The following is a 57671-nucleotide window of genomic DNA, read 5'->3' on the forward strand; positions in this document are numbered from 1 at the left end:
TTTCTGGTCTTATAGTTTCTTTCTTAGTAATACTAGTAGGTTTTGAGTTTATCAAAACCTCCTACAGTAGAATAGTTAATCCCTCAAAAGTAATTTTTAACCTCATACCCTTTATATTAATATTAGTGTCTATAACTTTCAAACTTTGGATTAGTGGATTTAATAAGACCCTAGGCAAGGCTATAAAATCTTCTGCATTAGAAGCTTCTTCCTTTGATGCATTAAGTGATGTAGTTAGTTCAAGCTGTGTTGCACTATCACTGCTTCTTTCTATATGGATTGACATTCCTATAGATGGTTACATAGGAATGCTAGTATCCTTTTTCATAATATATGCTGGCTTTTCACTTATAAAAGACACAATGAATCCCTTGCTTGGTGAGGCTCCTGACGTGAACCTTGTGAAAGGTATACAATATAAGCTACTATCCTATGACCATATTACTGGCGCCCACGATTTAGTTATCCATAACTATGGACCCAGTCGATGCATGGGTTCTATTCATGCAGAAGTTCCCTGTGATATTTCTATAGTTGAAATTCATGAGATTATAGACAAAGCTGAAAAAGAGATTTCAGAAGAATTTGACATACATTTAGTTATTCACATGGATCCTATAAATACAGATGATGAAGAAGTTAATGATTGCCGAATAGAGCTTTTAAATGTATTAAAACATTTTCCTATAATAAAATCGATTCATGATTTTAGAATTGTAGGTAGTGGTGATTATAAAAATTTAATTTTTGATGCTGTAATTGATTTTAACCCAAACTTTACAGCAGATGATGAATCCAAACTAGGAGATGCAATTAATAGTGAACTTACAAAATGTTGCCCTCAATATAATGCCTTAATGACATTAGATAGAGATTATTTAGGGGTAGTATAAATGAAAAAAAGAAAGTATAAGTAGAATTCTATTCTTCTTTGGAATTTTTATGTGCCCCTAAGGAATATCCCGAGGGCTACTTAGACTAAATAAGTATAAAATTTCGACTTCGTTCCTTGCAATAAGAAGCGAAAAAACATTGAAATTCCATTTAGAAATTCTTCTTTTGCAAATATAAAATTCTCGTGAGCCTGCCAGGACGGCAGGCTAGCGAAGCTGAGCCAGGAAGGCGAATGTGAGCGTCAGAGAATTTTATATTTTCAAAAGTTTAGAATTTCTTAATGAAATTTCACGTTTCGAGCTCATATTACAAGGCACGAAGTCGATTTTTTCACTTATAAGCACACTTCATTACTAATCATGTCCTTGTAAGTTTGTCTTTTGCATATAAGTCTATGCTTTCCTTCACTTACTAAAACTACCGCAGCCTTCCGTATTTTATTATAATTACTACTCATTGAATATCCATAAGCCCCCGTTGAAAGTACAGCCATAAGGTCTCCAGTATCAACCACTGGTAATCTTACACCTTCTAATAATATATCTCCACTTTCACAGCACTTACCAGCTATTGTAACTACCTCCATACAAGGTTCATTTATTCTATTGGCAAGTACACATTGATACTCTGCATTGTATAATGCCGGCCTTATATTATCTGTCATGCCACCATCTACTGCCACATATTTTCTTACATTTGGTATATCCTTTATAGCACCTACAGTATATAAAGTAATTCCCGCATTAGCTACGATAGACCTCCCTGGCTCTATTACAAGCGTAGGTGATTTTATTCCATACTCCTTGCACTTAATTTTAGCTTCCTGGATTATTACTCTGCAGAAGTCCTCTATTTCTTTTGGCTCATCACCTTTGTTATAATAAACGCCAAAGCCTCCCCCTAGATCCAACTCTTCTATATCATAACTGAATTTTTCTTTAATATCCTTAATGAAAGACAACATTATGCCCACAGCATCTCTGTAAGGTTGTAACTCGAAAATTTGAGACCCTATATGACAGTGTAGTCCTGCAAGTTTTATATTTGAAAAGTTTAACGCAGTTTTTATAACTCCCTCTAATTCGTTATTTAATGCAGTAAACCCAAACTTTGAATCAATTTGACCAGTTTTTATATACTCATGAGTATGAGCTTCTATTCCTGGAGTTACGCGAAGAAGAACCCGTTGCATAATGCCTTTTCCCATTGCCTTTTTATGTATAATCTCCATTTCATGAAGATTATCTACCACAAAAGTTCCTACCCCCAGTTCTATCGCCATTTCAATTTCATCCAATGTTTTATTATTACCATGGAAATACACCTTTCTTAATGGAAAATCAGCCTTATAGGCAGTATATAATTCTCCCCCTGAGACTACATCCAAATATAGTCCTTCGCTTTTTACAATTTCGCACATAGCCATAGTTAAAAATGCTTTTCCCGCATAAGCTACCTTATTCCCATCTTCCTGACCTTCAAAAGCTTTAGAGAACCTCCTACAATTACCGCGTATAAGCTGTTCATCCATTACATAAAGAGGGGTTCCGTATTCCTTAGCTAGAGCCTGCGCACTAACGCCTGCAATATTTAATTTATTATTTTCGTCCACTATATTACCAAAAAATCTCACATGAATCCCTCCTTCTATAGCTTATTTACATATTAAATTCCTTTGCAATAACTTGTATAGCCTTTAATTTATCTTCTGTTTTAATAGCGCAAGTAATTCTTATTTCTGAAGTAGTAATCATTTTAATCTCGATACTGTTTTTGCTAAAAACCCTAAACACTCTAGCTGCTACTCCTGAGGTTGTTTTCATTCCAAGCCCCACCACTGAAAATTTAGTTATATCCTCATCAACTATAACTTTATTATCTACTATTGCGTTATCTATAATTTCTAAACTATCCTTTAAACTTTCTTTAGGAATTGTAAAGGATACATTTACGGTTCCATCTATAGGCGACGTTTGACTTATCATATCTATATTAATTCTTTTACTTCCTATAGCTTCAAATATAGTGGCCAATATATTCACGTCTTTAGGTATACGCTGGAGAGTTACTGCCACATCCTCATCACTAGTTGCTATTCCCGTTACTGGTTTACTTTCCATATCCATATTTTTAACCTCCCTAATTACAGTTCCTTTAATATCGCTATTACTGAGCCCTACATATATAGGGATACCATATTTTTGAGCAAGCTCTATAGACCTTGAATGCATTATTTGAGCTCCCAAACTGGCTAGCTCCAACATCTCTTCATATTCTATTTCATCTAATTTCTTAGCCTCTCCATATGCTCTAGGATCTACACTATATATTCCGGCCACATCCGTATATATTTCACAGCTACCGCAAAGTTTAACAGCCAAAGCTACGGCAGTGGTATCAGATCCACCTCTGCCTAAGGTGGTAATATCACCATCTCCATTTATTCCTTGGAAGCCAGCAACTATTACAATTTTGCCTTCTTTTAAGCTTTTTTTAATTTTCTTATCTTGTATATCCTTAATTAATGCTTTACCATATTGTCCACTAGTTTGAATGCCAATTTGGTGTGCAGTATAGCTTATAGCATCACATCCTAAAGCCTTAATTGCCATGGCGAGTAGTGCACTTGAAATTATTTCTCCTGTTGATAATATAGCGTCGAGTTCCCTCTTATCTGGTTCCTGCGTTATACCTTTTGATAGAGCTATTAAATCATCCGTAGTTTTCCCCATAGCAGATACAACTATAACTAAATCTGTGTTTTCATTTTTTCTTTTTACTATACTTTCTGCAATACCTTTAATTTTCTCTGTAGTACCTACAGAAGAACCTCCATATTTTTGAACAACTACTGCCATAATACAATCATTCCCCTTTATATCTAGTGTACTTGCTTAAGCTATTGTTTCAAAAAAAATAAATGCAGCAAAGGAACACCTTTGCTGCATAAAAATACATGTTTTTATACAAACTTCGTGTACCTTGTAGTTCTCCACTGAAAAGTCAGTGACAGTCGTACACATATTATATGTAAAACCAGAAAATATTTTCACAAAATATATCTTCTTCGGCTATAGCTCCTTTCCTTATTCATCCTCGCCTGCCAGCTCCGAACAAGTACTTTTAGATATAGCACCTCTACCCTAGGTAGTTTACTTATTAAATTAGTTCTTAGTGTATCACAGTATGTTTATAAGCACAAGTATTAATTATAAATGTTCTTGCTAAAATATCTATCTCCTCTATCGGGCAGTATCACAACAATATTCCCCTTTTCAATGGTTTTCCCAAGTTTTATTGCAGCTACTAATGCAGCCCCCGAAGAGCTACCTACAATAAGCCCTTCTTTTACTGCAATTAGGTTTAGCATGTTTAAAGCTTCATCATCAGAAACCTTTATAATGTTATCCACTAAACTCATATCCATGGTTCCAGGCACAAAATTGTTTCCTATTCCTTCTATATCATAACAAAACTCTTCACCACCACCAAGAGTTGAACCATAAGGATCCACTAATATACCCTTTGTATTTTTATTCATTTCCTTTAAATATTTCATAACACCACTAAAGGTACCGCCACTCCCTGCTCCTGCCACAAAATAATCAATTTCACCTTCTAAGGCATCATATATTTCTGGTCCTGTAGTTTCATAATGAGCCTTTGGGTTAGCATCATTTTCAAATTGCTGGAGTGAAATAGAATTAGGAATTTCATTAAGTAGTTCTTTTGCTTTGGCAATAGCCCCTAGCATTCCGTCCTCCCTCCGTGTATTAATAATAGTTGCTCCTAATGCTCTCATCAAGGTTTGCTTTTCTACAGAAAACTTTTCTGGAACCACAAATATTACTTTGTATTCTTTATTTAAGGCTGCAAGTGCAACTCCTATGCCAGTATTTCCTGCAGTAGCTTCAACAATGGTATATCCAGCCTTTAAAGTACCCTTGTCTTCTGCATCTTTTATCATGTAAACTCCAACTCTATCTTTAACACTACCACCGGGGTTCTCCCCCTCTAGTTTTGCGAAGATATTTACACCTTCTTTTACGCCCAAATTATTTAATTTAATAAGTGGTGTATTTCCTATAATATCTAATATGCTATTTATATATTTCACTGCTAACACCCCTATTTAGAACTAATTTTGCATATTCTTTTGCACCTTCTAAGGAATGCTCTTTATAATTTCCACATTGAAATTTATTGGCTGCTGGTATCTCCTCTGACTCTATTACCTTTGCAAGTCCATAATTTAAAGTTTCTATAACCTTATCCACACTCACATCATTCCATGTAATCATATAAAACCCTGTTCTACATCCCATGGGTGAAATGTCTATAATTCCATCCATTACTTCTCTCATATATCCAGCAAGCAAATGCTCTAAGGTATGGATAGCTGCTATATCCATAAACTCAACATTTGGTTGCATGAATCTTAAATCAAACTTTGTTACTATATCGCCCTTCTCACCTATCTTTACCTCGCATTTTCTTACAAAAGGTGCCTTTACCTTTGTGTGATCTAATGAAAAACTTTCAACTTTAACCTTTCCCTTAGACATTTCTTCTTGCATTAATAATGAATTAAATTTCATAATTTAGCCCTCCCTTATTTGCTACTGCAATGAAAATCCCAGTTTCAGTAAATTCACCTTTGCTAGAATATCCTTTGCATTTCAAATTTGTATTTTCAATATTCACTATGTCAAAACCAACGCCAGTTAGCCACTCTTCCAACTGCTGATTTGAAAAACCAAGCCATTCGTCAAACATCTCATCCTTTGCCCACTGACCATTGTGCTCTAGTACATCTGATATTATTAACGTCCCATCTTTTTTAATTATTCTATACATCTCTTCAATAGCTTTTTTAGCATCCTTCACATGATGAAGAGCCATATTAATAAATACCACATCTACAGATTCATCAAATAAAACCAAGTTGTCTATAGATGATTTTATTGGATATACATTGTTGAATTTTTTAGTTTCCATTAATTTTTTAGATTCTCTAAGCATATTTACAGATTGATCTATAGAAAATACAATACTTGCCTCTAATGCCAGTGCCAAGGATAAAAATCCAGTGCCGCATCCAAGGTCAGCCACTACTTTATCTTTTATATTTACTTTAGATAATACTTCATACTTTAACCTTTCCTCAAAATACTCACTTCTTATTACGTTCCAACTTTTAGCTATCTTATTAAAATAATCTAACGAACCCATAACATCGCCTCCATTTAATTTTTGCATAACATATTTAAAAATATTGTTGTGACTAAGACCTTTTTCAAAAATACAGATATATTTTTGACGTCAAAAAAGCCCGTCTCCTTTTATAGAGACGAAGCTATAAACTTCGCGGTCCCACCCTAATTAGATATAAAATCTCACTTAATTTCAAGCACAAAATGCTTTATCGCTTTAACGGGCGAACCCGTAGTCCCCTACTATAATTTCGGGTCCATACTCCAAAGGGCACTTCATATATTTTTCGGTAGAAGCTTCTCAGCAGTGCTTCCTCTCTGTACCCTTTGAACATATTACTTTCCTTTTTCATTGTATATATTAGTATTCATATAGGAATAGTTATGTTTTTATTATATGCCATATTTTATTTTTGTCAACCCTAGTTTTTAACTTATTTTCAATTGTTAAATTATATATTCTTCTAATTTAGGCGGTGTCTAAATTATATTATCAGGGTTTTCTATATCACCATTTTCTATGCTTGTGAATATTATATATTGATATGATGATATGGAGTGTGATATTTATGCAAGGTACTATTAAAAATATTTTCCCTGGTGGCAATACTTCAAGAGGCTTCTATTCCTTCTATAGGTATATATTAGGTCAGGATGAAGCAAGAAGAATAATATGCATAAAAGGAGGCCCTGGAACAGGTAAATCCTCCCTAATGAAGAAAGTTGGTAAATACTTTAATGAAAAAGGCTACGACATAGAATACCATCACTGCTCTTCTGATAATAATTCATTAGATGGATTAGTTATTAAAGAACTTAATGTAGCAATACTTGATGGGACTTCACCTCATGTAGTAGACCCCGTAAATCCTGGAGCTGTAGATGAAATTCTAAACATGGGAGATTGTTGGGATGAGGAAGGCTTTAAGAAATATAGGCATAAAATAATCGACATAAATAAAAAAGTGGGTAAAACTTTTAAAAGAGCCTATAAATTTTTTGGAGCAGCTAAATTAGTTTATGATGATTGGTATACCTATAATAATGAAGCCTTAAATATTAATAAGCTAAACCTACTAAAAGAAAATCTAAAAGAATCACTATTTACTACTCCAGCATCTAATATGGGTTATGATCGACATTTATTCGCTACAGCTTTTACACCTAATGGTATTATTACCTATATTGAAAACTTGTGCTCAGATTACAAGAAAATTTATGTACTAAAAGGCGGTCCTGGTACTGGCAAGTCAAGTATACTAGAATTCTTATCTTCTGAAGCCTTAAGGCGTGGTCACTATGTAGAAATTTTCCATACGCCCCTTATTCCTGAAAAAATCGAGCATATATTGATTCCCGACTTAAATGTTGCCATTTTAACCTCCAATGAAATAAATAATTTAGATCTACCCGGTACTGTAATTGACATGAGAGACTGCTTAAATCTTAGTACCCTCGAAAAAAACAAAGCTGAAATGGAATATGATGCAGCCCAGTTTTTCACACTTTTAAACAAGGGTTTAGCCACAATAAAAGAAGCTAAAGCTCTACATGACGAACTTGAAACTTCCTTTATTCCAAATATGGATTTTTCTAAAGTAGATGAAGTATTAACAAAGGTTATTAAAAAGATAAATGGATATGAAGATGATTATTTAAATAACAGGTAATTTTAAAGAGCTGTGGTTATCCACAGCTCTTTGTACTTAATTCACATTCTTAATTAAATTATATAAACAATACACTAATTTCATGAAGAAGTTATGAAGAAAATAATTTGAGCTAACGCTGTATCTTTAGTAACTCTGTATCTAATAGAACTCTCATTTATCATTGTCTAGTCTCTTTTATTTAGTCTTTTAATAACTTAGAAAGTAAACCTATTATTTCATCTACTTTTTCATCTCCCATGTTATTTATGAAGGCATCTTTTACACAATGATTGAGATGCTGTTTTAAAATCAATAAATTAGCTTTTTTCAATAAAGACTGAGATGCAACTATCTGATTGGATATATCCATACAGTACCTTTCTTCTTCAATCATTTTAATTATGCCTTCTATTTGTCCTTTTGAAGTTTTTAAGGCCAGTAAAGCTTTTTTCTTTTCTTCATTCATATTTTATCACTCCCATATGGAGTCTAATTTTAAATTATTATTCAATTTATGTCAAGATTAATTACAAATCAACTACTTTATATTTTTCACTATTAACGGCAAGTTTTATAGCTTCATCACTTACCTCAGTGTTAGTCTCAATTATAACAGATTTATTAGAAAGATTTACATCTACACTAATTACACCCTCTACACTACCTACTGCCTCCTTCACATGCTTAACGCAATTTTCGCACTTCATTCCTTCAATTAATATTTTTTTTATCATATTGTATTCCTCCTAATATTCTATATATTCAATAATACTTCCTAAATCATATATTTTAATATCTATCTAACTGGCTTAAATCCCTTTAATCTTAAAGCATTGGCTACTACTGACACAGAACTAAGACTCATTGCAGCTCCTGCTATCATAGGATTTAATAATGGTCCTCCAAATACATGTAGGATTCCCATAGCAACTGGTATTCCTATTGTATTATACCCAAATGCCCAGAATAGATTTTGTTTAATATTTCTTATAGTACTTTTACTTAATTGTAGCGCTGTAGGAACATCCATTAAGTCGCTTCTCATAAGAACTATGTCTGCTGATTCCATTGCAACGTCTGTTCCAGAGCCGATAGCTATACCGATATCCGCTTGCGCTAGTGCTGGAGCATCGTTTATACCATCACCAACCATAGCAACCTTTGTGCCTTCAGCTTGAAGCTTTTTAACGACATTTGCCTTGTCTTGTGGTAATACTTCGGCGTATATTCTATCAATTCCGACTTGTTTAGCTATAGCCTGTGCCGTTCTCTTATTGTCACCAGTTATCATTGCTACTTCAATTCCCATCTCATGAAGCTTTTCTATTGCTTTCTTACTACTTGCCTTAACAGTATCAGCAACAGCGATGATACCTGCCATCTTACTTTCTATAGCTATATACATTGGGGTCTTACCTTCTTGGGCTAATCTGTTTGAAATTTTTTCTAACTTTTCTAAGGATATTTTTCTTTCAATCATAAGTTTTCTGTTTCCAAGTAGAATGTTTTTACCATCTATTTTAACTTCAATACCATAACCCGGAATGGCTTTAAAGAAATCAAGTTTCTTAAATTCTAATCCTTTTTCTGTGGCTCCTTTTACAATTGCTTCTCCAAGTGGATGTTCTGATCCTTTTTCTGCTGAAGCTGCTAATTGCAGTAAGTCGTTTTGTGCTATGCCATTTATAACCACCACATCAGTGACCTTTGGTTTACCTTCAGTAATAGTACCTGTTTTGTCAAATACTATAGTTTGTATTTTATGAGCAGTTTCTAGTGCTACACCACTTTTTATTAAAACGCCATGTTCTGCACCTTTACCCGTACCAACCATTATTGCTGTTGGAGTAGCAAGTCCAAGGGCACAAGGACAAGCGATTACTAGAACAGATATAAATATTGTAAGTGAGAACATTGCTGATTCTCCACCAATGAAGTACCATCCTAAACCAGATAACACTGCCAAGGTTATAACTATTGGAACAAAGTAACCTGAAATAACATCTGCAAGTTTTGCAATTGGAGCTTTAGATCCCTGAGCATCTTCAACTAATTTTATAATTTGAGCAAGCGCTGTATCCTTGCCAACTCTAGTAGCTTCATATTTTATAGTTCCATTTTTATTTATACTTGCACCAATAATCTTGTCTCCAGAATTTTTTTCTACTGGCATACTTTCACCTGTAATCATTGACTCATCTACAGAAGTAGTACCCTCTACAACTTTGCCATCTACAGGCATCTTTTCTCCTGGTTTAACTATTATAATATCTCCTACTTCCACTTCTTCAATTGTAATTTCTATTTCTTTTCCATTTCTTATAACCATAGCTGTTTTAGGAGCAAGTCCCATAAGCTTTTTTATAGCTTCAGAGGTCTTTCCCTTAGAAACAGATTCTAAATACTTACCAAGGGTTATTAAAGTGATAATTACTGCCGCTGACTCAAAGTATAAGTCCATAGCATAACTTGTATCTCCTAAAATAATCTTAACTGTTGCAAATATTCCATAAAGAACAGCTGCTGATGTACCTATTGCAATAAGTGAGTCCATATTTGGACTTCTTCTAATCAATGCTTTAAATCCTACTGTATAGTATCTATTACCAGCAATTACAACAGGTATAGTTAGAATTAATTGTATTAAAGCAAAAGCTACAGGATTCATCATTGGATTAATAAAATCTGGAAGAGGAAATCCTATCATATGACCCATAGATATATATAGTAGTGGAACTGCAAATATGGCAGATATAATGAATTTTTTCCATAATAGTTTTATTTCTTTTTCTTTTTTCTCTTTATCTGCATCTGCTGTAGTCTCTTCTTCTATAGCCTTATATCCAGCTTTTTCTATTGCTTTCTTTATATCTATAACTTTAACCTTTGAAGGTTCGTAGTTTATACTTAACTTCTCAGTTGCATAATTAACATTTGCCTCTGTAACTCCATCAAGCTTTCTTGTAGCTCTTTCTACGGCCTTCGCACAAGACGCACAGGTCATTCCTTCTATTTTCATAGTTTTATTAACATCATCACCAATTGCTTTATATCCTGCTTTTTCAACAGCTCTTTGAATATCTTCTACAGAAACCACTGCTTCGTCAAAGTTTATACTTAGTTTTTCTGTAGCAATATTTACATTCGTTTCATTTACTCCTTGCAATTTTTTAGTAGCTCTTTCTACAGCCTTTGCACAAGATGCACAGGTCATGCCTTCTATTTTTAATGACTTAGTTACCATATAATTTCCCTCCTTGTATAATTTCCATATATTTTATTTACCAATTAATTTTGATATTTTTAAAGCCTTTATAGCTTCTTTTTGCTCATTATTCATTATTTCGCCCCTCCTATACCCTCCCCCCTGGCGTGGGGGTGGTATACTTATATACTAATACTAAAAATAAGATGTGTCAACCTCTTTTTTAAAGAAATTTTCATTCAAAACTGCTTTACTTTTCAAGGACTCCCTCTGAAGCATAAGTTATGTATATTATTATTCATATATAATTCCTCATAAAAAATGAAGCAGATATGATACTGCTTCATTCTAAATTTTTAAATTATATATTATATAATTACGTATTTTTTTATAACATATATAATCATTTTATTTTTAATTACTATAATTTTGATTTAAGCCTTGCATTATTTTCTGCAATACGTATTATTTCACAGGCTATATAATACCCATGCATTTATCATCACATTCTTAAATATTGTTAAATCCATCCTTAATGCACTCCAACAGGTCGCTGTATATTTATTTTTTTATATGCAAATACTAGTCAAATAAAAATAAATTTTAACATAACTAACAATAATAATATATTTATCATTTTACTTGAATATACTAACTCTTGAATGAGGTGTTTACATTGATAACTTTTATAAAAAACTATACACTTAGAAATATAAAATATAAGCTTTTCATTTTATACTTGCTGAATGTAACTGATATATTATTTACTATATTACTTTTGTCTACGGGCTTATTCCTAGAGACAAATTTTTTAATGACAAAAGCCCTGCAAAGTTTATCTACTAGTTTTATATTAAAAATTGTACTACCAGCGGTGTTGTTATTGTGCCTATACATTAGAATGAAAAAGGCAAATGAAACTCAGTTAAAGCAGTCCAATATTATTATTAATATTGCTACTTCAGTTTATTTGATAATTAATTTCTGGCATTTAATATGTTTTTTACTATTAGGCTTATTTACACTAAGTTAGTCATGATTCTTGTACACCTTTAAGCAAGGCAACAATTTCTATCCCTGTATATATGGAACCTAGAGAACTTTCCCTCCTAAATGTACTAAATGGCAGTATTTATAATTGGAAACCTTTGTTACAATATGTTATAATAGTAGAATTATATAAATTAATTCGAATAAATATTATTATAGCCCTAGGAGGTACCTAAATGAAAAAATCAAAGGTATATTTTACAGACTTAAGAACAAAGCCAGGATATAATCTATTGGATAAGCTTCAAAAACTTGTAGTAGATGCAGGTATAAAAAATATTGATTTTACAAATAAATTCGTAGCTATAAAAATTCATTTTGGAGAGCCAGGAAATCTTTCCTACATACGACCAAACTATGCTGGTAGCATTGTTAAACTTGTGAAAGAACTAGGTGGTAAGCCTTTCCTTACCGATGCAAATACATTATATTCTGGAAGAAGGTTTAATGCTGTAGATCATATTGAAGCAGCCATGGAAAATGGTTTTAATCCAATGTCAGTTGGCTGTAACGTAATTATAGCCGATGGATTAAAAGGTGGGGATTATAGAGAAATTCCAATACACCAAAAATATTGCAAAACTGCTAAAATAGCCTCAGCCATTGCAGATTCAGATATAGTTATTTCTATGACCCACTTTAAGGGCCATGAAATGACTGGTTTTGGTGGATCATTAAAGAATTTAGGTATGGGCTCTGGTTCCATTGGAGGAAAGCTTGAAATGCATTCTGCTTCCAACCCTGTTATGAAACATGATAAATGTGTAAGCTGTGGACTCTGCATTAAAAATTGCCTGCATGGTGCAATTTCATTTAATGAGAATAAGAAAGCAACTATAGATTATGATAAATGTGTAGGCTGCGGTCAATGTGTTGCCGTATGTCGTTTTGACTCAGCAACTGTAAAGTGGAATGAATCCGCGGACATTGCTAATGAAAAGATTGCAGAATATGCCTATGCAGTTGCTAAAGATAAGCCAACTTTCCATATTAGCTTTATTATGAATGTTTCCCCTAATTGTGATTGTTGGAACTCAAACGATGTATCAATTGTTCCAGATATAGGCATAGCTGCGTCCTTTGATCCAGTAGCCTTAGATCAAGCTTGCGTTGATATGGTTAACAAATCAACAGCATTATACGCAACTGAACTTTCCGATAGAGATTATCATGAGGGACAAGATAAATTTTCTCATATACATCCTGATACAAATTGGAAGGTTGGACTAGCCCATGCAAAGGCTATTGGCCTTGGTACTGACGAATATGAGCTAGTAATAGTTAAATAGAAAAATGCATTAACAAAAAAGAGAAAGTGAATATCACTTTCTCTTTTTTGTACAATTATTTACAGAGACAAATTTCATACTTTGTTATCCTAGTATTCTATATTTCTTAGTGATAGCCCTTTTGATTTAGCCATTAAGCTATATTTTGACTCTGTTTTTTCAGTTAACAGCGTTTCTATATCTTCTACCTCTAGCTTTCCTTCACCTATATCTATAAGACTTGCTATAATAATTCTTACCATATTCCACAAAAAATCATTACCGTTAATTTCTATTTCCACCATATCATTTTTCTCAATTATGTTTATATAATTAATAGTTCTAATAGTAGATTTAGTATCAGCTGTGACCGTAGTAAATCCCTGAAAGTCATGAGTTCCAACTAAAGATTCTGCTGCAATTCTCATTTTTTCTAAATTAAGTTTGCCCTCACTATGATAAACATATTTTCTATTAAATACATTTCTTAATTCATTATTATTTATTTTATAAACATATGTAATTGATTTTATGTTATATGCCACATGAAATTTTTCACTTGCTTCTACCATAGATTTCACTACTATATCTTCTGGTAAAAATTCATATAGATAATCCAGTATAGCTTCATTGCTTAAATCGCTATTTGTATGAAAATTGGCCATATAATTTTCAGCATGTACCCCTACATCTGTTCGCACGCAACCTGAAACCTCAATAGGTTCTCCTGCCATCTTAGACAATACACTTTGAATTTTACCTTGCAATGTTAAATCGTTATCCTCTTGTTTTTGCCATCCTTTATATCTGCTTCCATCATATTCTAATATCATTTTTAAATTTCTCATATATTTCCGCCTTTAACTTATTTGATTATTCATGTTTTAATTTTGCCCAATGAATACTTTAATTATATCTTCCCTACTAAAATAAAGCTATTATATTATACTTGACCTTATAGCATAACCTAAGAAAAATTTCCTAATATATTGGCTCATGGTTATTCCCAGAAAAACCATCCACCATTACATCTATCCTATCCTCAGTATCCTCTTTTATGTCTACAGGTTTTAGTTTTTTTACCGTGCCAAAGGGCTGCCCTAATGAAAGTTTATCACCACGCCCTGATATAACCCACAAGGTTTTATAGCCTTTTGGCGTTACACCTAGGTTTACTTCACCCTTTCCGTCTGTAAAATATATTAGTATGTTTGTATCAGTATTATTCACATAATTAAAAACCGGTGTAAATTTTGTACCACCGCCGCCAGTACTGCTTCGCTTGCGTACATTATTAATGGATTTCACCTTGTATGCTTGTCTTATTTCCGTATCACATTCAAGAAGTGTTATTTCATGTTTATAAGTTTTTACAATATTAAAAACCTCTTTTATTGCTCCATGAAATTCCTCATCACTAATACTTCCACTTATGTCTATAGCCAGGGTAATTCTAGCTGTATGCCCCCTAAGTTCTCCTCTTAAATCTAATCTATTAGGTTGGCGTCTACTTCTTCTTGTAATAGTCTTCTTTTTGTCACCTTCTAGCGTTCCCATCATTTTCCTTAGATACATATTCCAAGGAATTTCACCCTTTTCCCCTGCAATACCTTTAATCATATCCTCCAAATAAAGAGGAACTGCGCCCTTCTCTGCTAACACTACAAATTTCTCTGTAAAATTTTTAAGTGTCTCTTGATCTATTTCTGTGGATTCTTCCCATAAATCATGAGTACTCGCAGCATCATATTCTTTTTTTATCTGCTCGTACTTAGACTCATCTTCCTTACTTTCATCTTTTTCCTCTAATAAATTTAGAGCCATTTGAATTTTATCCACATAATACTCCATAATCATATAAGGTTGCATATTTAAACTATACTTAAAATTTATACTATCTAAAGTTGTAGCAAAGTGTGGAAGATCCTTTAGATGCTGATTAACTACTATATCCATCGCCATATTAATAGCCAAGTTACTATATTTTGTTTTAAGTACTGTTGCACGATTTAAATGAAATGATAGTATGTGATAAATCTCATGTTTAATAGTGCTTTTCATCTGCTCCCCTGTAAGATTCAAAAAAATATATGGATTGAAATAAATTACATATTTAGACAATTTAAAATTCACAGCTGTGGGCGACGTTATATCATATTTTATTTCTCTAGACATTTGAAGTAGAAAATAGCCATAAAAGTTTTCATTATCTTCTATGAGCATAAAATTAACCATAGTAATAAGTTTCAAAAATTCTTCATTAAAATCTTTTGGCATGTCTTCAATTCTTTTCAGATTAGAAATCTGGTCGTAAAGTGAGTTTTTAAGACTTTCAAATACCTTTCCCATAATATCACCTAGCCTTTTATCTCATTATAGGCCTTAAAATACATTTCAACGAAAGCTTCATTTTCCAAACACAATTTATAAACAACATTATAACTCTCTTTAATATCCTGCATAATCCCTATGCCTAGGTCTACAGGATATAACCCCAAAAACTCTACAAATCTTGTTATATCGCTATTTAAAATTTCTTTTCTATCTAAATTATGCAAAATATTCTTTGCTATCAAGTATAATCTTGTGTGGCTTTCTTTTTTTACTTTTCCTATAACCTCTTGTGTCAATTCTGAAGGCTCAAACACCTCTTCATAAGAAATTAAAGGTTTATTATTCTCCTGTTCAAAAGCCATAAACTCATGAGCAATTCTATCACCTAAATTACCTTTTAGAATATTTAAAAATACTCTTTTAGGAGTTTTGTCTTTATTTGTTTTGTAAATCCTATAGCTTTTAGACACCCGTTCAAAGCTTCTAGGAGTTGCCTTTATCTGCTCACCCTTTAGTGTGCTTTGTAAATATTCCGGGAAAGTAGATATAAACTCTATAACCTTTTGCTCTATTTTATTTTCAATAGCCCAGCTCAGCCAAGCTTTTGAATCGCTTTCCATATAAAGCCAAACAAATCTATTTTCCTGTGCTGCATCCATATCAACTACTTGATAGTCAACATCGTCTCCATATTTACTAGAAGGATTCATTGCAGCTAATATTTTCACTCTATCATGAAGCTTATACCCATTTATATCTCTGTTTAATATAAGATTCATAAGCTCTTGTTGCACAGTATGCTCACAACGGTTTATTTCATCAATAAATAAAAACACTTCTTTGCCATCATCTATCAAACTATCTATTTCCTGTAGCTTTGTATGAACCGCGTAAACAGTATTTTTTTTACTAATAGCCCTACCGCTATCATCCTTAAAACTATAGTCCTCAACTGTTGGAAGGCCACCTATTTCTCCTTCTTTTAAAAGGTTTCCATCTATAACAACTAGGCTCCAGCCTTTCTTTTTTGCGAGTTCTTTAGCTAGGGCAGTTTTTCCTATACCGCTTTCTCCTACAATTATTGGTACTTCATCAGTTTCTATAACAAGTTCCGCGCTTTGCAGCGTATCCTTAAAATTCATAACTTATCTCCTCCTACATCATCTTCAGTTTTTCATCAACCGCTATTTTTTTGCAGGTTTTACTTCCATATTTATAAATAAAAATGATTTTATCCAATGATATATTACCATATTTCTCATTTATACTTTCACAGTTAATAAAATCCCTTACATATTTTTCTGATATATCTTCTTTAGATAATACCTCTTTAAAAGCCATCTCCACCGCATCCCTTGGTAGGTCATTAATAAAATATTTCATTACCAGGGAATTGTGTTTTAAAAACAATATTTTTTTATTTTCATCTATGTTTAAAATGAACTTTATAGCAGCTTCATTTTCCGTAATGGCCAATATCTCCGCCTTTATAGTTGCATTTTCTATATATCTTAAAGTCTCATAATTTTTTTCTATAGCTAAAAGTTGTATTTCTTCAATTGGGCTGTCTATAAATCTTATAGAGTCATAATCTCTTTCTATAGCTAATTTTTGTAATTCGATGCTGGGGCTTTTGGCATATTTTATTGCATACCCTTTTTGCTTAATACCGATCTTTATTAATTCGGCGCTGGGATTATCTATAAAGTCTAAAGTATTCCAAATCTTTGATACAACATATTTTTTCATATCATAAGTTGGATTTTCTATAAACTCAATGGCCATACAATTACTTTTTATTGCCATGTCTTGCATCTGTTTTGTAGGATTTTTTATATAACGTATCATTATCCCATCTTTTTTTATAGCCCTAATCTTCATTTCCTCACTAAGTTCTTTAATATTTTTTATAATAATTGGGTTACTCTCTATCATTTGTAGAATTTTATCATCTGTCATAAAACTTCACCTCTATACTAATCATATTCAAAAAAGCAACTATTCATTAAGCTGGTATTTTTTTATAACTGCCTTATTAATTTAATACAATTATAGCATAAAAAAGAAAAGTATAAATAGTTGTTAACCGTCCCCGATTAATTTTCAAAATTTAATAATTTTTTACAAACTAAAAAAAGAGATATTTCTATCTCTTTTATAAACGAACCAAAATTTTTAAATTTATAATCCAAGGTACCGTTGCCCCAATTTTTGCACCTATCTTTATGATAGGTGGGTGTCCTCAGAGATGTTTAGCAGTCCTTGCCAATTAAATATTGGTCTTATAGGCCTAGTATGCATCTAGATCTTGAACTCCCGTATTAATACTGTAGGTTGAAAATAAGAGCTTCACGAATATCCCAGAAATATATATTCATATAAAATTTTTAAGTAAGTTTAATTACTATCTATTGATTTTATTATATCAGAATTAAAATAAAATTCAATAGTAAATTACAATTTTTTTAAATAAATTTATGAGAATAAGATGTAAAATATAATACATTCTCACTCATTATTTGTTTTATTAAATGCTATGCGATAATGCCTTGTTTTTTTAAGTATGATTTTGAATTTTCATGTAACGGCAAGGTCTCAAACTCTTTTTGCATTTTCTTCATAGTATTTAATATAACAACATCCGCAATATTCATGCCTTCTGAAGATAAAACTCCTAAATTCATAATTGTATCTTCAGCAGTTTCTGCAACAATTCCATTTCTTGCAGGTACAATAGAACCATTTATAGCCAAAACTGCGGATTGCACAGCAACTGATGCAGATGTGGAAAGCTTTAATGCACATCCTTCCTTTGCACCATCACATATCATACCGCTTGTATTTGCAAGGGTGTTCTTTATAACACCATCTATTTGCTCTTCACTCGCACCCATTAACCATGCTATAGCTACCCCAGAACCAGTTCCAGCTGCAACACCACAAGCACAAAGCGCTGATAATCTTCCTATATAATGTTTTATATAGCTATTCATAATATGACTTATTGCAACTGCTTTAGCCAGTTTTTCATCAGTCACATTAAATTTATTTTTGTATGCTACTAATGGTAAAATTGCTGTAAGCCCATTATTTCCACTTCCGTTGCTACTCATAACTGATAAATTTATTCCGGACATTCTAGCATCGCTAGCAGCTGCAGTTAGCATCATTGAAGAAGTCATTAAGTCCTCACAAAGAAATCCTTGCTCCATACCTTTCTTAAGACTAAATCCAACCCCCATGCCCATTTTTTCTTTAAGTCCAACTTCAGCTATAGCTTCATTCATTACTACTCCATCTAACATAAAAGCTATATCTTCATGAGGAATTTTCTCAATTTCGCTTATAATTTCTCTTACTTTTAAACCATATAGAATGTTCTTTCCAATATTGCTTTTTTTATCCCCTTTTCTTAAATCTAAGAGGACTTCTCCTAGTCTTTCAATATAAACAAATCTATTATGTTTTCCGCTTATAATCACATTGCAATTGCCTTTATCTGTCACAAGATTTACTTCTACATAAATCTTGTCTTCAGTATCTTTAATGTCTAATGATACTTTTCCACTATGCAAAAGTTCTTTCGCAAGTTGTACTTGCCTCTCATTAATTCCTTCAAGTACTCTTAAATCTTTTTCACTTTCTCCACCAATAAACCCAAGGGCCGCTGCGATATGAAGCCCAACTTCCTTTGTATTTGGTATACCAACTGATAATCCATTTTTGTATATATTCGGACTAACAAAAACTTTTGCACTCTCTATATAATTAAAAGCCATTAATTCTTTAGCCTTTGCGCAGGCAAGAGCAACAGCTACTGGCTCAGTACATCCCATGGCAGGAACTACTTCCTCTTTCAACGTTTCAACTATAAGATTTCTTAATTTCATGAAATCACTCCCTCTATGAATTATATTATTAAAAATATGTATACTATCAAATTTAAATATATCAAAAACTTATGTAGTCTTTATGAATGTTTTTTAATACTACTATACTAATACATATTAAAGCAATATTCATGCCAATAAAATCATTGGTATAATAGCCCCCTTAATTTTATTTTTCTCAAAATGATAAAAATCATAGAAAAACAGTATCAAAATGAGAATTAATTCTTATTTTGATACTGTTCCACTTTATATTCTTTTAATTTTCTATACAGCGTTGCTCTACTTAATTCTAAAGCCTCAGCAGCCTTCGTAATCGCTTGTTTGCTGTGTCCAAAATGTTCTAATGCTTTTAAGATTTCCTTTTTCTCTAATTCCTTAATAGGTATAATCCCTATATTTTTATTAATTTCTAAAATATTTGATGAAACTTTCAACCTCTTAGGCAAATCCATACATTTTATAACTGAACTACCGCACATATTTACGGCATATTCTATGGTATTTTCCAATTCACGTACGTTCCCTGGCCATTGATAATTCATGAAAATTTCTAAAACAGAATCTTCTATTTTACTTATATGCTTTTCTAGCTTAACGTTGCATTTTTCCAAAAGATAATCCATAAGAATCACTATATCATCTTTTCGATCCCTTAATGGAGGTATATTAAGTGGGATTACATTTAATCTATAAAACAAATCTTGCCTAAACTCGCCCTCTAGCACTTTTTTTTCTAAATCTTTATTAGTAGCTACAATAATTCTTACATCTATAGGAATGGATTCTTTTCCGCCAATCTTCTCAATAGCGTATTCCTGTACTACCCTTAAAAGTTTAGTTTGAAGATGAATAGGCATATCTCCAATTTCATCTAAAAATATAGTTCCCTTATTTGCAAGTTCAAATTTTCCTGCCTTACCACCTCTTCTTGCTCCTGTAAATGCTCCATCCTCATACCCAAAAAGCTCACTTTCTAGTAATTGTTCTGGAATAGCTGCGCAATTTATTGGAATAAAAGGCCCTTTAGCTCTAGCACTATAAAAATGAACAGCCCTTGCAAATAATTCTTTTCCCGTTCCACTTTCTCCCTGAATAAGCACTGTAGAAGTAGATTTCGCAGCCTTTTTTGCTTCTACTTTAACCTGCTCTAAACAAGAACTACTACCTATGATACTATCAAAGGAAGTAACCATGGTACCCGTGGTAATATGATTTACTGTTTTTAACAAATCAGAAATATTACTAAAAGAACATACTATGCCAAAGCTTTTATCGCCGATACTAATAGGCTTTGCATCAAAAACTCCCCTGAAATGATGGCTATTATTATTATAAGTGAATTCTTTATTTTTTAAATTTTTATGTTCCTCAATAAGCAAATCAAAATCTAAACTACCAATAAATTTTTTTATATTAGTTTTTAAAATTTGATTTCCCTGAAGCTTAAATAGCTCTGCTGCTTTGGTATTATAATGAAGAATGTTTCCTGCGTGATCCGCCGCTATAATCCCTCTATCTACAGCATCGAGAACTATCTCTAGTTCACTTACTAAAAGCTTTATTTGCTCTGTATTTTCCTGTTCTAATAACTTTGATGATATTAAATCCGCCATTCTATTTAAAAAGTTCATTAGATTTTCTTTATTATTTATAATAGCATCCCGTTGCTCTTCTTCAAAGGCAATAAGCCCAATAACTCCAACAGTGACGTCTCCTACATGAATTGGACAACAAACCTCTGCAAATTCCTCGCAGTTGTAAGCATTCTCACATTCTAAACATGTAAAATGTTGCCTAGGATTTTCAATAATAAAACTTTCTCCTTGTGTTAAAGAAAACCCAAAAGCAGATTTTTCATTTACTTTTTCGGAAAGAGAATTTCTATATCTTCCTGTACCTGCTATTCTATTATAATTATTATCTACAACAGTCACATCTACCCCTATGACACTTGATATTGCCTCAGAAATTTTCTGAACATTTGAAACAATTTTTATCAAATCCATCTTTATCATCCTTTTGTTTTTTACTTGAATACACGCTTATTATATCTCTGGTGCCACCCAGGTTGCAAGTGGTAAGTAACTTGGCTAACTCATCACTTAAATTTCACCTTGAGGAAATAATAATTTAAATTTATTGTTTGTAAAATATTAAAATTAATATAACTTATAAACTTGGATATAATATTATTGAAGGAAGGTGTTATTCCCATGAACGAAGGCCTAATAGTACTAGTCAGAGGAATCATTGGCTTTTTTACCTTATTGATATTTACCCGTATTCTCGGCAAGCAGCAGGTTAGTCAGCTTACTTTTTTTGATTATGTAGTTGGTATAACTATAGGTTCTACAGCCTCCTCTCTAACTACAGATTTAACTAGTAGAGCATGGCCTCATTGGGTAGGACTATTTACATGGACTGCTTTATGCTTAATTTTACAATTAATAACTCTTAAATCAAAGACTGCTGAAAAATACCTAGATGGACAGCCTACCATCGTTATTATAAATGGAAAAATACTAGAGGAATCCATGAAAAAGTTTCGATACACCATAGGTGACCTTCTATCACAGTTAAGAGATAAAGATATTTTTGATATAGACCAAGTGGCTTATGCAATCCTGGAAAAAGATGGTCAATTGTCTATCTTAAAAAAAACTCAGTGTGATCCAGTTACCCCAAAGGATTTAAATCTTAAAACTTCACCTGCCAGTATTGATTTTGAAGTAATTTACGATGGCTCCATTTTGCAAGATAGCTTAGATAAGATTAATAGGAATGAAAGATGGCTAATGAAACAATTAAAAAGCAAAGGCATTAATGACGCTTCCGAAGTATTCTTAGCTATTTATAATGCCACCAGTGGCCTACATATAGATCTTTATAAAGATCATATAAAAAAAAATAACAAATAAAATATAAGGGAGTAACTTAACTTTATGAAAAAATTAATATCATACTCTATACCAATAGTTACTTTAACAGTCTTTGTATTATTAATGCTTGGTGGTAATTATTTAAAAAAACCTCATAACCAGTCGGAAGATGTAGTTGCTTTTGTAGAAGTATCTATAGAACATGCAAAATCTGAAAAATGGGAGATGCTTCAGCAAGATGTGACTAATATTGATTCAGCCTGGAAAAAAATAATTCCACGTATTCAATTTAGTGTTGAGCGAGATGAAATATATAATATAAGTTTAAATATAGCTAGACTTCGTGGCTCCATAACCAGTGAAGATAAAGCTAGTACACTAATAGAATTAAATGAGATTAAGGAAGATTGGGATGAACTAACAAGGTAGTAGACCACGTTAGTTTATCTCCTCTTATTTTGAAAACAATATTCTTTTTATGACACACTCTTTTTTTCTTAAGATTATGCTAACAAAAGTATATATTGCGTAAAATGCATTTAAGCAAGCCTTAGAAATTCTTAATTAATTTTAGTCTCTTTCAATAAAATTAATTTAGAATTTCTTGGCGACGCGAAAGCATTCAAGCAATATATACTTGACCTTATAGCATAATATAAGAAAAAATTTTTAATCTAAAATGAACTTTTTTGAACCACATGAAGCTCATGTAATGCTCTAGTTGCCATCACATATCTAAGTTTATCCTCTTGCTTATATTCATCTCCTGTACCACTTGGTCCTTCTAGCAGCATAATAACTGCATCAAACTCAAGTCCCTTAGCAAAGTAAGATGGAATAACAACAATGCCACTATGATACACTGCATTTTCATTGTTAATAATTTTAATCTTAGCAATGTCTTTAATTAACTTAAAGATTTTTTCTGTTTCAATTATATCCTTACATATAATTGCAATATTTTCATAAGCCTTGCTTTTAAAATCTTCAATTTTTTGTACCATATAACTTTTAAATTCATCCGTGTCAGATATTGATTTTTCTGTTACAGGTTCGCCACTTCTTACTATAGGAACAATAGGTTCTGTACTTAAATATTTATTGGCATACTCCATAATTTCCACTGTAGATCTATAACTAGTATTTAGTTTAAACTCCTGAACATTACATTGTGGAAGTATATTTTTCAAGTCATGCATAGGCAGCTTGCCATCATATGGAATAATTCGTTGATTACTATCTCCAACTATGGTTAAGGAAGTACACCTTGTTAATTCTTTTATTACTAGGAATTGAAGTTGATTATAATCCTGAGCTTCATCTATTACTACATGTTTCATTTGCTCAGAAACTTTTATTCCCTCTAACTTATTTTTAAAATACAAGATACCACCTAAATCATTTTCAGTTAATCTTTTATAGCCATTGATTTTGTTGTATAAATCAACACAATTTCCATTTTCTAGCCAAGTAAGATTTCTTTTTAACTTTATTATCTCTTTAATAACTTCTCGTATTTTAAGTTTTCTATTAAACTCTAAATCATTTACTTTAAAACTTTGTTCTTCCTCAGATAATAAAGACACAGTTTTTTCATATTCCTTTTGTATAAGTCTAACTTTTTCATCTCTAGCATCACTAATCTTAGAATAAATAATTCTTTTAATTTTCTTACTTCTCCTAAATAAGGGCATAGTTTTATAATAATTATAAAACATTTCCATTATATCTTCTTTAGATAATATTACCTCATTCATAAAAAATAAATCTTCTATTTTAAAATATTCACTATCTAATTTTTCTACTGACTCATCAAGGAAATTCTTATATTCTATAGAATTTTTATAGATAATATCCTCTGTAAATTCACTTTCACCACTAAGCACTTTTTCCATGTATTCTTTTAGACTCATTACTTCTTCAATCTCTAAAATATCAAAAGCAAAGTCTCTAAAGGTTGTTTGTTTAACCCCTGACTCTCCAAGGCTTGGTAGCACTAAAGATATATACTCCATAAATACATTATTTGGTCCGAGTATTAGAACTTTATCTTGGAGTATTTTTCTGTAATTATAAAGTAGATAAGCTACCCTATGAAGAGCAATAGTAGTTTTTCCACTTCCTGCCACCCCATCCACAACAATAGTTTTGATTCTTGGTTGTCTTATTAAGTCATCCTGTTCCTTTTGTATTGTCATTATTATATCTTTTAACTTTTCTGAAGCATTGCTACTAAGCACCATTTGAAGTATCTCATCTTTTATATCTAGTGCTGAGTCAAACATACCCATAAGTTTTTCTTTTTTTATAATGTATTGTCTCTTAGCTAAAATATTCACTAGCATCTTTTCTTTAGGTGCTTCATAAAAAGCTTCTCCTAAAGCTCCGGTATAAAATAAGGATGCAATTGGTGCTCTCCAATCTACTATTAGTGGTTCAAATGTATTCTCTGGAGTAACTCCAAATCTTCCTATATACATTTTATTAATACCAAAATCTTCTTCCGAAAAATCAATTCTTCCAAAATAAGGAGAGCTCTTAAGCTGAGTTAACTCTTTAAGTCTTCTATCAATAGTTTTGAAGGCTTCTTCCTTAACATATATCTCATGATCAAAATATTCTATTACCATATCCTCATCATCTCTATAGTCTTCAATTACTTTTTTCCTATACTCTAAAATATATTTTGTAATTTCCTTTCTCTTTTCAATATATTTTAGAATTTCTTCACTAATGATTTCAATATCCACTTTTAGTTTTTCTTCTTCTATATTAAATTCTAATTGCTTTTTTAATTCCACTTCTATGAGACTAGCGTCCATATCATATTTATTATTATTCAAAACTATCACCCCATTTCAATGGTTATATTTTTATAAAATTTCATGCCATCCAATAATATCTGAAATACCAAGGCCCGGAGAATCATTAATAGTTATTCTATTTCCTGTAATACATGCTCCTCCGATTATTGAATCATGCTCAAATAACAACATAGTATCTAGGTCTGCTTTAATCATATTAGATTTTGATGCCGCAAAACTAGCTGCTGCTGTTATGCCCATTCTACTTTCTAGCATACAGCCCATCATGCATCTTATACCCATATTTTCTGCCATATTGTATATTTTTATTGCATTATTTATGCCTCCACACTTCATAAGCTTTATGCTTATAAGATCTGCTGCTCTTCTTTCAATTATCTTAAAGGCATCTGAAGGCCCAAAAACTGCTTCATCTGCAAGAATTTTTGTTTCTACGTTATCTGTTACATATTTTAATCCATCTATATCCCAAGCATTAACTGGTTGCTCAACAAACTCAATGTCTAGTCCCATATCTTCAAATTTTCTAATAATACTTACAGCTTCTTTGGGTCTCCAACCTTGGTTAGCATCTACCCTTATTTTTATTCCTCGTCTTACTGCTTTTCTTACAGCTTTTACTCTCTCTATATCATGTTCTAAATCATTCCCAATTTTTACCTTTAAATAAGTATACCCATCCATTACAGCTTCTAGGGATTTTCCTACCATTTGTTCTACAGTATCATTTGCTATTGTAAGATCTGTAGTTAATGAAGTTTTGTATCCTCCCAAGAATTTATAAAGTGGCACTCCATATTTTTTACAAAGTAAATCATATATAGCCATATCAATAGCAGCTTTCGCACTATTATTTCCATGAATTGAATTATGAATTACTTTCATAATTTCTTCAAGATTATCGATGTCGAGTCCTAGAATTTCTGGCTTAATATAATTTATTGCTCCAATAATTGAATTCTCTGTTTCTCCAGTTATAGAAGGCGTAGGAGCTGCACTACCATATCCTATTTCTCCTGTATCTGTAATCATTTTTATAACTATTTCATCAGAGTATGTAAGGAATCTCTTTCCTACTCTATATGGTTTTTTCAAAGGAGTACTAATTTTACCCATTTTAATCTCTTTTATTTTCATAACTATCCTCCACTAAAAGTTTAATATTTTTTATAGTGTTTAAGTTGTTCATAATATTGTATTATACCTCTATATCCATTTTAATTCTACAACTTTTATATTAATTAATTTTAAAAATATAGCTCTTTTAAAATACTAAGGCCTATATCTCATTTTATAAGATATAGGCCTATAAGTTATTCCATTATTACTTTGCTAATTCATATAATGCGTGAGCATATATTTTAGCATTCTTAATTAAATTATCTATAGTGATATATTCATTTTTCTTATGAATAGTATCTGGTTCCCCTGGGAACATTGGTCCAAATGCTACAGTGTTAGGCATTTCCTTAGCATAAGTTCCTCCACCTATAGATAGTAATTTAGCTTCTTCGCCAGTTTGCTCAGTATAAACTTTTTGAAGTGCTTTAATAATTGGGCTATCTGGTGAAAAGTATAATGGTCCTTGGTGCTCAAATTTTTCTATTTTTATTCCAGTTCCTTCTATCCTACTATTAAATGGATTCATCATATCTTCTAGTTTATTTGTTACAGGGTACCTTAAATTCAAAGTCATTGTAGCTGAATTTTGATCCATGCTTACAACTCCAACATTAAAGGATAATTTTCCTGAATTCTCATCTTCGAGGCAAACCCCAAAAGACTCACCATGTGTTTCCATACCTATATTCTTATTTAAAAATTCAACGAATTCTGACACATCGTTTGTTCCAAGGTCCACAGTTCCAAGGAAAGCAAATAATTGCATTATGGCATTTACTCCAATTTCTGGTGTACTTCCATGAGCTGCTTCACCTACAGATTTAATTATTACCACATCTTCCTTAACTTCACAGGAAAGCTTGTAATCCATCTGTTTTGCAAAAATATCTAATGCACTAACAATGTTTTTTGCATCTTTAGCTACTATTCCTGCTTCACAATAATCTGGTACTATGTTAGCTACTTGACCACCTTTAATATATTTTATAAGGTTTTCACCAGAATTCTTTTTATTAAAATCTTTTACAATGTTGAAAATAGTTATACCTTTTTCTCCATTGATTATTGGATAGTCTGCATCTGGTGTAAAACCAGCAACTGGTGCTTTTTCTTTTTCTAAATAATGCTCAATTTCCTTGCTTCCCGTTTCTTCATTAGTTCCAAATAAGATTCTAATTCTTTTAGAAATAGGTAGTTTTGCATCTTTAATTGCCTTTAGTCCATATAATGTTGCCATTATTGGTCCTTTATCATCTGTAGTTCCACGTCCGTACATTTTCCCATCATGAATTTCTGCGCCGTAAGGTGGATAAATCCATCCTTCTCCTTCAGGAACTACATCTAAGTGTCCTAAGGCTAAAACATAATCCTCGCCTTGTCCGTACTCTGCATATCCAACATAACCATCTAAGTTAACTGTATGAAAGCCTAAATTCTTTGCAGTATTTAAAGCACATTCCAATGTTTTAGCTACACCTTCTCCAAAAGGCATTCCAGGTTTTGGTTCACTTTCTATACTCTTAATTCTTATAACCTCTTGAGTAGATTTAACAATATCCTCTTTCATAGCGTCAATTAATTTATTTATTTCCATATTCGTTCCCCTCCATTTATAGTCCACATTAAATCATCTAATGTGGTTTATTTAGATATGATATATATTATTATTTTTCAAAAGTAATCCATCCCTTTCGAGACAAATACCTTAGAAACATAATTAATCTATTAATAACATTTTGCTCCGTTTCATTAAATCTTTCTACTATAGCTAAGGCTATGTCATAAACAGTCTTAGTTCCATCACAAAGTTGCCAAACCATAGAACCCATTTAATCTTTTATACCGTGCCTAATTATAACACTAAATGGTTTTTTTGTCTATTTTTGTAGCGAATAGGTAATTTGCTAATCCTAGTGCAAAGAACATCATTGTTGAGAATTCATGACTTAATGCTAACCCTGGAAGTATTTTAGGACCGTATGCTATATCTAACCAAGAAATATTGGGATAGATATTCCTAACTGTAGCATGTTTTCAAAAAAAATGAAAATAACAGATGTATAAACTTGCATTCATACTCTGCTATTTTCTTACTTTAATTTTCCAAATGTGCTAAAAGGACTAATTCTAATTCTTGCTTTACCCATTATATCTTTCTCTTGTATAAAAGGGTATGCCCAGTATCTTGCATCTAAAGAGTTTTTTCTATTATCTCCCATAAAGAAATAACTGCCTTCTGGAACTTTAAATTTTAATCCTGCTTTGCCACCTCTATTTGCATCTACAACATAACTCTCGTCGATTTTCACCTTGTTTATGTATAGTGACCCATCATCTCTAATTTCCACTTCATCATTAGGTAGTCCAATAAGTCTCTTTATTAAATCTTCATTTAATTCATCAGAATGGAATACTACTATATCCCCCTGTTTGAGGTTTTTCTTGTTATGAACTCTTGTTACTAAAATCTTATCATCTAGTTTTATAGTTGGTAGCATTGATCCAGTTGGAACAGACACGTTAAAGAAAATAACCTTATTTATGATAATTGCTATTATAATTGCTGCTAGTATTGGCAGTATCCAGTCTTTAAATACCTTTTTTATAATATCCATGATTATCTCCTCTCAATTCTAATACACTAATATTTTATCACAATATTTATAATATAGCAGTATTTAAAATTTAGCATATGTAAACAATTTTTAAACTTTTAGTGCTTTAATCTATAAAATTATTAAAGCCCTTAGCATTTTAGCGTGCCAAGAGCTTTATTTATAAAATCTATTTACATTGATAAAGAATTTCCTTTTTCATCAACTTGCCTTATGGGATCAGTGTCTATTGCTTCAAGGTTATCATCCCATAAATATTTCTTAGTTTCACTAACAATTACAGGACTGAGTACTATTAAAGCAATTAGATTTGGAAGTGCCATTAATCCATTAAATAAATCCGCTAAATCCCAAACTAGATTAAGTGAGAACACTGAGCCAACGTAAACAAATATAACCCAAAGTATTCTATAAGGAAGGATTGCTTTTTTACCAAGTAAGTATTCGATTGCCTTTTCTCCATAGTATGACCAACCAAGTATAGTTGAAAATACAAATGTCAAAAGTCCAACTGTTAAAATGATAGGCCCTACCACGGGAATAGCCGCGAATGCTCCTTTAGTAAGTGCCGCACCCTTTACTCCTTCTTGCCACAAACCCGAATTTACAATAACTAAGCCTGTCATTGCACATACAACTACTGTATCCCAAAAAGTACCTGTTGCTGAAACTAGAGCTTGCTTAACAGGATTTCTTGTTTGTGCTGCAGCTGCAACTATAGGTGCACTACCAAGACCTGATTCATTTGAGAAAAGTCCCCTTGAAACACCATATCTCATTGCCATCATAACCCCTGCTCCAGCAAATCCACCAGCTGCAGCTTGAGGTGAGAAAGCATCCTTAAATATTAGGACTATTGTGCTTCCAATAGTTTTGTGACCTATTACTAGAAGTATAATACACCCAATAACATAAAATATAGCCATGAATGGAACTAAAATATCGCAAACCTTAGCTATTTTCTTTATTCCACCTAATATAACGACTGCTACTAATACAGCTATTACAAGGCCTGTAGCCCAAGTTGGGATTTTAAATGTTTCATATACCATTGACGATACGGAGTTTGCTTGTACCATACACCCAATACCAAAAGCTGCAATACTTGTAAATACTGCAAATAATACTCCTGCCCATTTTGCATTAAGTGCATGTTCTAAAACATACATTGGTCCACCTGCCATTGTACCATCTTTAGTTTTAACACGATACTTAACAGATAATAAAGACTCAGAATACTTTGTAGCTATTCCAAATACACCCGTTAACCAACACCAAAGAACTGCACCAGGTCCACCAAGACCAACTGCTGTTGCAACACCAACTATATTTCCTGTTCCTATAGTAGCTGCAAGCGCTGTAGTTAGAGCACTAAATTGACTTACATCTCCCACACCAAAATCATCTTTGGTTACAGAAAGTTTTATAGCCTTAAAAATGTAGCGTTGAATAAATTTAAGCCTAAAAGTTAAAAATAGATGAGTGCCAAATAATAATACAATAAGTGGTATTCCCCATATCCAGCTATCAATTTGGGCAATTAGTTGACCGAATGATTCCATAAAAAATCCCCCTTTTATAGTTTAATCACTCTTATTATATATTATTTGGAACCTATAATAAATCAGAATTTTCCGACAAATTCTGATATATACTTTTTCATAAAATTTAAAACTCATCAATAAAATTTGAACTTTTTTATGAATTTACAATCAATAAAATCCTTCAATTTCCAGCATGCCCCTCCTGATATAGCCATTCCCTTGTACTGCATGATTCCTTTTTTATTCCCTGAGGATATAATTGCCATATGATTTTTCTGAGGTATATATTCCTGCAATCCATCATTTCTTATGAATTTCAGTATATTATTGTAGAGGTGAGGAGCTTCCCTGATAGCATAAACACCAACTTTTTTTACATATGAAAATTCATAAAAGGAAATACAGTCTCCTGCTCCTAAAATAAAATCATAATCAACTTCTTTAAATCAAAGGAGATTTCATCTAAGCTATAAAATCCTTCCAAATACCCAGCAGCCATTCCTGAATAATACTGATAGTTAGAATCAGACACAAGAAGGACTTTAAAACCAGGAATTGCATTTAAACAAAACTGCTTTATAAGGAATATATGAGTATGACCCCCACCCACCAGCAGTGATCTTTTAATTTTTTCCATAATACCATCCTTTTATCTTAAAATATTAATTTTATCTTTTGGAACAAAATTTTTCCACTAGATCTCTCAATATTTCTCCATGACGGCCTTCATCCAATGCAGCAGATTCTATTTGCTTAGCTGCTTCTTCTAATCCAATATCTCGTATACGTCCAGCAAATTGTTGAAGCTTTTCTACACCCCCACTCTCAAGTGGCGCCATCTTTCTTAGCACATCAAAAATTTCTTCATTAGCATGTCCATTTAATATAGCATATAATCCTGCATGACGTGCTTCATCCGCAGCAACTTTTAACAGACTCTCTGCCACTTCTTCAAGCCCTCTTTCTTTAGCTAAGCAAGCTAAAGCAGAATACATCGCCGCGCCCTGTCCTTCACCTTTCCAAAGCTTATCTATTTCTTCTTCGAATTCTGTACCTTTTGTTACTCCAAAAATACTCATATATCTGCCTCCTATTTAATTATTTAATCTTACCATAAAATGTTAAAAAAATTCCAAACAATCCTACCCATAATGCTCCTACATCCTTATAATTTCATGATTAGTTTTTGCTCTAAAGAAATCAGAGCTTCCGGAGTATGCGTCGATAAATAGACTGTGTCATTTTCTTTTACAAACTCTCTAACTTTTTCTAACGTTTCCTTTGCCAAATCCTTATTTTCAAATACTACTGACAATTGATTTCTTCTTAGAGCCTCATCTGTATATGTTACATCTCCCTGAATCATATAATTTAATCCTTCAAATTCTACAATAATTATTGAATTTCCATTAGTATGCCCATAAGCAGGTAACATAGTAATGCCCTCAGCTATTTTCTCGCTTTTTTCAAAATTTTTGTATTTACCATCTTGGAAATCAACTCTAATTATATTTTCCCCATGTAATTGCATGGCATTTGCTTCTATTTCTGAAATGTAAATTTTCGCATTGTTAAATAACCTTAGCTCTCCACTATGATCAGGATGTTTATGTGTTATAACCACTTTGTCTATATCCTCTGGTTTGTATCCTATATTCTTTAGAGCATTTACAAAGTTTGCAATTTTTTCTCCCATATATAGCTTTTGGTTTGGCTCTCTTTTGAATTCTGGTGTTTCTACTGGTAACCCCGTATCTACTAATATAACTTCTTCTCCAGTATCTATTAAATAGTTTTGCAAACTAGCTGAATATATTTTATTCATATCAATGTCTTCTTTTGACATTGATCCTCCAAATGCAAATGCCTCTTTCATTTCTCCGTTTTTATAAAACTCTAAAGCAACAATTTTCATTTTTTATTCCTCCTTGTAAAATCTAGTTATAATCTTAATAAGAACCTGTAATTTAAATCGTATACGATTTATTTCTATTTATACAGTATCATATGAGACAATAAATTACAAGAGCCAGTTCTAATATTATTAAAGTATTCTTTTTATTTGCCACTATAATTTAATTTTAATTAAAATCACCATTGATAATCCCTTTCTATTCTATTAAAAATCGCCTAATTTTATTTAAATAAATTAGACGATTTTCTGTAATACAAACCCACTTCAATATTCATTTAAAATCCTCAACTTACCACGTGGATGGCACCAGGCTATTTTTTCTCTATACGCGCCACGCACTCAACATGAGCCGTTTGAGGAAACATATCCACAGGCTGAATTTCTAACGTCTTATATCCAAGTTCATCTAAAATTCCTAAGTCCCGAGCTAAAGTACCCGGATCACAAGAAACATAAACTATAGTTCTAGGTCCCATACTGCTTATGGCTTCTAAGAGAGTTTTATCACAACCCTTTCTTGGTGGGTCAACTACCACTACATCAGCCTGCACTCCAAGGCTTATAAGCTTTGGAATAGCATTTTCTGCCTCACCTACTATAAACTCTGTATTATTTACCTTGTTTTCTTTTGCGTTTATTATAGCATTTTCAATGGCTTCTGGTACTATCTCCACCCCATACACCTTTTTCGCCTTTTGAGATAGAAATAAGGATATAGTTCCTGTACCACAATAAGCATCCAGCACCACTTCTCCACCACTTAAGTTTGCATACTCTAGTGCTTTACTATACAACTTTTCTGTTTGAATTGAATTAACTTGGAAAAATGATAGTGGAGAAACTTCAAATTTGAATTCTCCTATATAATCAGTTATAGTATCTTTTCCCCATAGTGTTACACATTTTGCTCCCAGTATTACATTTGTTTTTTCACTATTAATATTTTGTACTACACTGACAAGCCCTTGGATCTTTTTAGTCATCGTGGCTATAAATTCTTCTTTATATGGAATATTCTTACCATTAGTGACTAATACCACCATTACTTCTCCTGTTTTAAACCCTTTTCTTATCATAATATGACGAAGCAATCCCTTATGGTTTTCTTCATTATAACTTTGGATATTATACTCTTTCATCCATTGTTTCGTAAGCTTTACCACAACATCCGCTACCTTATCTTGAATATGGCAGGTTTCCATGTTTATTATGTCGTGACTTCTTGCTGCATAAAAACCAATATCTATTGTTCCATTTTTATTAGACACAGGTAATTGAACCTTATTTCTGTAATTATAAGGTTTTTCCATTCCTAGTGTAGGGTGCACTATTACATCTTCCAACTTTCCTATCCTATTTATAACCTGTATTACCCTATTAGTTTTAAAATCTAATTGCCCTGTATAATCTATATGTTGAAGATTACAACCTCCACAATTCTTATATATAGTACAAACTGGCTCTATTCTACTGCTTGATGATTCTATTATCTCTAATAACTTACCAAAGGCAAAACTTTTAGAAATCTTAACAATTTTTACTTTTACCTTTTCACCTAATATTGCACCAGCTACAAAAACAGTAAAGTTATCTATCTTACCTACACCTTCACCCTCGTACCCCATATTATCTATAGTCATTATATAGTCCTCATTTTTTTTAACTGGAATAATATAATTATCAAATTTTTTATTACTTTTCATTATTTTTCCTCCTACCTTAGCTATAACTATTTTCCCATACTAAAGGCATCTTGAAAAAATAATTTCTTTCAAGATGCCTTTTATCATCATCTAAGAAAAACCCTAAACTTTATAATTGAAAAATGACTTTATTCTTCGAAGGTCTCACATTCTGTTTTTTCAATACTTAAAGCATCTTTCCCATACATTATAATATTACCTGCTAAACATAATTTTTTTTCATTATGTTTACAATATATAGCTTCACATCTAATCATTGGACTCATTTCTATAGAGTCACTATTAAATGCTTGTTTAAATTCACCTACTACATTCATATTGAGCACATTAATTAATGAATTCTTTAATCCCTTTTCAGCAAAATTCTCACACTGTGTTCCCTCGCTACTATGGGCGTTTAATCCAGAAACATGGATAGTCCTAGCTGAACATATTGCTGATATATTATTAACACAATTCATTGCGCTGCAACTTAAAACTCCGTTCATATTTATCCCTCCCACTACTTAATTTTAATTATAGTTTGTAGCTTTTACTTTTATTATACTATAGAAAAGAAAGATAAAGATAATTAAACTCATAATTTTTGTGGTTTTTCATTTAAAAACAAAAAAAGCACCATATAGATGCTCTAATAGAAATCAGTTGCCTTGGTATTTATTTATAATTGTACCCATAATTGTTTTAATTATACATAATTTTTCTTAATATGTAAAGTATTTTTAAAAAAAAGATTGCCAGATATCTGACAATCTTAATCACAGCATTACTAACTTAGTATATTAGGAGTAAGCTAGTTGCTTTTTAATTTTTTACGTTAGCCCTACCACTATAAACAATACCTCGAGCTGCATCCATAGTTATAAATGAACCAGTTTTAATAACTTCCGTTGCTCCAGTTGCATTATATATTATTGGAATTTCTCTTGATGTACATTCAATTACAACACTTGAGCTTAATTCATCTTCTTCTACTATAATTCCAGAAACTCTATCTAATATCTCAATATATTCTCTGTTTAATGTTTTCACTACTAAAATATCTCCATCTTGCATAGTATCATTAGCTTCTTTTGTGCTTTTAACATAATAAGCTGTACCACATGCTGATGCACTTATATTGCCCTTACCTTGAAGTAATATATCACCAACAATATGAACCTTCATCATATTTGTGCTACCTACAAAATTCGCTGGAATTCCAGCAGCCATAACTACTAAATCTCCCTTTTCTACATATCCTGCTTTTAGTGCAATATTCACAGATTTATCTATAAGTTCATCTGTAGATTCTACTTTTTCTGCACATATTGCGATTACACCCCAGTTTAATGCAAGACTTCTAGCTACTTTTTCATAAGGAGTAACTGCTATAACAGGACATTCTGGTCTATAAGCTGAAACTTTTCTAGCTGTACTACCGCTTTGAGTTGCAGTAATAATAGCTGAAGCATTGAGTTCCATAGCTGTATTGCAAGTAGCTAAACTAATAGCATTTGGTACATTAGGAATATGAGACTTTCTCTTCTTGTTTAAATTTTCTTCATAGTTAAGAACATCTTCAGCAGCTTTTGCTATTTTAGACATTATTGTTACTGCCTCTACAGGGTATTTACCATTAGCAGTTTCACCACTAAGCATTATAGCATCTGTACCATCAAATATTGCATTTGCAACGTCTGATGACTCTGCTCTAGTTGGTCTTGGATTTCTCATCATAGAATCTAACATTTGAGTAGCTGTTATAACTGCCTTTCCAGCAGCATTACACTTCTGGATAATCATTTTTTGAACTATTGGAACTTCTTCAGTAGGAATTTCAACTCCTAAATCTCCTCTTGCAACCATAATACCGTCAGAGAACTTGATAATATCATCGATATTATTAACGCCTTCTCTATTTTCAATCTTAGAGAATATTTGTATATCTGCTCCACCATTTTCGTTAAGTATACGTCTTATGTCAAGTACATCAGAAGCTTTTCTTATAAAAGATGCAGCAACAATATCAACTTCCTGGGTAACTCCAAATTTTAAATCTTCAATATCTTGGCCTGTAAGTGCGGGAAGATTTATTGAAACTCCAGGCACGTTGACTCCTTTATGATTACCAACCATACCAGTATTAGCAACTATACATTCGATTTTTTTACCTTTTATTTCTTGTACTATAAGTCCTACGAGGCCGTCATCTATTAATATAATATCATTAGGTTTAACATCTTCATTTAGTTTATTATATGTCACTGAGCAAGTAGTCTCATCTCCAATAACTTCTTCACCACAGACAACTGTAAACTTAGCACCTTCTTTTAATTCAACTTTACCCGCTGCAAAATTTCCTGTTCTAATTTCTGGTCCTTTAGTATCAAGTATTATAGCAATATGTTTATTAAGTTCTACTCTAAGGTCTTTTACGAGATCCATTCTTATCTTATGTTCCGCGTGGTCTCCGTGAGAAAAATTGTGTCTTGAGACATCCATTCCTGCATTGATTAAGCTTCTTATAGTTTCACTGTTGTCACTAGCCGGTCCTACGGTACATATAATTTTAGTTTTTTTCATAAATTGCTCTCCTTATTGAATCTTATTTTTTTGAATTTAATATCTATTTAAATATGCTTATTTTAACATATTTTTGCCTATTTCTAATAAGAAAGAATTTTTGATATTTCATAAAGTTCTTCGTCTAATTTTCTTGGCATTGCAAGCGCTGTATTGATATCTTCATCAATTATTTTACCATCTCTCATACCAATTACTCTTCCTGATTTACCTTCCATAAGCACTTCTACTGCTGCTACTCCCATTCTTGAAGACAGCATTCTATCGAAGCCACTTGGACTTCCACCTCTTTGAATATGACCAAGTATGGTAGCTCTAGATTCTATTCCTGTTATTTCTTCAATTTCCTTAGCAAGCTCATTTGCTCCACCTACGCCTTCAGCCAGTATTATTAGGTTGTGCATTTTTCCTCTTAGCTTACCTTCAAATATAGTTTTGCACAAATCATCTATTTCATACCCTTTTTCAGGAATAATTACTTTTTCAGCCCCTCCGCCAATTCCAGCGTATAAGGCTATGTCTCCACAATTTCTTCCCATTACTTCAACTACACTAATTCTTTCATGGGAACTTGAAGTGTCCCTTATCTTATTTATAGCGTCAAGTACTGTATTTAAAGCCGTATCAAAGCCTATAGCATATTCAGTATAAGGTAAGTCATTATCAATAGTTCCAGGTATACCAACAGTTGCAATACCCATTTCTGATAAATACTGTGCTCCTGTGAAAGATCCATCGCCGCCAATTACCACTAGGCCATCAATGCCAAATACTCTTAGTACATTAGCTGCTTTTTCTCTTCCTTCTGGAGTTTTAAATTCTTCACAACGTGCAGTTCTAAGAATAGTTCCACCTTTATGAATTATATCAGAAACAGAACGTCTATCCATTTCAAAAAGCTCACCGTTTATAAGCCCACTATATCCTCTTTGTACACCCATAACCCTTATACCTTTATAGATAGCCATTCTAACTACTGCTCTAAGGGCTGCATTCATTCCTGGTGCGTCTCCCCCACTTGTTAATACCGCAATTGTTTTCATAAACATTAACCTCCTTATAGTTTTCTTCCTTGCACTATCGGGACAATCTCTGTACCATCGGGTCAAAGTTAGTCCCACTATGGTTATAATATATCCATGTTTATTGACAGTAATATTAATACTAATTAAAATTTTTCTTATACTCTAATTTTATACAAAATTCGCGAAATATTCAACGTTTTATATTCATAAATAATAAATTTTTAATATATAGCATACTATGGTGGCATTGTAAACCTTTTAACGGGTAAAAACGGGAGAAAAAAATTTTCCCCCATGGTTTTTACTTATAATAGGTAAAGGTTTTATTGTATTTTTATGTTATTTTTTCCAAATATACCTCTTAAGAGTTCCATAGTATCAGTTTCCTCACTGAGCCATAATGCTTTATCCGCAGCATACATTTTTCTTGGCTCCTTTGTACAAATATATACCGGAGTGTATCCCCTATAAATGGTCAAGTTTTGCTTTAATTTTTTTAGTGTATCTTTCATCATCGTTTCATTTTCTATCAAAATATAAATTTTTTCACTGTTAATCTTTAAAAGGGGTTTAATATCTTCACACAAAATCTTAGGTTGTTCTTCTTCCCTAATACTTACTCTTCCTTTTATTATTACTATTTCATCCTCATCTATTAAGGACTTATATTTTTCAAAGGTCTTAGGAAAAACTATTACTTCCACACTTGCATATAGGTCTTCTAGATTAATAAAAGCCATCATTGCATTATTTTTTGTAACTTTTTTCGAAACAGTCGATATTATGCCTCCGATAATAACTTTATCCCCATCTTGAAGTTTAAAGCTTTCATTCAATAGTTCATTACCTTCTTCAAGGCTTTCATCTACCACAATATCCGATATTCTTGTATCCGTCTGTATTTTGAGAGTCTCTTCATATTCATCTAGTGGGTGACCAGATAAATATATTCCGGTCATTTCTTTTTCCATAGCTAAAAGATGTTTCTTTTTAAATTCTTTAATATTAGGATACTCTATTTCGAAATTATTATAATCATTTTCAAAATCTAAAAATAAATTTATTTGTCCAGAAATATTCCTCTTCCTATCATTATTTACTCCATCTAATACTTTTTCATAGATTGCTAGTAGTTGAGACCTATGAATTTTGAAATCATCAAAGGCTCCTGCTTTAATAAGACTTTCTACTGCTCTTTTGCTTACACAGGAGGTATCTATTTTATTGCAAAAATCCATGAAACCGATGAAATCACCTTTCTCTTCTCGATTTTTCACAATACTGTCTATTACATTTACCCCTACATTTTTTAAAGCTGTAAGGCCAAATCTTATAGTATCTCCTTTTACGGTAAACCCAGCGTAACTTTCATTTATACTAGGAGGTAGCACTCCAATACCAATTTGCACTGCATATCTGGTATAAAAAGCTATTTTCTCACTAGCACCCTTTACGCTGTTTAGCATAGCAGCTATAAATTCTGTGGGATAATAACACATTAAATATGCTGTTTGGTAACCAACCACTGCATAGGCTGCGGCATGTGATTTATTAAAAGCATAAGACGCAAAATCCATCATTTGGTCAAATATGCGGTTTGCAGCCTTTTCCGAAATTCCATTTCGGAGGCAACCTTCTACTTCTATGGTTCCATCCCCGCGGACTATTCCATGGATAAAGTTATATCGTTCCTCTTCCATAACCTTGTGCTTCTTTTTAGACATAGCACGACGTACAAGGTCTGATCTACCCATGGAATAACCAGCTAGTTTTCTAACAATTTCCATTACTTGTTCTTGATATACCATTACACCATAGGTAACACCAAGAATTTCTTCGAGTTGCGGAGTTTCATATTCTACCTTATCCATACTATTTTTATTTCTTATATAGCGTGGAATCTCAGCCATAGGACCTGGTCTATATAAACTTATACCAGCGATAATATCTTCTAAATTGTCTGGCTTTAATTCTTTCATAAAGCTAGTCATTCCTGCAGATTCTAATTGAAATATTCCTACAGTTTTACCTTCTCCAATCATCTTATAGACCTTGTGATCTTCAATATCTAAATCATCTATATCTATACTCACATTCCTGTTTTCCTTTATGAAATCCACACAATCTCTCATAACTGTAAGTGTTCGAAGACCTAAAAAATCCATTTTCAAAAGCCCAAGTTCCTCTAAGGTTCCCATAGGAAATTGTGTTACTATCATTTCCTCATTTTTCTGAAGAGGAACATAATTTACTAATGGCTTCGAGGCAATAACTACTCCTGCTGCGTGAGTAGAACTATGCCTTGGTAGTCCCTCTAAGGCCTTTGCAATATCTATAAGTGCTTCAACCCGTATATCATCTTCATATAAGGAGTTAAGCTCTGCATTCATCTCAAGAGCTTTATTTATAGTTATACCAATTACAGTTGGAATCATCTTAGCAATTCTATCTACCTCTGCATAAGAATAATTCATAGCCCTTCCTACATCTCTTATACAAGCTCTTGGAGCCATAGTTCCAAAAGTTATAATTTGTGATACATTATCAGATCCATATTTCTCAACTACATAATCAATTACAGCTTGACGTCCTTCATAGCAGAAATCCGAATCTATATCCGGCATTGAAACTCGCTCTGGATTTAAAAACCTCTCAAAAATAAGACTATATTTTATAGGGTCTATCTTAGTTATTCCTAATGCATAAGCCACTATAGAACCTGCTGCAGAGCCACGACCAGGCCCCGTGGGAATATCATGTTCTACTGCAAACTTTATAAAATCCCATACTATAAGAAAATAATCTATGTATCCCATTTGCTTTATTATATTAAGTTCATATTCCAGTCTGACCACATACTCTTTAGCCTGATCACTTCCAAGCGCTATTTCATTTACATATTCTATAGAAAAACCCTTTTCCTGTACTTCACTAAAGACCTTATAAAGCGACGACATACCCTTGTAGCAATTTTCTCTTAGAAATTCATAAGGATCTACCGCGTCTGGTAATGGAAACTTAGGTAATTTAGATACATGAAATTCATAATCAAAATTACACTGCTCTGCAATTTTCACTGTATTACTTAAAGCCTCTGGAACATAAGCAAAGGTCTTTTTCATTTCATCAGGAGATTTTAAATAAAACTCATCTGATGGATATCTCATTCTATTTTCTTCATCCACAGTTTTCGCTGTTTGAATGCATAAGAGCACATCATGAGCCTTTGCATCCTCTTTATTAATATAGTGAGTATCATTACTACAAATTAAAGGAATTCCTGTATCCTTTGAAAGTTTAATTAAAAGTTCATTGACCTTAAGTTGGTCCTGCATACCATGATATTGTAATTCCAAATAAAAGCCATCTTTGAAAATTTCTTTATATTGCAGTGCTATTTCCTTTGCTTTTTCATAATTATCGCGAAGAAGATGACTTTGAACCTCACCACCAAGGCATGCACTACTAGCTATTATTCCTTCACTATACTTTGACAAAAATTCATGATCAACCCTTGGTTTATAATAAAAGCCTTTAATGGAAGCTGCGGATACTATCCGCATTAAATTTTCATACCCCAATGCATTCTTAACTAAAAGCACTAAATGATGAGTTTGATTTTCTCTATCTGCTTCTTTTATGTACATAGACTTAGCAGCTACATATATTTCACACCCAATAATAGGTTTAATGCCTTGCTCCTTTGCCTGCTTATAAAATTCCACACAGCCATACATTACTCCATGGTCTGTTATAGCAATACTCTTCATACCTAACTCCTTGGTTTTAGATATGAGTTCTTTAATCTTCCCGGAACCATCCAGCAAACTATACTCTGTATGTACATGGAGATGAACGAAATTTTCTACGTCTTCTTTCTCTGATTTTTGGTGCATATTTTTTCACTTCCCCTCAAACCATATAATTAATCATATAAAGTTATTTTTATCCACAGAGGCCTTAATTAATCCCCAATTTAACTCTCATAGTCCACAACTTTAGAAGACTCTAGCATTGGTTTTAAATATTTAAGCACCTCATTTACATGATACTCATGTACCGCATAAGATTTCATATCGCCTAGTGAGTCAAACCTAGTAATCAAAACTAAATCATAAGAATGCTCAGTATGTAGAACATCCACTCCCACTTCTAGCCCCTTAAGTTGTGGTATCTTTCCCTCCATACTGAGTAAAATATTTCTAGCACCCTGTGCTTGCTCTTTATTTTTTAACTTGAAAAATACTATGTGTGTAAACATTAAAGTACCTCCTCATAAAATCATATTAATATCAACCCATATATTATTTACTAAATGTTTTTGCGGAAATCATAGCCTTTGCCACGGGCTGCTTAAGTCTATTATACATACTGATTTCTACTTTAGAAAAACTTCTACCCTTATCCAGGACTTCTGCATATATATCTATATCACTACCCATTTGTACAGGTTTCATAAAATATGCCATAATACTATCTACTGAAATATTGATATTGTTATTTTTTCTGAGTGCCATTATTCCCATAGTTGATAAAAGCATATTAAGTGAACTCCAAGATGCAGTTCCAACAGGGTCTAACATTTGAGGAATAATCTGGCCATTAAAGTGTAGCCTCTCCCCCTCAATATCACATTTGAAATTCTTTAAAATAAGATCTTCTATAGTTTCCGATACTTGAGGCTGCCTTAGTGAAAACTCCATTGCTTTTATAACATCCTCAATACTTAGAACTCCTACTAGCTTTTTCTTATTAACCACAGGACAGAGCTTTATTCCATCCCATCCCATAATGTGAGCAGCATAAGCTACTGTTGTTTTAGGTGTTACACTTATAGTATCCTTACTCATAACCTTATATATTTGTTCATTTTCATCATCATGCCCTTGTAAATCTCTTAGTGTAACTATGCCAATAAGCTTCATATTCTCATCTACCACAGGATATCTTTCATGATTAGTTTCCATCATTAGTTTTCTCCAGGTAGCAACAGTGTCAGTACCACTAAGATACTTGGGATGTATTTCCATTACATCTTCAACTGAAATAATTTCTTTTTTAATCATGCTTTCATAAATAGCCTTATTTATCATACTTGCCACTGTAAAGGTATCATAAGATGAAGACAATACAGGAATACCCTTTTCGTTTGCCAAGGCCTTTATTTTTTCACTACAATTAAAGCCTCCAGTAATTAATACCGCGGCTTCATTTTCAAGGGCAAGTTCTTGCGCCTCTTCCCTATTTCCAACGATAAGTAGATACCCTGGGCTTATATATTTATGTATAGTTTCAACAGCCATTGCCCCTATTATGAATTTATTTAAACTTCTGTTTATGCCCTTTTTTCCACCTAAAATTGTTGCATCAAGGATGTTTATAACTTCAGCATAAGTCAAGCTTTCAATATTTTTTTTATCTACTTTGTCTACTCTTACAGTTCCAACCCTAGGTACAGTCTTAACAATTCCCATATTTTCAGCTTCTTTTATAGCTCTATATGCTGTACCATCGCTAAGGCCGAGTTCGCTACTTATGCCCCTTACTGAAATTTTAGTTCCAATATCTAGGGAAATGATAAAATTAACAATCTCTTCATGCTTTGACATTAGATGTTTTACCTTCCTTCTTTCCTTAATTCCTCAGCAATCTTTTCTATTCTTCTTAATCTATGATTAATTCCAGATTTGCCCACTGGTGGTTCAAGTATTGCACCAAGCTCTTTTAGTGATTCATCTGGGTACTCAAGGCGAAGTTCCGCAATTTCCCTTAAATTTTTAGGAAGCCTTTGAAACCCTAATTCCTTTTGTATTAATTTAATACTCTCCACTTGTCTTACTGATGCATTCACTGTTTTGCTAAGATTGGCGGTTTCGCAGTTCACAAGCCTATTTACATTGTTCCTCATTTCCTTCATTATTCTTACATTCTCCAGGAATAATAATGAGTTATGAGCACCAATGATATTAAGTAGATCAACAATCTGCTCACCTTCTTTAATATAAATTACAAAACTACTTTTTCTTTGTATTATCTTTGAACATAGTCCATAACTATTAATAAGTGTGCACAGTTCCTGCGCATAATCACTGTCATGCGTAACAAATTCTACATGGTAGTTTTTTTCTGGATTACTGATACTTCCACCACCTAAAAATGCACCTCTTATATATTTACGTTTGCATTCTTCAGCATCAATTAACCTTTCTGGTATAGTATAATCTATGGAAAAAAAGTTCTCGTCTTCTAGTACTGCCACTTGCTTTAATAAGTCTTTAACACCCATTTCTTCTGTAATTATAACCACATAAACATTCTTTTTCTTAAGAGAATTACTTCTTTTGACTAGTAGCCTAGCATGAATGGCAAAGTGCTCCTTTAATAATTTAAAGATAAGTCTTGCAATTGCAGGATTTTCGGTAGTTATTTGAAAATTTACTTGTTTATTTGAACCAAGTCCAATAGTTCCACTAACCTTCATTATAGCCGCAAGTTCTGCCATGGCTTCTTTCTTACTCATTTCTGTAAATCTACAAATTTCATTTTTAACCTTAGACGAAAATGACATTATTTTACTCCTTACTGCGTTTATTTTCCCAAAGATCATAAAAATAAATATGGATCATTATTTATTTTTATGTTCCTTAAGCCTCTGTGATAAATAAAAATACTCCACTATTCTCTTCTTATCGTAAAATAGTTTTTTTTCCATAATTGTTTCTAATATAATGGCTGCAAGCTTGTCTGCGTCATGCCTTACGTATCCCTTTTGAATCTTTACAAAATCGCTCTTAATTACCTCTATACCCAGCTTTTTAACTTCCTTTTCATTTATATTAACCATATTAGAATTATCTTTTTGATATTTTTCTTCTAAATCATTACTTAATCTCCCTACATTAACTAAAACATAATCTACAACCTTGCATCCAGCATGCTTATGTATAGCCTTTATGTGGTCGCATACGCAAAAATTATCGCTTTCTCCTGGTTGAGTCATTATATTTGACACATAAATCCTTAAGGCTTTTGTTTTATCTAAGGCATCTCTTATCTCCCGTACTAATAGATTGGGAATAATGCTAGTATAGAGACTACCTGGTCCTAGGATTACTGCATCTGCACCATTTATGGCAAACAATGCTTCCTTAATTGCTTTAGCATCTATAGGCTCTATAAAAACCTCCTCAATAGGACTGTTATAATCTAGGGCAGCTTTGGGTATATTGGATTCTCCATCAATTATTTTTCCATTTTGGAGTTTCGCCTTTAATACCATATTATCTAGTGTAACTGGTATAACTCTTCCTGTTACAGCTAGCACCGAACTCATTTTCTGAACAGCTTCTTCGAAATTATTTGAAATTCCATCCATTGCTGCTAAAAACAAATTACCGAAATTTTGATCCTTGAGCCGCCCATCTTTAAATCTATACTGCAATAATTCCTCCATTAGTGGCTCCGTATCTGCTAAAGCTAAAATACAATTTCTAATATCCCCAGGGGGAAGAATACCTAAATCTTCCCTTAAAACACCCGATCCCCCGCCATCATCTGCCACCGTAACTATTGCAGTTATATTATTGGTATATTTTTTTAAGCCTCGGAGCATAGTTGCAAGACCTGTACCGCCTCCGATTACTACAATTTTAGGACCTTTTACAAGTGCTCTCTTTTCATAAATCAAATCTCCAAAGTTTTTCGAGTCAATGGCTACATCTACATTTCCTATGTTTATCAATATAATAAATGATTTAATAATTTGCATTAAAGCAATATACAAAATCAAAACTCCGATACCAATGAAAAAAACAGGAAAAGCTGACTTTATAGACCACAAATATTTTTTATTAATAAACTCATTAACTCCATAAAACAATAAGAAAATCCCTATAATACCTACAAGAACCCATCTTTTTATATTAACACCAGGTTTGAGCAAATCCCTGGTTATCATAGCTTTCCGCCACCTCTATTCACATCTTCATATATATCCCTATGATCTATATTGACGCTATATCCGCTTTGCTCTAGTATTTCATAAATTTTGTTGGCTATAGCTACGGATCTATGTCTTCCCCCTGTGCATCCGATAGAAACTATAAGTTGTCTTTTTCCCTCTTTTTTATAATTTGGAATAAGAAACTCTAACATATCCTGAAGCTTCTCTATAAATACTATAGTTCCCTCAAAATCTAGTACATAATCGCGAACAGGTTTTTCATTACCTGAATACTGTTTAAGCTCTGGAATATAATATGGGTTTGGCAAAAACCTAACATCAAATACTAAATCCGAATCTACAGGTATCCCATATTTAAAGCCAAAAGAAAGCACAGTTATCATAAGTTTTGTCTCCATCTGACCTTCTTCCGCATAAATATTATTTATTTCTTCCGTAAGCTCTCTTGCAGAAAGTTTAGTAGTATTAATTATATGGTCAGCACGCTCACGTACATCCTTAAGTTTTTTTCTTTCGGTTGCAATTCCATTTAAAACTCTTCCCTCTGGAGCTAGAGGATGTTTTCGTCTTGATTCTTTATATCTTTTAACAAGTACTTCATCTGAAGCCTCTAAAAATAATATTTCATACATATATCCTTGTTCTTTTAGAAAGGTTAAGCTTTCAAACAAATCATCAAAAAATTTTCCGCCTCTAATGTCTATAACTAGTGCAATTTTATCTATATTTCCGTTGGTTTGATAACATGCCTCTGCAAATTTAGGAATTACTGTAGGTGGCAAATTATCTACACAAAAAAATCCTAAGTCTTCAAGGTTTCTTATAGTTTGTGTTTTACCAGCACCGGAAAGCCCCGTTAATATAACAAATCTCATTTAAAAACCCCCCTTTACAAAGATTATTAATAATACAGTTTCATTTTTTTATTATAACACATTTAGGGGTGATTAGGCATCTGAAAAAAATAACAAGTTAGTCATGACAAGGATATTTTTTAAAGAGATGTCCAGGGTATATGTGAAAAAAAATGCACAACAGTTTATCCCGTTGTGCATTTTAGTAACTTATCAAAAACCCCTCTTTATAAAAAGCTTAAACCCAAAATTTCTTTTCTTACTGTGTATCCCATGATTATTTAATTATATTAAAACCACATTTCAGAAGAAAATCCTTCTAAAATGTGGTTATTTAAACTTGCTTAGATGATTCTTTTTCTTCTCCCCAAATTTTTACTTCGGTGTGAAGTTGTACCCCAAATTTTTCTTTCACTTGATTCTGAACAAGCTGTATCAATTCCAGAATATCCTTTGCACTGGCATTCTTCTTATTAATAATAAAACCAGAATGCTTCTCAGATACCTGAGCCTCTCCAACATAAGTACCTTTCAATCCACAATCTTCTATAAGTTTACCAGCAAAATAACCTTCTGGCCTTTTAAATGTACTTCCGGCTGATGGGTATTCTAAAGGTTGCTTATCACTTCTTCTTTTTGCAAGAGTGTCCATCCTCGCTTTTATAACTTCCACATCTCCAACCTGGAGATTAAGAGTAACTGATACTACTGTGTATCCGTATTTAAAAATTGCGCTACTCCTATAATCAAGTTCCATTTCGCCCTTTGTTAAAGTTAATAATTCTCCATTATTATCGATTGCTAACATACTTTCCATTACCATAGACATTTCGCCATCATAGGCTCCTGCATTCATAGCTGCTGCGCCGCCAATACTACCTGGAATTCCACTGGCAAACTCCATGCCCTTAAGCCCACTGCCCAAAGCTACCTCAGCCACGTTGTATAATGTGGCTCCACTTTGTGCCATTATTTTATTTCCTTCTACCTCAATTTTATCAATCTTAGATAGTTTTATAACTACCCCGCGAATTCCACCATCTTTTACTAATAAATTAGAACCATTGCCTATTAAATAATATTTAACTCCATTTTCTTTGCAAATTTTTATTATAGCTTGAATTTCTTTAATATCTTCTGGAGTTACTAAGATATCTGCTGGCCCACCTACCTTGAAATAAGTATGGTTTTTCATTGGCTCATCTATCATTATGTTTGCTTTGTCTATTACTTCATATAATTGTTTAAATAATTCTACATATTGCTTCATATACTCTCCTTGAACATATTAATATATTTATATACTTTCCTAACATAAATTATAATTCATGTTAGGAAAGTTATAGCTATTTTAGTTTACCCTTTTTCACAAGATATTTCAACAATTTAAATTCATTATTAATTCCTAGGTCATTATTTACTGTTTTTTAAAATATTCTAAAACACATTGCGACGCTTTACTATCCATGGAGGGTGTTTCCATTAATTCCTTATTGCTCGCATTTTTTATATTATCAATACTACCAAATTTCTTGAGTAGCTCTCTTCTTCTCTTTTCCCCTATATTAGGTATATTGTCTAATATAGAATATAGAGTTCTTTTATCTCTTAAGGTTCTGTGGTAAGTGATAGCAAATCTATGCACCTCATCCTGTATTCTAGTAATTAAATGCATGCTTTGAGAATTACTTTTCATAATCAGCTCTATATTATTATATATAAGTCCTCTAGTTTTGTGCCTGTCATCCTTAACCATTCCACATACAGGTATATCGATATTAAGATTGTTTAACACCTCTAACGCCACATTGACTTGTCCTTTTCCGCCATCCATAAGAATTAAATCAGGGAATATACAAAACTTGCCTTTACTTAATTCTAAATTTCTTTCTTTTATTTCTTCCACTTCATAAAGTCCACGCTTAAATCTCCGCTCTAAGATTTCACGCATACTATCATAATCATTAGCTCCTATTACTGATTTTATTTTAAACCTTCTATAATCGCTACTTTTAGGCTTTCCATCTTCAAAAACTACCATGGTACCTACAGAATCCACCCCCATTATATTCGAAATGTCATAGGATTCAATTCTCTCAGGTATTTCGCCAAGTTCCAATAGTTCTACAAGCTCCTGCAATGCAATTTTATGAATTTCCTTATCCTCTCTATCCTTTAATTTGAATTGCGCAAGGGTTATCTTAGCATTATTTTCTACCATCTCTAAGGTCTTCTTCTTTTCTCCCTTTTGAGGAATCTTAATGGTTACCTTTGAATCTTTTTTCATGCTAAGCCATTGCTCCAAAATCTCTCCCTCATTTATAAAAGGAACATATATAGTTTTAGGAATAAAGGCTGTACCTCCGTAAAATCTCTTTATAAATCCTTCTATAAGCTCACTTCCTAGTTCACCCGCTTCGTCATTTAAAATAAAATGTTCCCGACCTATTATCTTTCCATCCCGAAGGAAAAACACCTGAAGACAGACATCTTTTTCATCCACATATAAATTAACGAAATCTTCATTTTCACAATTACCTATTACAATTTTTTGCTTTTCGTTTATCTTGTCTACCGCCAAAATTTTATCTCGAAAACCCGCTGCTTTTTCATATTCCAAAGATTCTGCTGCACTTCCCATTTTTTCCTTTAGATCATCCACTATATTTGTATCTTTTCCTGTAAGCAGCTGCATTGTACCTTTTATGAATTTACCATAATCTTCTCTACTAATATAACCAGCACAAGGAGCTTTGCAAAGCCCAATATGATAATTTAAGCAAGGCCTTGTATGAGGTAATCCTTCTTTAATAACTCGCTTGCAGGTTCTAAGGGGGAATATTTTTTTTATAAGTTCAATAACGGTATATACAGCCGCCGAATCTGTATATGGTCCAAAATATTTTCCTCCATCATTTGCAATATTTCTAGTTACAAAAACTCTTGGAAATTCCTCATTTATGGTTATTTTTATAAAAGGATAATGTTTATCGTCCTTAAGCAAAATATTGTACCTTGGACTATATTTCTTAATAAGATTACACTCTAGTATTAGTGCTTCCATTTCTGAATCCGTCACTATATATTCAAATTCAGCTATATTTTTTACCATAGCCTTCACTTTTTCAGAATGATTCTTTGAATTTTGAAAGTATTGTCTTACCCTATTTTTTAATATTTTAGCCTTCCCTACATATATTATTTCACCAAGATGGTTCCTCATAAGATATACTCCTGGTGCCTCTGGAAGAATTTTTAGTTGATATTCAAAATCAAACACATTAACCCCCCCTTAACCTTCTCTGGGGTACATAACAATTATCAATTGTTATGCCTCCTAGTCTTTCTCTGTGGCACATGTTCACAAACAACCATATATAGTCATAATTATAGTTATATAGTCCTATTTCCTGGGCAATTTATAACAAATTGCTACACATGTTGTTTTACTACTATTATAGAATTCGCCTTACCATTTAACTTCATTAGTTAATTCATCTCCTGGGTCGCCGCAATATATAATAATAAAGTATATGAAAATAAAGTCAGATATGGTTCCATATCTGACTTTATAATATTAGTATTCCCAAGTACTAAGGTATAGTTTTTTAATTTTATTGCAAATAAACTTTAATTAATTCTCTAGTTATCTCAGCAGCAACTCCGCCACCTACTCCACCCTCTTCTACAATTACCGCTATGGCAATTTGAGGATTTTCATATGGTGCAAAACCAATAAACCAGGAATGTGGACCCACTTGTTTACTGGAGTCACCTTTATGATCTGCAGTGCCTGTTTTCCCACAAACAGTTATGCCATCCACAGCTGCGTTTTTCCCTGTGCCTTCAGCCACTACATCCTTCATTAAATCTTTCATTATCTTCGCATTTTCCTTTGACATGTTTTCTCCCAATGCTTTAGGCTCTATTTTCTTTAGTGATTTCCCCTTACTACTCAATATCTCTTTAACCAACATTGGCTGCATCATAATGCCATCATTAGCAACAGTGCTTGCAACTAATGCCATTTCCATAGGCGTAGCTAAAACCTCAGCTTGACCTATAGCGCTTTGTGCTATATTACCTTTTTCATTGCTTTTGTAACTTGGAAATTTACTGTTCTCTATTGTTAAGCCTGATGCTGGAATATCCTTATTAAAATAAAATTTTTCGGTAGTATCCTTTAGCGCCTTATTTCCAAGTTCAATACCCAATGACCCAAAAACCACATTACTAGAATGTAAATAAGCAGTTCTAAAATCTATATTTCCAAAAACCTCACCATCATAATTTTTAAGTGATGAACTTTGATTGAAAACTAATGAACCATTATCTTCAAATCTCTTATTGTAAACGCTTGGAATGTTCTCTAAAGCACTTATTGCCGTAATAGTTTTAAATATAGACCCCGGTGGGTATAGCCCAGATACTGCTCTATTAAGCAATGGCATATCCTTATTTGCAACTATTCCTTTCCAATCCTTCTCTAAATTATTAGGGTTATAAGAAGGCATAGACACCATTGCCAGAATTTCCCCAGTTTTGGGGTTCAAAGCCACTATTGAACCACGTTTACCTTGTAAAAGACTAAAAGCTTTTTTTTGAAGCTTAGAATTAAGTGTAGTTCGCAGGCCATTGCCAACCTTTTCTTCTTCCTTTTTATTAAAGTCAAAAAGCTTTGAGGCTACAGTGTCTTCAGACCCCATAAGTTCTGCATCATATTTTTTTTCAAGTCCTGCAAGTCCATATATAGGATTCATATACCCTATAGCATGAGCAAAAACTTCACCCTGCAAATATTCCTGTTTTTGAGACACTTCACTTGTTTTCGTACTTTTAGTTAAGGGGGTCATATCTTTATCGTAAATGGTTCCCCTAAGCACTTTATTTCTTTCTGCCCATAATCTATGATTAAAAGTACTTGCCACTGCCTTTTGACTATTAAACATATAAATATAGGTTATATAGGAGATTAAAGCAACAAAAAGTATTAAAAATACCAACATTACTTTTTTTATATTAATAACAATATCATTCATAACTTTGACCGTCCTCCGAAATTTTTTGAAGTATACCTAACGAAAAGAAAGTTACTATCATAGAACTTCCGCCATAACTAACCAGTGGTAAGGTTATTCCTGTTAATGGTATAGCTCCAACTACACCTCCTACAATAACTAATACCTGAGCTGCTATCATTGTACTATAACCCACTGCCAGTAGTCTTGAAAAATTATCCTTACTGTAAACAGGAACCCTCATGCATCTATAAAATAATAAAAAATATAAGATAAGCATAGCAAGTCCAGTCAGTAGCCCCATTTCCTCACAAATAGCTGCAAATATGAAATCTGAAGTAACTACTGGAACCATTTTGGGATATCCAAGCCCCATACCAGTTCCAAAAAGTCCACCTGATGCTATAGAAATCAAAGATTGCACTACTTGATGTCCTTGATCGTACCCATACTTCCATGGATCTCCCCAAATTAAAACCCTTAGGCGCACATGCCCAAAAAGCTTATAGCTTATAAATCCCCCCACCATGAAGAGTACTAAACATACTAGTACGTATTTAAACTTTGAAGTAGCAATATATAACATTGTTACTGAAATAGCAAAAAACAGAAGTGCTGATCCTAAATCCTTTTGAAGCACCATAAGTCCAAGTGAAATCATAACTACAATTCCAGGCTCAATTAACGCTTTAAGTTTTATAAAATCTGATTTTTGTTTAGTATCATTACCATAATGCTGTAGTGATGCTGCTAAATATGCCACCAGTGACAATTTACCAAATTCTGTTGGTTGAAAACTAAAGCCACCAATAGATATCCAGTTTTTAGCTCCATAAACTTCGTCCCCAAATAAACTTCCTAAGGCCATAAGAATAATCGTGGCTATCAGGTAAAACCATTTATACTTTCCAAAACTAGTTAAACTAGGAAAAAGCACTACTACTAAAATAAATATGGCAATGCCTACGGTATACCATATAAGTTGTTTAAGCGCAGTAGGAGAGTCTAGTCTATATAAAATACCCATGCCTATAACCGCTAAAACATTTGAAAACAGTAAAATATATTTATCTCCGTCGGGGAAAAATCTTCTTATTATAAAATGAGAATAGGCAAAAAGTATACATATTATTACACCCATTATTAAGGCGCCTTTATCAAGTCCGTTTTTACCAATAAAGAACATATTTACAAATAAAACTATACATAAAAGATAGGTATACCTTAGAAGTTTCCGTTCTTCCTTTATACTTTCCATACTATCACCTCTTTAATCATCACCTACGCAGCTGTTCATCACCTTCGGTGCTGAAATTTAACAACTTCAGAAGGAGGTTTTATCACCAACTAAAGTTTTATTTTTATCTGTGGTCGTCATCTCCACATATGTGCTTATGAGTCTCTCCTTCTGAAATGTTGTTAACACTCACAATTTATCCTATAACCTTAAAAATTGAAGTTCCTATTTTAATTTCGTCACCTTTTTTTATAACAACCCTATCCTTCACTTTTTTGTTGTTCATTAATGTACCATTAGTACTACCCAAATCCTGCAGAATATAATCTGTATTTTTTCTATATATCCTTGCATGCTGAGAAGACACGTATTTATCACCTAATATTAAAAGATTATCTGCTTTTCTACCTACGGAAAGTTCATCATTCAGAGGAATAACAGCACCAACTCTTAAGTTAAAGTTTTCTCCTCTTTCTATAACCTCAAGCCCCATAGTTTTCTTTATTACCGGTTTCTTCTTTGCACCACCTTTTATGTCTTTATACATTATTCTCAAAGCAAATATTATTATAAGGTAAATAACCGCTATAATTGCATACTTCATAATCGAGCTTATAATAGTCATAAGTCACTTTCTCCTCTTTAAAAAATAATCCAAGACTAGCATTAAATTAATATGCTAATCTTGAATAAATTATAACATCTTTTTTAAATATTGTCCTGTATATGAATTTACATTTAAAGATATTTCTTTTGGAGTTCCGCTGCACATAATGTAACCGCCCTTATCTCCACCCTCAGGTCCTAAATCTATAATATAGTCTGAGCACTTTATAACATCTAAATTATGCTCTATTACCACTACAGTGTTACCTGCGTCAACTAATCTTTGAAGTATTTTAATAAGTTTGCTAACATCATCAATATGAAGTCCTGTAGTAGGCTCATCTAAAATATAAAAAGTCTTACCTGTACTTCTCTTAGATAACTCTGAGGCCAGTTTAATTCTTTGAGCCTCACCACCAGATAATTGAGTGGAAGGCTGACCTAGTCTAATGTAACCTAGTCCAACATCTATCAGTGTTTTAAATTTACTATGTATTCTTGGAATATTTTCAAAGAATTTTACAGCTTCCTCCACAGTCATATTTAAAATTTCATCAATATTCTTTCCTTTATACTTAACCTCTAAGGTTTCTCTATTGTATCTTTTGCCCTTACAAACCTCACAAGGCACATAAACATCAGATAAAAATTGCATTTCTATTTTAATTATCCCATCACCCCTGCAAGCTTCACATCTTCCACCCTTTACATTAAAACTAAATCTACCTGGCTTATAACCTCGCACCTTGGATTCTGAGCTCATGGAGAAAACCTCGCGAATTATGTCAAAGACACCTGTGTAAGTAGCTGGATTGGATCTTGGAGTACGTCCAATAGGACCCTGGTCTATGTCTATAATTTTATCTATATTCTCTACACCTAAAATATCTTTATGAAGTCCTGCATTCTTTTTAGAATTATTTAGCTTCTTGTTAAGACCTTTATATAGGATTTCATTTACTAAAGTACTCTTTCCGGATCCGGAAACACCCGTTACACATGTAAATACACCCACTGGAAACTCCACACTAACATTCTTAAGGTTATTTTGCTTCGCATTAATTATTTTTATGCATGAACCATTAGACTCTCTTGTTTTATCTGGAGCCTCAATCTTCTTTTTACCACTTAAATATTGCCCTGTAATTGACTCTTCGCAGTTCTTTATGTCGTCTATTGTTCCTGCCGCCACAATTTCTCCACCATGTTCTCCAGCTCCTGGTCCAATATCTACAATATAATCTGCTGCCATCATGGTGTCCTCATCATGTTCTACAACTACTAGCGTATTCCCTAAATCTCTTAGCTGTTTTAATGTCTTAATAAGTTTTTCATTATCCCTTTGATGAAGTCCAATACTAGGTTCATCTAAAATATATAAAACTCCCATGAGGCTTGAACCTATCTGAGTAGCTAGTCTTATTCTCTGTGCTTCTCCACCAGACAAGGTACCTGCAGATCTTGTTAAATTTAGATAATCAAGTCCCACATTCTTAAGAAAACTAAGTCTATTATTTATTTCTTTAAAAATTTGGCTAGCTATCATCTTATTTTTTTCTGACAATTCAATTTCACCTAAAAATTTCACTTCATCTACAATGGACATATTGCAAAATTCATATATATTCTTTTCACCCACAGTTACAGCTAATGCCTCTGGACTCAGCCTTGCACCATTGCACTTAGGGCATGCATTATCCCCCATATATTGTTCAACTTCTCTTTTTATATAATCAGAAGAGGTTTCAAAATATCGCCTTTTTAAATTGTTTATAATACCTTCATAAATATGATTAAAGGTACCTGTCCTATACTCCTTAACATATTCTACCTTTATTCGTTCTCCATTAGTTCCATATAATAGTATTTTAAGGATTTCCGGATCATATTCTTCTATAGGCGTATCTAAACTAAACTTATATTTTTCACTTAGTGCCTTTAATACTGCAAAAGTCCAAGAATCCTCCTTAAGGCTACCTTCTCCAAAGGACAAAATAGCTCCACCCAAAATACTCTTACTTTTATCGGGCATAATTAAATCCTCATCAATTTCCATAAGGGTACCAAGTCCATCGCAAGTATCACACTTACCAAAAGGAGAGTTAAAAGAAAACATCCTAGGTGCTAGTTCCCCTAGACTTATACCACAATCCGGGCAAGCAAAATGTTCACTGAAAAGCATGTCTTCTCCATCTACGACACTAGCAATAGCTGTTCCCTCTGCTAATTTTAAAGCACTTTCTAAGGATTCAGAAAGCCTACCACGAATTTCCTCTTTTACAGAAATTCTATCAATGACTATCTCTATACTATGCTTTTTAGTCTTTGTAAGCTTTATCTCCTCTTCCATAAGTTCTACTATATTGCCATCTATTCTAGCTCGAACAAAGCCATTCTTTTTAATATTCTCTAATATCTTAACATGCTCACCCTTTTTCCCCCTTATTATGGGCGATAGAATTAAAAGCTTGGTTTTTAGTGGCATATCCATTATTCTATCCACCATCTGATCTACAGTCTGCTGAGAAATCTCCTTGCGGCATTTAGGACAATGAGGCGTTCCAACTTTAGCATAAAGCAATCTCAAATAATCATAAATTTCAGTTACAGTACCCACTGTAGAACGTGGATTTCTATTAGTTGTTTTCTGATCTATAGAAATCGCAGGAGATAGTCCCTCTATGTATTCAACATCAGGCTTATCCATATTACCTAAGAACTGCCTTGCGTAAGCTGACAGCGACTCTACATACCTTCTCTGCCCTTCTGCATATAATGTATCAAAAGCCAGCGAAGACTTACCAGATCCCGAAAGTCCAGTAAAAACTACAAATTTATCTCGTGGAATCTCTAAATCTACATTTTTTAAATTATTAACCTTAGCACCCTTTATAAAAATCTTATCCCTCATAATTTCACTCCTTATATTTCCCCTAAATTCAGAAATTGATAATTGAAAATTGAAAGTTAATAATTTTCAATTCTCAAATATTCTTAATTTGTTTTTTAAGTTTGTAAATTATATCGCGAAGCTGTGCTGCCCTTTCAAATTGTAAATCCTTAGCTGCCTGCTTCATTTCACTCTCATACCTGTCCATTAACTTTTTAGTTTCATCGTAATTTGCTTCCATAGCAGCTTCAAGGGTTTCATATACCGCTTCTTCCTCCGCCACTGTAACAGCTCCGATTACTTCTCTAATATCTTTAATAATAGTAGTTGGTGTAATATCATGTTCTTGATTATAATCCATCTGAAGTTTTCTACGTCTATTAGTTTCATCTATAGCCTTTTTCATAGACTTTGTGATTCTGTCCGCATACATTATTACTTTACTCTCTGAATTTCTTGCAGCTCTTCCTATAGTTTGAATTAATGAAGTTTCAGAACGCAAAAATCCTTCCTTATCTGCATCCAGGATTGCCACAAGAGCTACTTCTGGAATATCTAAGCCTTCTCTTAAAAGATTTATACCTACTAGTACATCAAATGTACCTAGTCTAAGATCTTGAATAATTTTCATTCTTTCTATAGTATCAATATCAGAATGTAGGTAGGTAATTTTCATATCCATTTCTCTAAAGTATTTAGTCAAATCTTCTGACATCTTTTTTGTAAGTGTTGTAACTAAAACTCTAAATCCTTTTTTTATTGTGTCCTGAATCTTAGCATATAAATCATCTATTTGGCCTTTGACAGGTCTAATAGCTATTTCAGGGTCTAATAGTCCTGTGGGTCTTATCACTTGCTCTGCAGTATTCTCGCTATGCTCTGCTTCATAGACGTTTGGAGTTGCACTTACAAAAACTGTCTGATTCATAGTACCCTCAAACTCTTCAAATGTTAGAGGCCTATTATCATAGGCAGAAGGAAGTCTAAACCCATACTCAATCAAATTAGTCTTTCTTGATTTATCTCCTCCAAACATAGCCCTAACCTGGGGTAGGGTTACATGACTTTCATCTATAAACATTAAAAAATCCTTTGGGAAATAGTGCATCAAGGTTTGGGGGGCTGTTCCGGAAGGCCTCCCATCTAAAATTCTAGAATAGTTCTCTATGCCACTACAGTAGCCGACCTCTCTTATCATTTCAATATCAAAGTTAGTTCTTTGCTTAAGTCTTTGTGCCTCTAGTAATTTATCCTGTGATATAAGCACCTTTAATCTGTTCTCTAATTCTTCTTCTATTTGTTCTATAGCAGGCTCTAGTTTTTCCTTTGAAGTAGCAAAATGAGAAGCTGGAAATATAGATACATGCTTTCTTGCTCCAATAATTTCTCCTGTTAGCGAAT

46 protein-coding genes, 1 other RNA gene, 1 riboswitch and 1 other annotated feature (2 of these 49 running past the window's edge) are annotated in these 57671 nt (G+C 32.8%); of the genes, 6 read left to right on the top strand and 41 right to left on the bottom strand.

Annotation, left to right across the window (positions count from 1 at the left end):
* A protein-coding gene (locus G9F71_RS21265; protein ID WP_164948643.1) for a cation diffusion facilitator family transporter crosses the window boundary here: on the top strand, positions 1-893 show its 3' portion. The gene continues 295 nt to the left of window position 1, outside the view; the window shows 893 of its 1188 coding nt (coding positions 296-1188); its start codon lies beyond the left edge, outside the window; it ends in the stop codon at positions 891-893.
* A 335-nt stretch (positions 894-1228) separates the two neighbouring features.
* Here the strand turns inward: G9F71_RS21265 and lysA are convergent, their stop codons facing one another.
* From lysA to G9F71_RS21290, 5 genes are all read right to left on the bottom strand, one after another.
* Positions 1229-2527, bottom strand: a complete 1299-nt coding sequence (gene lysA, locus G9F71_RS21270) for a diaminopimelate decarboxylase (RefSeq protein WP_164948644.1) — start codon at positions 2525-2527, stop codon at positions 1229-1231.
* Between the two features lie 25 nt (positions 2528-2552).
* Positions 2553-3752 carry an aspartate kinase gene (locus G9F71_RS21275; RefSeq protein ID WP_164948645.1) on the bottom strand — a complete coding sequence of 400 codons (1200 nt, stop codon included), beginning with the start codon at positions 3750-3752 and terminating at the stop codon, positions 2553-2555.
* 119 nt (positions 3753-3871) lie between these two features.
* Positions 3872-4043, bottom strand: a riboswitch (Lysine riboswitch).
* A 56-nt stretch (positions 4044-4099) separates the two neighbouring features.
* Positions 4100-5011, bottom strand: a complete 912-nt coding sequence (locus G9F71_RS21280) for a PLP-dependent cysteine synthase family protein (RefSeq protein ID WP_164948646.1) — start codon at positions 5009-5011, stop codon at positions 4100-4102.
* On the bottom strand, positions 4995-5492 hold the full coding sequence (locus tag G9F71_RS21285) for an S-ribosylhomocysteine lyase (protein ID WP_304519547.1): 498 nt from the start codon (positions 5490-5492) through the stop codon (positions 4995-4997). Before G9F71_RS21285 ends, G9F71_RS21280 begins: the two co-directional genes overlap by 17 nt.
* Complete coding sequence (locus G9F71_RS21290; protein ID WP_164944057.1) at positions 5482-6126, bottom strand: class I SAM-dependent methyltransferase; 645 nt, start codon at positions 6124-6126, stop codon at positions 5482-5484. The genes G9F71_RS21285 and G9F71_RS21290 overlap by 11 nt, the downstream gene beginning before the upstream one ends.
* Before the next feature lie 111 nt (positions 6127-6237).
* Positions 6238-6469: a binding site (T-box leader), on the bottom strand.
* 207 nt (positions 6470-6676) lie between these two features.
* Here G9F71_RS21290 and G9F71_RS21295 point away from each other — a divergent pair.
* Positions 6677-7777 carry a PRK06851 family protein gene (locus G9F71_RS21295; RefSeq protein WP_164948647.1) on the top strand — a complete coding sequence of 367 codons (1101 nt, stop codon included), beginning with the start codon at positions 6677-6679 and terminating at the stop codon, positions 7775-7777.
* A 181-nt stretch (positions 7778-7958) separates the two neighbouring features.
* Here the strand turns inward: G9F71_RS21295 and G9F71_RS21300 are convergent, their stop codons facing one another.
* From G9F71_RS21300 to G9F71_RS21310, 3 genes are all read right to left on the bottom strand, one after another.
* Positions 7959-8225 carry a metal-sensing transcriptional repressor gene (locus G9F71_RS21300; protein ID WP_125004119.1) on the bottom strand — a complete coding sequence of 89 codons (267 nt, stop codon included), beginning with the start codon at positions 8223-8225 and terminating at the stop codon, positions 7959-7961.
* Positions 8226-8286: 61 nt separating this feature from the next.
* On the bottom strand, positions 8287-8493 hold the full coding sequence (locus G9F71_RS21305) for a heavy-metal-associated domain-containing protein (protein ID WP_164948648.1): 207 nt from the start codon (positions 8491-8493) through the stop codon (positions 8287-8289).
* A gap of 62 nt (positions 8494-8555) precedes the next feature.
* Entirely contained in the window at positions 8556-11003 is a 2448-nt protein-coding gene (locus G9F71_RS21310) for a heavy metal translocating P-type ATPase (RefSeq protein WP_164948649.1), read from the bottom strand.
* Positions 11004-11631: 628 nt separating this feature from the next.
* On the opposite strand from G9F71_RS21310, the gene G9F71_RS21315 reads away from it, so the two are divergent.
* Together G9F71_RS21315 and G9F71_RS21320 are read left to right on the top strand one after the other, a co-directional pair.
* Positions 11632-11997 (top strand): DUF5658 family protein, encoded by a 366-nt coding sequence (locus G9F71_RS21315; protein WP_224626731.1) that lies wholly within the window; start codon positions 11632-11634, stop codon positions 11995-11997.
* A gap of 193 nt (positions 11998-12190) precedes the next feature.
* On the top strand, positions 12191-13303 hold the full coding sequence (locus G9F71_RS21320; protein ID WP_164948650.1) for a DUF362 domain-containing protein: 1113 nt from the start codon (positions 12191-12193) through the stop codon (positions 13301-13303).
* An 89-nt stretch (positions 13304-13392) separates the two neighbouring features.
* Here the strand turns inward: G9F71_RS21320 and truA are convergent, their stop codons facing one another.
* From truA to G9F71_RS21355, 7 genes are all read right to left on the bottom strand, one after another.
* Positions 13393-14130: a tRNA pseudouridine(38-40) synthase TruA gene (truA, locus tag G9F71_RS21325; protein WP_164948651.1), complete on the bottom strand. Its 738-nt coding sequence runs from the start codon at positions 14128-14130 to the stop codon at positions 13393-13395.
* A gap of 133 nt (positions 14131-14263) precedes the next feature.
* Positions 14264-15631 (bottom strand): VWA-like domain-containing protein, encoded by a 1368-nt coding sequence (locus tag G9F71_RS21330; protein WP_164948652.1) that lies wholly within the window; start codon positions 15629-15631, stop codon positions 14264-14266.
* 8 nt (positions 15632-15639) lie between these two features.
* Positions 15640-16758, bottom strand: a complete 1119-nt coding sequence (locus G9F71_RS21335; RefSeq protein WP_164948653.1) for an ATP-binding protein — start codon at positions 16756-16758, stop codon at positions 15640-15642.
* A gap of 13 nt (positions 16759-16771) precedes the next feature.
* Positions 16772-17575 (bottom strand): hypothetical protein, encoded by an 804-nt coding sequence (locus G9F71_RS21340; RefSeq protein ID WP_164948654.1) that lies wholly within the window; start codon positions 17573-17575, stop codon positions 16772-16774.
* 223 nt (positions 17576-17798) lie between these two features.
* A non-coding RNA gene (gene ssrS, locus G9F71_RS21345) (6S RNA) lies at positions 17799-17986 on the bottom strand.
* Between the two features lie 164 nt (positions 17987-18150).
* Positions 18151-19506 (bottom strand): serine dehydratase subunit alpha family protein, encoded by a 1356-nt coding sequence (locus G9F71_RS21350; protein ID WP_164948655.1) that lies wholly within the window; start codon positions 19504-19506, stop codon positions 18151-18153.
* Between the two features lie 221 nt (positions 19507-19727).
* On the bottom strand, positions 19728-21515 hold the full coding sequence (locus G9F71_RS21355; protein ID WP_164948656.1) for a sigma 54-interacting transcriptional regulator: 1788 nt from the start codon (positions 21513-21515) through the stop codon (positions 19728-19730).
* A gap of 207 nt (positions 21516-21722) precedes the next feature.
* Here G9F71_RS21355 and G9F71_RS21360 point away from each other — a divergent pair, with 207 nt between their 5' ends.
* Positions 21723-22427: a DUF421 domain-containing protein gene (locus G9F71_RS21360; RefSeq protein WP_125004141.1), complete on the top strand. Its 705-nt coding sequence runs from the start codon at positions 21723-21725 to the stop codon at positions 22425-22427.
* A 24-nt stretch (positions 22428-22451) separates the two neighbouring features.
* Entirely contained in the window at positions 22452-22817 is a 366-nt protein-coding gene (locus G9F71_RS21365; RefSeq protein WP_164948657.1) for a DUF4363 family protein, read from the top strand.
* Positions 22818-23062: 245 nt separating this feature from the next.
* Here G9F71_RS21365 and G9F71_RS21370 read toward each other — a convergent pair whose 3' ends face one another.
* The 26 genes from G9F71_RS21370 to uvrB all read right to left on the bottom strand — a co-directional run.
* Complete coding sequence (locus G9F71_RS21370; protein ID WP_164948704.1) at positions 23063-25210, bottom strand: HelD family protein; 2148 nt, start codon at positions 25208-25210, stop codon at positions 23063-23065.
* A 51-nt stretch (positions 25211-25261) separates the two neighbouring features.
* Positions 25262-26350, bottom strand: coding sequence for a dipeptide epimerase (locus G9F71_RS21375; protein ID WP_164948658.1), 1089 nt, complete (start codon positions 26348-26350; stop codon positions 25262-25264).
* A 187-nt stretch (positions 26351-26537) separates the two neighbouring features.
* Positions 26538-27929, bottom strand: coding sequence for a dipeptidase PepV (gene pepV / locus G9F71_RS21380; protein WP_164948659.1), 1392 nt, complete (start codon positions 27927-27929; stop codon positions 26538-26540).
* A 70-nt stretch (positions 27930-27999) separates the two neighbouring features.
* Complete coding sequence (locus tag G9F71_RS21385; protein ID WP_207712049.1) at positions 28000-28164, bottom strand: PqqD family protein; 165 nt, start codon at positions 28162-28164, stop codon at positions 28000-28002.
* Between the two features lie 261 nt (positions 28165-28425).
* Complete coding sequence (gene lepB / locus G9F71_RS21390; protein ID WP_164948661.1) at positions 28426-28950, bottom strand: signal peptidase I; 525 nt, start codon at positions 28948-28950, stop codon at positions 28426-28428.
* 173 nt (positions 28951-29123) lie between these two features.
* Positions 29124-30512 carry an alanine/glycine:cation symporter family protein gene (locus G9F71_RS21395; RefSeq protein ID WP_164948662.1) on the bottom strand — a complete coding sequence of 463 codons (1389 nt, stop codon included), beginning with the start codon at positions 30510-30512 and terminating at the stop codon, positions 29124-29126.
* A 397-nt stretch (positions 30513-30909) separates the two neighbouring features.
* Positions 30910-31131 carry a hypothetical protein gene (locus tag G9F71_RS21400; protein ID WP_164948663.1) on the bottom strand — a complete coding sequence of 74 codons (222 nt, stop codon included), beginning with the start codon at positions 31129-31131 and terminating at the stop codon, positions 30910-30912.
* Between the two features lie 31 nt (positions 31132-31162).
* The gene (locus G9F71_RS21405) at positions 31163-31573 is read right to left on the bottom strand and encodes a ferritin family protein (protein WP_164948664.1); all 411 of its coding nucleotides are present in this window, start codon (positions 31571-31573) and stop codon (positions 31163-31165) included.
* A gap of 86 nt (positions 31574-31659) precedes the next feature.
* Positions 31660-32409: an MBL fold metallo-hydrolase gene (locus tag G9F71_RS21410; protein ID WP_164948665.1), complete on the bottom strand. Its 750-nt coding sequence runs from the start codon at positions 32407-32409 to the stop codon at positions 31660-31662.
* A gap of 311 nt (positions 32410-32720) precedes the next feature.
* A complete protein-coding gene (gene rlmD, locus G9F71_RS21415) occupies positions 32721-34112 on the bottom strand; it encodes a 23S rRNA (uracil(1939)-C(5))-methyltransferase RlmD (RefSeq protein WP_164948666.1) in 1392 nt (463 codons plus the stop codon).
* Positions 34113-34240: 128 nt separating this feature from the next.
* Positions 34241-34600 (bottom strand): DUF1540 domain-containing protein, encoded by a 360-nt coding sequence (locus G9F71_RS21420; protein WP_164948667.1) that lies wholly within the window; start codon positions 34598-34600, stop codon positions 34241-34243.
* A gap of 316 nt (positions 34601-34916) precedes the next feature.
* Entirely contained in the window at positions 34917-36677 is a 1761-nt protein-coding gene (gene pyk, locus G9F71_RS21425) for a pyruvate kinase (protein ID WP_164948668.1), read from the bottom strand.
* An 83-nt stretch (positions 36678-36760) separates the two neighbouring features.
* The gene (gene pfkA / locus G9F71_RS21430; RefSeq protein ID WP_164944034.1) at positions 36761-37720 is read right to left on the bottom strand and encodes a 6-phosphofructokinase; all 960 of its coding nucleotides are present in this window, start codon (positions 37718-37720) and stop codon (positions 36761-36763) included.
* A gap of 305 nt (positions 37721-38025) precedes the next feature.
* Positions 38026-41598, bottom strand: coding sequence for a DNA polymerase III subunit alpha (locus G9F71_RS21435; protein ID WP_164948669.1), 3573 nt, complete (start codon positions 41596-41598; stop codon positions 38026-38028).
* A gap of 80 nt (positions 41599-41678) precedes the next feature.
* Positions 41679-41963, bottom strand: coding sequence for a Dabb family protein (locus tag G9F71_RS21440; protein WP_164948670.1), 285 nt, complete (start codon positions 41961-41963; stop codon positions 41679-41681).
* 43 nt (positions 41964-42006) lie between these two features.
* Positions 42007-43311, bottom strand: coding sequence for a DRTGG domain-containing protein (locus tag G9F71_RS21445; protein ID WP_125004169.1), 1305 nt, complete (start codon positions 43309-43311; stop codon positions 42007-42009).
* Between the two features lie 8 nt (positions 43312-43319).
* Positions 43320-44270, bottom strand: coding sequence for a DNA-binding protein WhiA (whiA, locus tag G9F71_RS21450; RefSeq protein ID WP_125004171.1), 951 nt, complete (start codon positions 44268-44270; stop codon positions 43320-43322).
* A gap of 57 nt (positions 44271-44327) precedes the next feature.
* On the bottom strand, positions 44328-45659 hold the full coding sequence (locus tag G9F71_RS21455) for a uridine diphosphate-N-acetylglucosamine-binding protein YvcK (protein WP_164948671.1): 1332 nt from the start codon (positions 45657-45659) through the stop codon (positions 44328-44330).
* A complete protein-coding gene (gene rapZ / locus G9F71_RS21460; RefSeq protein ID WP_125004175.1) occupies positions 45656-46540 on the bottom strand; it encodes an RNase adapter RapZ in 885 nt (294 codons plus the stop codon). Before rapZ ends, G9F71_RS21455 begins: the two co-directional genes overlap by 4 nt.
* A 313-nt stretch (positions 46541-46853) precedes the next feature.
* The gene (murB, locus tag G9F71_RS21465) at positions 46854-47789 is read right to left on the bottom strand and encodes a UDP-N-acetylmuramate dehydrogenase (RefSeq protein ID WP_164948672.1); all 936 of its coding nucleotides are present in this window, start codon (positions 47787-47789) and stop codon (positions 46854-46856) included.
* Between the two features lie 147 nt (positions 47790-47936).
* Complete coding sequence (uvrC, locus tag G9F71_RS21470) at positions 47937-49799, bottom strand: excinuclease ABC subunit UvrC (protein ID WP_164948673.1); 1863 nt, start codon at positions 49797-49799, stop codon at positions 47937-47939.
* 334 nt (positions 49800-50133) lie between these two features.
* Entirely contained in the window at positions 50134-51558 is a 1425-nt protein-coding gene (locus G9F71_RS21475; RefSeq protein ID WP_164948674.1) for a peptidoglycan D,D-transpeptidase FtsI family protein, read from the bottom strand.
* Positions 51551-52795, bottom strand: a complete 1245-nt coding sequence (locus G9F71_RS21480) for an FtsW/RodA/SpoVE family cell cycle protein (RefSeq protein WP_164948675.1) — start codon at positions 52793-52795, stop codon at positions 51551-51553. Before G9F71_RS21480 ends, G9F71_RS21475 begins: the two co-directional genes overlap by 8 nt.
* A gap of 175 nt (positions 52796-52970) precedes the next feature.
* The gene (locus tag G9F71_RS21485; protein ID WP_164948676.1) at positions 52971-53399 is read right to left on the bottom strand and encodes an FHA domain-containing protein; all 429 of its coding nucleotides are present in this window, start codon (positions 53397-53399) and stop codon (positions 52971-52973) included.
* 69 nt (positions 53400-53468) lie between these two features.
* Complete coding sequence (uvrA, locus tag G9F71_RS21490) at positions 53469-56291, bottom strand: excinuclease ABC subunit UvrA (RefSeq protein WP_164948677.1); 2823 nt, start codon at positions 56289-56291, stop codon at positions 53469-53471.
* Positions 56292-56364: 73 nt separating this feature from the next.
* Positions 56365-57671, bottom strand: partial view of an excinuclease ABC subunit UvrB gene (gene uvrB, locus G9F71_RS21495; RefSeq protein WP_164948678.1) — the 3' portion only. Its footprint extends 679 nt past the window's final position; the window shows 1307 of its 1986 coding nt (coding positions 680-1986); the start codon falls outside the window, past its right edge; the stop codon is at positions 56365-56367.

It is taken from the genome of Clostridium sp. FP2 (assembly GCF_011065955.2).
Lineage (GTDB): Bacteria > Bacillota > Clostridia > Clostridiales > Clostridiaceae > Clostridium_AD > Clostridium_AD tagluense.

Excerpts from the sequence above, each read along its gene's own strand:
- G9F71_RS21275 (WP_164948645.1), bottom strand. The coding sequence starts at position 3,752 with ATGGCAGTAGTTGTTCAAAAATATGGAGGTTCTTCTGTAGGTACTACA.
- G9F71_RS21285 (WP_304519547.1), bottom strand. The coding sequence starts at position 5,492 with ATGAAATTTAATTCATTATTAATGCAAGAAGAAATGTCTAAGGGAAAG.
- G9F71_RS21290 (WP_164944057.1), bottom strand. The coding sequence starts at position 6,126 with ATGGGTTCGTTAGATTATTTTAATAAGATAGCTAAAAGTTGGAACGTA.
- G9F71_RS21295 (WP_164948647.1), top strand. The coding sequence starts at position 6,677 with ATGCAAGGTACTATTAAAAATATTTTCCCTGGTGGCAATACTTCAAGA.
- G9F71_RS21300 (WP_125004119.1), bottom strand. The coding sequence starts at position 8,225 with ATGAATGAAGAAAAGAAAAAAGCTTTACTGGCCTTAAAAACTTCAAAA.
- G9F71_RS21305 (WP_164948648.1), bottom strand. The coding sequence starts at position 8,493 with ATGATAAAAAAAATATTAATTGAAGGAATGAAGTGCGAAAATTGCGTT.
- G9F71_RS21310 (WP_164948649.1), bottom strand. The coding sequence starts at position 11,003 with ATGGTAACTAAGTCATTAAAAATAGAAGGCATGACCTGTGCATCTTGT.
- G9F71_RS21320 (WP_164948650.1), top strand. The coding sequence starts at position 12,191 with ATGAAAAAATCAAAGGTATATTTTACAGACTTAAGAACAAAGCCAGGA.
- truA (WP_164948651.1), bottom strand. The coding sequence starts at position 14,130 with ATGAGAAATTTAAAAATGATATTAGAATATGATGGAAGCAGATATAAA.
- G9F71_RS21330 (WP_164948652.1), bottom strand. The coding sequence starts at position 15,631 with ATGGGAAAGGTATTTGAAAGTCTTAAAAACTCACTTTACGACCAGATT.
- G9F71_RS21335 (WP_164948653.1), bottom strand. The coding sequence starts at position 16,758 with ATGAATTTTAAGGATACGCTGCAAAGCGCGGAACTTGTTATAGAAACT.
- G9F71_RS21340 (WP_164948654.1), bottom strand. The coding sequence starts at position 17,575 with ATGACAGATGATAAAATTCTACAAATGATAGAGAGTAACCCAATTATT.
- G9F71_RS21350 (WP_164948655.1), bottom strand. The coding sequence starts at position 19,506 with ATGAAATTAAGAAATCTTATAGTTGAAACGTTGAAAGAGGAAGTAGTT.
- G9F71_RS21355 (WP_164948656.1), bottom strand. The coding sequence starts at position 21,515 with ATGGATTTGATAAAAATTGTTTCAAATGTTCAGAAAATTTCTGAGGCA.
- G9F71_RS21360 (WP_125004141.1), top strand. The coding sequence starts at position 21,723 with ATGAACGAAGGCCTAATAGTACTAGTCAGAGGAATCATTGGCTTTTTT.
- G9F71_RS21365 (WP_164948657.1), top strand. The coding sequence starts at position 22,452 with ATGAAAAAATTAATATCATACTCTATACCAATAGTTACTTTAACAGTC.
- G9F71_RS21370 (WP_164948704.1), bottom strand. The coding sequence starts at position 25,210 with ATGGACGCTAGTCTCATAGAAGTGGAATTAAAAAAGCAATTAGAATTT.
- G9F71_RS21375 (WP_164948658.1), bottom strand. The coding sequence starts at position 26,350 with ATGAAAATAAAAGAGATTAAAATGGGTAAAATTAGTACTCCTTTGAAA.
- pepV (WP_164948659.1), bottom strand. The coding sequence starts at position 27,929 with ATGGAAATAAATAAATTAATTGACGCTATGAAAGAGGATATTGTTAAA.
- G9F71_RS21385 (WP_207712049.1), bottom strand. The coding sequence starts at position 28,164 with ATGGGTTCTATGGTTTGGCAACTTTGTGATGGAACTAAGACTGTTTAT.
- lepB (WP_164948661.1), bottom strand. The coding sequence starts at position 28,950 with ATGGATATTATAAAAAAGGTATTTAAAGACTGGATACTGCCAATACTA.
- G9F71_RS21395 (WP_164948662.1), bottom strand. The coding sequence starts at position 30,512 with ATGGAATCATTCGGTCAACTAATTGCCCAAATTGATAGCTGGATATGG.
- G9F71_RS21400 (WP_164948663.1), bottom strand. The coding sequence starts at position 31,131 with ATGGAAAAAATTAAAAGATCACTGCTGGTGGGTGGGGGTCATACTCAT.
- G9F71_RS21405 (WP_164948664.1), bottom strand. The coding sequence starts at position 31,573 with ATGAGTATTTTTGGAGTAACAAAAGGTACAGAATTCGAAGAAGAAATA.
- G9F71_RS21410 (WP_164948665.1), bottom strand. The coding sequence starts at position 32,409 with ATGAAAATTGTTGCTTTAGAGTTTTATAAAAACGGAGAAATGAAAGAG.
- rlmD (WP_164948666.1), bottom strand. The coding sequence starts at position 34,112 with ATGAAAAGTAATAAAAAATTTGATAATTATATTATTCCAGTTAAAAAA.
- G9F71_RS21420 (WP_164948667.1), bottom strand. The coding sequence starts at position 34,600 with ATGAACGGAGTTTTAAGTTGCAGCGCAATGAATTGTGTTAATAATATA.
- pyk (WP_164948668.1), bottom strand. The coding sequence starts at position 36,677 with ATGAAAAAAACTAAAATTATATGTACCGTAGGACCGGCTAGTGACAAC.
- pfkA (WP_164944034.1), bottom strand. The coding sequence starts at position 37,720 with ATGAAAACAATTGCGGTATTAACAAGTGGGGGAGACGCACCAGGAATG.
- G9F71_RS21435 (WP_164948669.1), bottom strand. The coding sequence starts at position 41,598 with ATGCACCAAAAATCAGAGAAAGAAGACGTAGAAAATTTCGTTCATCTC.
- G9F71_RS21440 (WP_164948670.1), bottom strand. The coding sequence starts at position 41,963 with ATGTTTACACACATAGTATTTTTCAAGTTAAAAAATAAAGAGCAAGCA.
- G9F71_RS21445 (WP_125004169.1), bottom strand. The coding sequence starts at position 43,311 with ATGTCAAAGCATGAAGAGATTGTTAATTTTATCATTTCCCTAGATATT.
- whiA (WP_125004171.1), bottom strand. The coding sequence starts at position 44,270 with ATGTCATTTTCGTCTAAGGTTAAAAATGAAATTTGTAGATTTACAGAA.
- G9F71_RS21455 (WP_164948671.1), bottom strand. The coding sequence starts at position 45,659 with ATGATAACCAGGGATTTGCTCAAACCTGGTGTTAATATAAAAAGATGG.
- rapZ (WP_125004175.1), bottom strand. The coding sequence starts at position 46,540 with ATGAGATTTGTTATATTAACGGGGCTTTCCGGTGCTGGTAAAACACAA.
- murB (WP_164948672.1), bottom strand. The coding sequence starts at position 47,789 with ATGAAGCAATATGTAGAATTATTTAAACAATTATATGAAGTAATAGAC.
- G9F71_RS21475 (WP_164948674.1), bottom strand. The coding sequence starts at position 51,558 with ATGAATGATATTGTTATTAATATAAAAAAAGTAATGTTGGTATTTTTA.
- G9F71_RS21480 (WP_164948675.1), bottom strand. The coding sequence starts at position 52,795 with ATGGAAAGTATAAAGGAAGAACGGAAACTTCTAAGGTATACCTATCTT.
- G9F71_RS21485 (WP_164948676.1), bottom strand. The coding sequence starts at position 53,399 with ATGACTATTATAAGCTCGATTATGAAGTATGCAATTATAGCGGTTATT.
- uvrA (WP_164948677.1), bottom strand. The coding sequence starts at position 56,291 with ATGAGGGATAAGATTTTTATAAAGGGTGCTAAGGTTAATAATTTAAAA.